We start from the raw sequence: 56,196 nt of genomic DNA on the forward strand, positions 1-56,196 counted from the left end.
CAATCGGTACAACCAACTACGCAGCTCGTCTGAAAGAATTGACAGACAAGGGTTACGAAGTGGTGAACGATGAGTTCGCAGGACCTAAGACCTTCGATAATGACGATAAGAAGGATCAAACCTTCACCGTTACTCTTCGTCAAGCTGTAGTACCATTTGATCCAAATAATCCACCGAAACCAAACGATCCAATGGATCCTAAGAATCCGGATGGACCTAAGTGGACAGATGATAAGATCAAGTCAGCTCAACAAGAAGCAGTGAAAGAATTGAGCCGTACGATCACTTACGTATACGAAGATGGCAAAGAAGCAGCACCAAGCTTCACAGACAGCGCTAAATTCACGCGTATTCTGAAAGTCAACGTCGTAACGAAAGAAATCGTAGAAAAAGGCGCATGGACATCACACGATGACGTGATCAAGGGACAAACTTCACCAGACATCAAGGGTTACGTAGCAGATAAAGCTAGCGTAGCAGATGTGAAAGTTACAGCAGACTCAGCTAAACCAGCAGATGAAGTCGTAACTTACAAGAAGGCTGATCAAAAAGCAACCATCACCTTCGTAAACCAAGCTAAGAAAGAATTGGCGAAAGTTTCAGAAGGCGGTAAGTCAGGTGAACCAATTAGCCGTGACCAATACCTTGCGAAGTTGAAAGAATTGACTAACCAAGGTTACAAGGTTGTGAACGATGAGTTCAAGGATCCACAAAACTTTGATGATGATGCAAGCAAGGACCAAAACTTCACTGTTCAATTGGAAGAAAGTGTAGTACCATTTGATCCAAACAATCCACCGAAACCAAACGATCCAATGGATCCTAAGAATCCGGATGGACCTAAGTGGACAGATGATAAGATCAAGTCAGCTCAACAAGAAGCAGTGAAAGAATTGAGCCGTACGATCACTTACGTATACGAAGATGGCAAAGAAGCAGCACCAAGCTTCACAGACAGCGCTAAATTCACGCGTATTCTGAAAGTCAACGTCGTAACGAAAGAAATCGTAGAAAAAGGCGCATGGACATCACACGATGACGTGATCAAGGGACAAACTTCACCAGACATCAAGGGTTACGTAGCAGATAAAGCTAGCGTAGCAGATGTGAAAGTTACAGCAGACTCAGCTAAACCAGCAGATGAAGTCGTAACTTACAAGAAGGCTGAAGTACCGCCAACTCCGGTACCACCAGCTCCTACCCCAGCTCCTGCCCCAGCACCAGCTCCGAACAAGCCAGTAGAACCACGAGTTCCTAGAACTGCTGTTCTGCCAAATACAGGTGAGGAATCATCTTCTGCGGCGGTACTTGGCTTGGGAATTGCTGCAGCACTTGCTGGTATTAGCTTGATTAAACCTAGATTGAGAGAAGAGGAAGAATAATTTATCTTGTCTTGATGGTTAATCAATGAAGAGTTGAAAGCTATTAGATGTCAACTCTGAGAAACGATAACTTCTTAACGAAGTTATCGTTTTTTTTTGATACAATGCTAATGGATTTCTGTCAATAGTAGTAGCTGATATCAAATTAAGCAGAAGAGAGAATCAGAGTGATTCTCCCTCTTTTATAATATTCAAAATAACGAAAATTTTACGTTTACAGTTTTGAAGTTTCAAAGTACAAAATTTTGTATTCAAGCAACCAGCTTACCTTGTGTTTGTTCGAAGTTCAAAATGGCAAGGTGAATAAAATCTTGGTGATTTGATCTCTCAAGCAATTGAAATTACGATAGTGAATGATTTACCATTTAAGCAGCATAATGAATTTTCCACTAGAACATAGGTAATGATCAAATTTTTTAATGTGATAGATGTTCAAAAATAGATGAAGAAATCAGGTTTGGGACAAATTTTTCTTTTTTTTTCGAATAGATAAATAAGGAGATAAAATGATAAGACAAGAAGAGTATGAGTTTATGCTAGAATTTCAAACAAGTAGTTTACACCGATTTCGTGAAATTGAACGTTTCGCTGAGTTAGATAAGAAGTTAAGGAAATATCAATCACCAGCTGACATTCCTCTAAGTTTTTGATATACTAAAACAGATAAACTTAGAGGAGAAGATGAATGAACGTATATGGAAAAAATGATGAGGGAGCAGCTACTTACCCCTATGAACAACAGTTTGAAGCAGTTCAAGAGGAGGATTTACAACTAAATCAAGATGCTACTAAAACAAGTGGTTCTCCATTTTTTAGTATCTTAATTTGGAGCCTATTTGCTACAGTCATCTCGGGTGTGGTACCCTTTATCTTTGGTCTGGTGAGTCCCCAACAAATGCAAGACTTTTATACTGGTTGGGCATTGCACCAGAATGGCCAAATTTACACAGACTATTATGGCTCAAACGGACTGCTTTATTATTTACTAATATATCTTTCTCAAGGGAGCATTCTATTTGCATTGGCGGAGTGGGTAGCATTGTTTGGTGCTGGTTTTTTTCTATTCAAATCTGCAAATACATTGACAGGTCAAAGAGGTCAAGCTAGACAATTATTGGCTATTTTCTATCTTCTTGTAGCCAGTCTGGGATTTGGTGGTAGCTATGCTGTGATTGTAGCGATGCCCTTCTTGTTTTATGCTTTTAGCTTGATAGCTGACTATCTGGAGAATCCAATCAATGACAAAGGATTTTTGCTCGTTGGGATGAGTTTAGCATTAGCATTCTTTTTATCTCCTATCCCTACACTTTTATTTGCCCTTGCCCTCGCATTGATGTTGTTTGGATTTAATATTGTCAAGCGTCGATTTGTTCATGGTTTGTATCAATTTTTCGCATCAGCTTTAGGGTTTTCTACCATTTTTTATCCGATTGGCTACTATACAGTAGTGACAGGAACTTTTGGCGATGCGATAAGTCATACCTTGTATCCAGTAGCAACTCTTGGATTGCTTTCAAATACCAAGTTGATTGATAACGCAGCTTTTTATGGCTCGTTAGCCCTTGCCTTAGGATTGTTGACATTGATTGTTTCAGGGATTGTTCAATCTAAGCCAGCCAAACAATTTGCTATCTCAATAGGCGCTAATTTAGGTTTATTAGTAACTCTTGCTCTGTTAATTCTTTCAAAGGAACCTTTGCATGGCTCGCGTTTAGCAGCGATTTTACCCTTTATGACATTATTATTGCTAATCAGCGTCAAAGAAGGGAGTCCTGAATGCATCAGTCGTAGTAGACGAAGAGTCCGCTCTTCATCACTCTTTAGTCGCTACCTTAAAGGAAATTTCTATCTGCCACTAGTCGCGATTATTTATTTGATTTCTCTACCCCTTTTGAGTCGCTATATTTCGCATCCAAGTACTTATCAGGAACGCGAGCAGCTTGCTAGTTTGGTCAAGCAGCAAACGAGCTCTGAAGATCGTGTCTATGCTTGGGATGATCGTCCAGATTTCTACCAAGCAAGTGAACGTCTGGCACCAAGCTCTCTAGTGACACCAACACTCTATACTGCAAGCGACGAGAATAAAACGAAACTAGTCAATGACTTGAAAGAAAATCAACCGAAGATGATTTTGGTCAATCAAAAGGTTGCCTTGTGGTCGGATGTAGAGAGCCTACTTAGTGAAAAATACGAGCTTGTTCAGACGGATAGTAAGGAATTCAAGCTTTATAAATCTAAATAGCAAATCAATATCTTGTGTATTTTTAAAAATTTTCGAATTTTTAACACAAGATATTGATTTTTCTTTTTAGAGTGGTATAATATCATTTAAGAAGAAAAATAGAAAAGAGCATGGATATGATTGTATTAGAAGAAAACCTTGCAACCGTTCCCACTTTGTTCGTTGAAAAACGAGATGGTAGACGTGTAGTGTTTGATATAGACAAGATTGACAAAGCTCTCCACAAGGCGGCTGACAAAGTCATGGATGTGACACCCCTGGTCGAAAAACGTCTAAATGGACTGCTTGAGCGTATTGTTGCGGAAATTCACAGTCGTTTCCCTCAAGGTGTCAAGATTTACGAAATTCAGAATGTCGTAGAACATGAACTCCTTGAAGCCAAAGAATATGCGCTAGCTGAGGAGTATATCACTTATCGGACACAAAGGGATTTTGAGCGCTCAAAAGCGACAGATATCAACTTTAGCATTCATAAACTTCTCAACAAAGACCAGGCAGTTGTCAATGAAAATGCCAATAAAGACAGTGATGTCTTTAATACCCAACGTGATTTGACAGCAGGGATTGTGGGGAAATCAATCGGACTGCAAATGCTTCCTAAGCACGTAGCCAATGCTCACCAAAAAGGGGATATCCACTATCATGACTTGGATTACAGCCCCTATACTCCGATGACCAACTGCTGTTTGATTGATTTTAAAGGCATGTTGGAAAATGGTTTTAAGATTGGCAATGCAGAGGTAGAGAGACCCAAGTCTATCCAGACTGCGACAGCTCAGATTTCACAAATCATCGCAAATGTTGCTTCTAGCCAGTACGGGGGCTGTTCAGCTGACCGTATTGATGAAGTCTTGGCACCTTACGCGGAGAAGAATTACCAAAAACACCTCAAGGATGCAGAAGAATGGGTCTTGCCTGAAAAACGAGAAGATTATGCTTGGAAGAAAACCCAAAAAGACATCTACGATGCCATGCAATCTCTTGAGTATGAAATCAACACCCTCTTCACTTCAAATGGACAAACACCTTTTACTTCGCTAGGTTTCGGTCTAGGAACCAATCGTTTTGAGCGTGAAATTCAAAAAGCTATCTTGACTATTCGTATCAAGGGTCTTGGTTCAGAACACCGTACAGCTATCTTCCCTAAACTCATCTTTACGCTAAAAAGAGGACTCAACTTAGAGGAAGGTTCACCAAACTACGACATCAAACAGTTGGCCCTCGAATGTGCAACCAAGCGGATGTACCCAGATGTCTTGTCCTATGATAAGATTATCGAGTTGACAGGTTCCTTCAAGGTACCTATGGGCTGCCGTTCTTTCCTCCAAGGTTGGAAAGATGAAAATGGTGTTGAGGTCAATTCAGGTCGGATGAATCTAGGTGTTGTAACGGTCAATCTGCCTCGTATTGCCCTCGAGTCAGAAGGGGATCTGAATAAGTTCTGGGAAATCTTCAACGAGCGGATGAATATCGCGGAAGATGCCTTGGTTTACCGTGTGGAAAGAACCAAGGAAGCAACACCAGCGAATGCCCCTATCCTCTATCAGTACGGAGCTTTCGGACGCCGTCTGGGAAAAGAAGAGAGCGTTGACCAGCTCTTCAACAATCGCCGTGCGACAGTTTCGCTGGGCTACATCGGTTTGTACGAAGTGGCTACAGTCTTCTTTGGAAACAGATGGGAAAGCAATCCAGAAGCCAAGGAATTCACGCTGGATATCATTCGCGATATGAAACGTCGAGTGGAAGAGTGGTCTGACCAATATGGTTACCATTTCTCTATCTACTCCACACCGTCTGAAAGTCTGACAGACCGCTTCTGTCGCTTGGACACAGAGAAGTTCGGCTCTATTCCTGACATCACGGACAAGGAATACTACACCAACTCTTTCCACTACGATGTCCGGAAAAATCCAACACCGTTTGAAAAACTGGATTTTGAAAAAGTTTATCCAGAAGCAGGCGCGTCAGGAGGATTTATCCACTATTGTGAGTATCCAGTTCTTCAACAAAATCCTAAAGCCTTGGAAGCTGTTTGGGACTATGCCTATGACCGAGTTGGTTATCTAGGAACCAATACTCCGATTGATCGTTGCTACAAGTGTGATTTTGAAGGGGATTTTGAACCAACTGAACGAGGATTTGCTTGTCCAAACTGTGGGAATAGCGACCCTAAAACAGTAGACGTGGTCAAACGTACGTGTGGTTATCTGGGCAATCCTCAAGCACGTCCAATGGTTAATGGACGCCACAAGGAAATCGCTGCGCGTGTCAAACACATGAACGGTTCAACCATTAAAACAGCCGGACATGAAGTAACAAATTAGAAGGAAATGGAATGGGGAAATACCAATTAGACGATAAGGGACGCGCACAAGTGACCCGTTATCACGAGAAACACTCGAAAGGTGGTGGAGCAGGTAAAAAAGAACGCTTGCTCAACCTCAGAGAACAGTTTTTAAACAAGAACAAGAAAAAATAAAAGTGAGAGTCCGCTCTCGCTTTTCTCTTAGCAGGAGGTAAGGATGGAATTACGTAGACCAAGTTTGGAAGATAAAGAAGCGATTTTAGAGATGATGGCAGAGTTTGAACAGACTCAATCAGCCCACGATGGTGGGTTTTGGAACGCCAACAATTTTGTTTATGAAGAGTGGCTAGAAGAAAATCTTCAAGCGGAAGCGGGACTCAATATTCCTGAAAACTGGGTTCCTGCTATCCAGCTGGTTAGTTTTGACGTAGCAGGCCAGGCTCTTGGCTTTCTCAACCTTCGTCTCCGATTAAATGACTACTTACTAGAAAATGGGGGCCATATCGGCTACTCCATCCGCCCGTCTGAAAGAGGCAAAGGTTATGCCAAAGAAGCTCTCCGACAAGGCTTGCAAGTAGCCAAGCAAAAGAATATCAAAAAAGCGCTTGTGACCTGCAGTGTGGAAAATCCGGCTAGCAGAGCCGTCATTCTTGCAAATGGAGGTCTTATTGAGGATGTTCGCAATGGCGTAGAACGTTACTGGATAGATTTGGAGTAAAAGGATGACATGGAATACACCAAAACCAGGTGAATGGAAAAGTGAGGAGCTTAGTAAAGGGCGGATCATTGATTACAAGGCCTTTAACTTTGTCGATGGAGAAGGCGTGCGCAACTCTCTCTATGTCGCAGGTTGCATGTTTCACTGCGAGGGGTGCTATAATGTTGCGACTTGGTCTTTCAACGCAGGCATTCCCTATACGGCAGAATTAGAAGAACAAATCATGGAAGACCTTGCCCAACCCTATGTTCAAGGATTGACCCTGCTAGGAGGAGAGCCCTTCCTTAATACGGGCATTCTCTTGCCGCTCGTTAAACGTATTCGAAAGGAACTGCCAGACAAAGACATCTGGTCCTGGACGGGCTACACTTGGGAAGAAATGATGCTGGAAACTCCAGATAAACTGGAACTCTTATCATTGATTGACATCCTTGTCGATGGACGGTATGATAAAAGCAAGCGCAATCTTATGCTCCAGTTTCGAGGTTCGTCCAATCAACGGATTATCGATGTGCAAAAATCCCTCAAAAGTGGGCAAGTGGTGATTTGGGACAAGCTTAATGACGGAAAAGAAAGCTATGAACAGGTGAAGAGAGAATGAAGAAAAAAGACCTGATGGAACAACTGGTTTCAGAGATCGAAACGGGAAGAATTAGGACGCTGGGGATCTACGGTCATGGGGCTTCAGGTAAATCAACCTTTGCACAGAAATTATATCAAGCCCTAGATTCTACTACAGTAAATTTACTAGAAACAGATCCCTATATCACCTCAGAACGTCACCTGATAGTACCAAAGCAAGCACCAGATCAAAAGGTGACAGCTTGTCTGCCAGTGGCGCATGAACTGGCAAGTTTACAGAGAGATATTCTTGCTTTGCAGGCAGGTATGGATGTCTTGACAATCGATGAACCTTGGAAGGCTAGCGAGGTCTTGTCTGGAGCAAAGCCGATTCTTATTGTTGAAGGGATGTCTGTGGGTTTTCTACCGAAGGAACTCTTTGACAAAACCATCTGTTTCTACACGGATGAGGAGACCGAATTAAAGAGGCGCTTAGCTCGAGATACGACTATGAGAAATCGCGATGCATCTTTTGTATTAGCTAGCCATCAGATGAGACGGGAGCAGTATCTGCGATACTATAGAGAAACCGAGTCTAAAGCGGACATTTTAGTAGATCGATCAGAAGATACATTCAAGGTCAAAATGACACACATTATATAGAAGAAAAGGTAGTTTTTTATAGATATAAATCCGTAATCTTGGAAAGATGAAAAGGGAAAACAGTTTCATCCCCAAAAAACGAAAAAAAGCTCACAAATCCCTTGCAATCGTAGGGGCTTTGTGTTATTCTATTATGGTGCTGTAAATTACAGCCTTAGCTTTGATGCAAGAGGTTGCGACACGCTCGGTTGCATTGCCACGCAACGCGCGTCGGTTTTCTTGTGGAGCTAGCCTATTATCTTAAATAGACGAAAAGGAGAAAAAGATGGCAAACAAAAAAATCCGTATCCGTTTGAAAGCTTACGAACACCGTACGCTTGACACAGCGGCTGCAAAAATCGTAGAATCAGCTACTCGTACAGGTGCACAAGTTGCGGGTCCAATCCCACTTCCAACTGAACGTAGCCTCTACACAATCATTCGTGCGACTCATAAATACAAAGACTCTCGCGAACAATTTGAAATGCGTACACACAAACGTTTGATCGATATCGTTAACCCAACTCAAAAAACAGTTGATGCGTTGATGAAATTGGATCTTCCAAGTGGTGTAAACGTAGAAATCAAACTTTAATCTAAAATATAAAAGAGCAGAGGCTGGTGTTTCAATTTAATTGAACACGGGCTAAATTCGGTGTGAAAAAAGATAAAATTCCTAGTGTCTGTTAGACACTGCGTCAGTTTCCTATTTTCACTTTGAGTTTGACGCCCTTTGTATCTTAGACTTGAGCATAAAAAACGCTCGTTAAAAACTTTTTGAATAAAAAATATAGAAAAGGAACTACTTTCTCATGACAAAAGGAATCTTAGGGAAAAAAGTGGGAATGACTCAAATCTTCACTGAAGCTGGCGAATTGATCCCTGTAACAGTTATTGAAGCAACTCCAAACGTTGTTCTTCAAGTTAAAACTGTTGAAACAGACGGATACAACGCTATCCAAGTTGGTTTCGATGACAAACGCGAAGTATTGAGCAACAAACCTGCTAAAGGACATGTAGCGAAAGCTAACACGGCTCCTAAGCGCTTCATTCGTGAATTCAAAAACGTTGAAGGCTTGGAAGTTGGTGCTGAAATCACAGTTGAAACATTCGCAGCTGGAGACGTTGTTGACGTAACTGGTACTTCTAAAGGTAAAGGTTTCCAAGGTGTTATCAAACGCCACGGACAATCACGTGGACCAATGGCTCACGGTTCTCGTTACCACCGTCGTCCAGGTTCTATGGGACCTGTTGCACCTAACCGCGTATTCAAAGGTAAAAACCTTGCAGGACGTATGGGTGGTGACCGCGTAACAATTCAAAACCTTGAAGTTGTACAAGTTGTTCCAGAAAAGAACGTTATCCTTATCAAAGGTAACGTACCAGGTGCTAAGAAATCTCTTATCACTATCAAATCAGCAGTTAAAGCTGGTAAATAATAAAGAAAGGGGAAATCAGTCACAATGGCAAACGTAACATTATTTGACCAAACTGGTAAAGAAGCTGGCCAAGTTGTTCTTAACGATGCAGTATTTGGTATCGAACCAAATGAATCAGTTGTGTTTGATGTGATCATCAGCCAACGCGCAAGCCTTCGTCAAGGAACACACGCTGTTAAAAACCGCTCTGCAGTATCAGGTGGTGGACGCAAACCATGGCGTCAAAAAGGAACTGGACGTGCTCGTCAAGGTTCTATCCGCTCACCACAATGGCGTGGTGGTGGTGTTGTCTTCGGACCAACTCCACGTTCATACGGCTACAAACTTCCACAAAAAGTTCGTCGCCTAGCTCTTAAATCAGTTTACTCTGAAAAAGTTGCTGAAAACAAATTCGTAGCTGTAGACGCTCTTTCATTTACAGCTCCAAAAACTGCTGAATTTGCAAAAGTTCTTGCAGCATTGAGCATCGATTCTAAAGTTCTTGTTATCCTTGAAGAAGGAAATGAATTCGCAGCTCTTTCAGCTCGTAACCTTCCAAATGTGAAAGTTGCAACTGCTACAACTGCAAGTGTTCTTGACATCGCAAATAGCGACAAACTTCTTGTCACACAAGCAGCTATCTCTAAAATCGAGGAGGTTCTTGCATAATGAATTTGTATGATGTTATCAAAAAACCTGTTATCACTGAAAGCTCAATGGCTCAACTTGAAGCAGGAAAATATGTATTTGAAGTTGACACTCGTGCACACAAACTTTTGATCAAGCAAGCTGTTGAAGCTGCTTTCGAAGGTGTTAAAGTTGCCAACGTTAACACAATCAACGTAAAACCAAAAGCGAAACGTGTTGGACGTTATACTGGTTTTACTAACAAAACTAAAAAAGCTATCATCACACTTACAGCTGATTCAAAAGCAATCGAGTTGTTCGCTGCTGGAGCTGAATAATCTAAGGAGGAAATATCGTGGGAATTCGTGTTTATAAACCAACAACAAACGGTCGCCGTAATATGACTTCTTTGGATTTCGCTGAAATCACAACAAGCACTCCTGAAAAATCATTGCTTGTTGCTTTGAAGAGCAAGGCTGGTCGTAACAACAACGGTCGTATCACTGTTCGTCACCAAGGTGGTGGACACAAACGTTTCTACCGTTTGGTTGACTTCAAACGTAACAAAGACAACGTTGAAGCAGTTGTTAAAACTATCGAGTACGATCCAAACCGTTCTGCAAACATCGCTCTTGTACACTACACTGACGGTGTGAAAGCATACATTATCGCTCCAAAAGGTCTTGAAGTAGGTCAACGTATCGTTTCAGGTCCAGAAGCAGATATCAAAGTCGGAAACGCTCTTCCACTTGCTAACATCCCAGTTGGTACTTTGATCCACAACATCGAGTTGAAACCAGGTCGTGGTGGAGAATTAGTTCGTGCAGCTGGAGCTTCTGCTCAAGTATTGGGTCAAGAAGGTAAATACGTTCTTGTTCGTCTTCAATCTGGCGAAGTTCGTATGATTCTTGGAACTTGTCGTGCTACAGTTGGTGTTGTCGGTAACGAACAACATGGACTTGTAAACCTTGGTAAAGCAGGACGTAGCCGTTGGAAAGGTATCCGCCCAACAGTTCGTGGTTCTGTAATGAACCCTAACGATCACCCACACGGTGGTGGTGAAGGTAAAGCACCAGTTGGTCGTAAAGCGCCATCTACTCCATGGGGCAAACCTGCTCTTGGTCTTAAAACTCGTAACAAGAAAGCGAAATCTGACAAACTTATCGTTCGTCGTCGCAACGAGAAATAATAGTAAACTAGTCGCCTAAGCAACTAGGAAATCCGCCAGCTCGGTAGCGCTCCATGTGAGCGCAAGCCGCTGTGGTACAACATTTAAAGGAGAAAATATAAAAATGGGACGCAGTCTTAAAAAAGGACCTTTCGTCGATGAGCATTTGATGAAAAAAGTTGAAGCTCAAGCTAACGACGAAAAGAAAAAAGTTATCAAAACTTGGTCACGTCGTTCAACGATCTTCCCAAGTTTCATTGGTTACACTATCGCAGTTTATGACGGACGTAAACACGTACCTGTTTACATCCAAGAAGACATGGTAGGTCACAAACTTGGTGAATTTGCACCAACTCGTACTTACAAAGGTCACGCTGCAGACGACAAGAAAACACGTAGAAAATAAGGAGAACATAAATGGCAGAAATTACTTCAGCTAAAGCAATGGCTCGTACAGTACGTGTTTCACCTCGTAAATCACGTCTTGTTCTTGACAACATCCGTGGTAAAAGCGTAGCCGATGCTATTGCAATCTTGACATTCACACCAAACAAAGCTGCTGAAATCATCTTGAAAGTTTTGAACTCAGCTGTAGCTAACGCTGAAAACAACTTTGGTTTGGACAAAGCTAACTTGGTAGTATCTGAAGCATTCGCAAACGAAGGACCAACTATGAAACGTTTCCGTCCACGTGCGAAAGGTTCAGCTTCACCAATCAACAAACGTACAGCTCACATCACTGTAGCTGTTGCAGAAAAATAAGGAGGTAAAATCGTGGGTCAAAAAGTACATCCAATTGGTATGCGTGTCGGCATCATCCGTGATTGGGATGCCAAATGGTATGCTGAAAAAGAATACGCGGATTACCTTCATGAAGATCTTGCAATCCGTAAATTCGTTCAAAAAGAACTTGCTGACGCAGCAGTTTCAACTATCGAAATTGAACGCGCAGTAAACAAAGTTAACGTTTCACTTCACACTGCTAAACCAGGTATGGTTATCGGTAAAGGTGGCGCTAACGTTGATGCACTCCGTGCAAAACTTAACAAATTGACTGGAAAACAAGTACACATCAACATCATCGAAATCAAACAACCTGATTTGGATGCTCACCTTGTAGGTGAAGGAATTGCTCGTCAATTGGAGCAACGTGTCGCTTTCCGTCGTGCACAAAAACAAGCAATCCAACGTGCAATGCGTGCTGGAGCTAAAGGAATCAAAACTCAAGTATCAGGTCGTTTGAACGGTGCAGATATCGCCCGTGCTGAAGGATACTCAGAAGGAACTGTTCCACTTCACACACTTCGTGCAGATATCGATTACGCTTGGGAAGAAGCAGATACTACATACGGTAAACTTGGTGTTAAAGTATGGATCTACCGTGGTGAAGTTCTTCCAGCTCGCAAAAACACTAAAGGAGGTAAATAACCAATGTTAGTACCTAAACGTGTTAAACACCGTCGTGAATTCCGTGGAAAAATGCGCGGTGAAGCAAAAGGTGGAAAAGAAGTAGCATTCGGTGAATACGGTCTTCAAGCTACAACTAGCCACTGGATCACTAACCGCCAAATCGAAGCTGCTCGTATCGCCATGACTCGTTACATGAAACGTGGTGGTAAAGTTTGGATTAAAATCTTCCCACACAAATCATACACTGCTAAAGCTATCGGTGTGCGTATGGGATCTGGTAAAGGGGCGCCTGAAGGTTGGGTAGCACCAGTTAAACGTGGTAAAGTGATGTTTGAAGTTGCTGGTGTATCTGAAGAGATCGCTCGCGAAGCGCTTCGTCTTGCTAGCCACAAATTGCCAGTTAAATGTAAATTCGTAAAACGTGAAGCAGAATAAGGAGAAGGCATGAAACTTAATGAAGTAAAAGAATTTGTTAAAGAACTTCGTGGTCTTTCTCAAGAAGAACTCGCGAAGCGCGAAAACGAATTGAAAAAAGAATTGTTTGAACTTCGTTTCCAAGCTGCTACTGGTCAATTGGAACAAACAGCTCGCTTGAAAGAAGTTAAAAAACAAATCGCTCGTATTAAAACAGTTCAATCTGAAGCGAAATAATAGACTAGGGAAGGAGAAATTTCAATGGAACGCAATAATCGTAAAGTTCTTGTTGGACGTGTTGTATCTGACAAAATGGACAAGACAATCACAGTTGTAGTTGAAACAAAACGTAACCACCCAGTCTATGGTAAACGTATTAACTACTCTAAGAAATACAAAGCACATGATGAAAACAATGTTGCCAAAGAAGGTGATATCGTACGTATCATGGAAACTCGTCCGCTTTCAGCTACAAAACGTTTCCGTCTTGTAGAAGTTGTTGAAGAAGCGGTCATCATCTAATCAAACCTGAAAGGAGAAAACTGAAATGATTCAAACAGAAACTCGTTTGAAAGTCGCAGACAACAGCGGTGCACGCGAAATCTTGACTATCAAAGTTCTTGGTGGTTCTAAACGTAAATTTGCGAACATCGGTGATGTCATTGTGGCATCTGTAAAACAAGCTACTCCTGGTGGTGCGGTTAAAAAAGGTGACGTTGTAAAAGCTGTTATCGTTCGTACTAAATCAGGTGCTCGTCGTGCTGATGGTTCATACATCAAATTTGACGAAAACGCAGCAGTTATCATCCGTGAAGACAAAACTCCTCGCGGAACACGTATCTTTGGCCCAGTTGCACGTGAATTGCGTGAAGGTGGCTTCATGAAGATCGTGTCACTTGCTCCAGAAGTACTTTAATTGGTTGCTCAAAGAAAATTAAAACAAGTCTAGGAAGTAAGACGAAAGCATAACTTAAGTTAGGTGAGTTGAAACTGACGAAGGATTGCTTTGATTTTCGCAGAGCAAAAACAAACAAACTAGTCCCCTAGCTTGAAGCTAGGGTGCCCCTATGGGCGTAAGAAAAATCAAGGAGAAACCTAATGTTTGTAAAAAAAGGCGACAAAGTTCGCGTAATCGCTGGTAAAGATAAGGGAACAGAAGCTGTTGTCCTTACTGCCCTTCCAAAAGTAAACAAAGTTATCGTTGAAGGTGTAAACATCGTTAAGAAACACCAACGTCCAACTAACGAGCTTCCTCAAGGTGGTATCATCGAGAAAGAAGCAGCTATCCACGTATCAAACGTTCAAGTTTTGGACAAAAACGGTGTAGCTGGTCGTGTTGGTTACAAATTTGTAGACGGTAAAAAAGTTCGCTACAACAAAAAATCAGGCGAAGTGCTTGATTAATCACGAAGGAAAGGAGAAGTATAATGGCAAATCGTTTAAAAGAAAAATATCTTAATGAAGTAGTTCCTGCTTTGACAGAACAATTCAACTACTCATCAGTGATGGCTGTGCCTAAAGTAGATAAGATCGTTTTGAACATGGGTGTTGGTGAAGCTGTATCAAACGCTAAAAGCCTTGAAAAAGCTGCTGAAGAATTAGCACTTATCTCAGGTCAAAAACCACTTATCACTAAAGCTAAAAAATCAATCGCCGGCTTCCGTCTTCGTGAAGGTGTAGCGATCGGTGCAAAAGTTACCCTTCGTGGTGAACGTATGTACGAATTCTTGGACAAATTGGTTTCAGTTTCACTTCCACGTGTACGTGACTTCCACGGTGTTCCAACAAAATCATTTGATGGACGCGGAAACTACACACTTGGTGTGAAAGAACAATTGATCTTCCCAGAAATCAACTTTGATGACGTTGACAAAACTCGTGGTCTTGACATCGTTATCGTAACAACTGCTAACACTGACGAAGAGTCACGTGCATTGCTTACAGGCCTTGGAATGCCTTTTGCAAAATAATATAGGAGGTAAATCTAATGGCTAAAAAATCAATGATTGCTAAGAACAAACGTCCAGCGAAGTTCTCTACTCAAGCTTATACTCGTTGTGAAAAATGTGGTCGCCCACATTCAGTTTACCGCAAATTTAAACTTTGCCGTGTTTGCTTCCGTGAATTAGCTTACAAAGGACAAATCCCTGGTGTAACAAAAGCATCTTGGTAATTTAAGATATCAAGGGCGTCAAAACTCCAAGTGAAAATAGGAAACTTGACGAAGAAACTGAAGTTTCTAGGAAAGTTTATCTTTTTCACATAGAGTTTAGCCCGGGTTCAGTTGGGCTTGCCAATTTGAACACGAGCTACAGCTTTGGCAAAAAAGACCAATTTTCTTTGGAGTATCGCTCCTGCATCAAATTGCCTATTTTTGCTCTTGCTGTTACGCTCTTTGTATCATGTATTAACTAGCAAGTGCAACTTGCAAACTACTAGTAAGAGGAGAACAATAAAATGGTTATGACTGACCCAATCGCAGACTTCCTAACTCGTATTCGTAACGCTAACCAAGCAAAACACGAAGTACTTGAAGTACCTGCATCAAACATCAAAAAAGGGATTGCTGAAATCCTTAAACGCGAAGGTTTTGTTAAGAACGTAGAAATCATCGAAGATGACAAACAAGGCATCATCCGTGTGTTCCTTAAATACGGACCAAACGGTGAAAAAGTTATCACTAACTTGAAACGTGTTTCTAAACCAGGACTTCGTGTCTACAAAAAACGTGAAGATCTTCCAAAAGTTCTTAACGGACTTGGAATCGCTATCCTTTCAACTTCTGAAGGTTTGCTTACTGACAAAGAAGCTCGCCAAAAGAATGTTGGTGGTGAGGTTATCGCTTACGTTTGGTAAAATCAAGATACAAAGAGCGTCATGGGCAATGTGAAAATAGGAAATCTGACAAAGAGTGTTAACACTCTAGGAAGATTTGTCTTTTTCACACAGACCATAGCTCGTGTTCAATTTAGCTGATTTACTGATCAGCTAAATAGAGAGTAAATTAGTTTAGGAGAAAAAGATGAAAGCTAATGAATTGAATGAAAAACTTATTGTTGCAGAAGACGCTTTGGCTGAATTGTCAAAAGATGACCTTGTATCTCTTTTATGTGAAATTGGTTATAGTCCTGCGGCTATTGATGTATTGACAGAATATCAGGAGTTTGTCAAAGCTTTTCGAAAGAAACTAGGTTTGCTCTAATCCGAATGCCCCCCGTGAAAACTGGCTGTAATGGCCTGACAATCTAACAGGAGAAAATAAACATGTCACGTATTGGTAATAAAGTTATCGTGTTGCCTGCTGGTGTTGAACTCACTAACAATGACAACGTAGTAACTGTAAAAGGACCTAAAGGAGAGCTTACTCGTGAGTTCTCAAAAGATATTGAAATCCGTGTGGAAGGTACTGAAGTAACTCTTCACCGTCCAAACGATTCAAAAGAAATGAAAACTATCCACGGAACTACTCGTGCCCTTTTGAACAACATGGTTGTTGGTGTATCAGAAGGATTCAAGAAAGAACTTGAAATGCGCGGGGTTGGTTACCGTGCACAACTTCAAGGAAACAAACTTGTCTTGGCTGTAGGTAAATCTCATCCAGACGAAGTTGAAGCTCCAGAAGGAATTACTTTTGAACTTCCAAACCCAACAACAATCGTTGTTAGCGGAATTTCAAAAGAAGCAGTCGGTCAAACAGCTGCTTACGTACGTAGCCTTCGCTCACCAGAACCATATAAAGGTAAAGGTATCCGTTACGTTGGCGAATACGTTCGTCTTAAAGAAGGTAAAACAGGTAAATAATGTTGAGTGGTTGATTTTCAACCACCTACCTATTTTCCAACTTTGTGCATAGCACACGATTTAAAACTAAAGAGGTGAAAACTGTGATTTCTAAACCAGATAAAAACAAACTCCGCCAAAAACGCCACCGTCGCGTTCGCGGAAAACTCTCTGGAACTGCTGATCGCCCACGTTTGAACGTATTCCGTTCTAATACAGGCATCTACGCTCAAGTGATTGATGACGTAGCGGGTGTAACGCTCGCAAGTGCTTCAACTCTTGACAAAGAAGTTTCAAAAGGAACTAAAACTGAACAAGCCGTTGCTGTCGGTAAACTCGTTGCAGAACGTGCAAGTGCTAAAGGTATTTCAGAAGTGGTGTTCGACCGCGGTGGATATCTATATCACGGACGTGTGAAAGCTTTGGCTGATGCAGCTCGTGAAAACGGATTGAAATTCTAATAGGAGGACACTAGAAAATGGCATTTAAAGACAATGCAGTTGAATTTGAAGAACGCGTAGTTGCTGTCAACCGTGTTACAAAAGTTGTTAAAGGTGGACGTCGTCTTCGTTTCGCAGCTCTTGTTGTTGTTGGTGACCACAATGGCCGCGTAGGATTTGGTACTGGTAAAGCTCAAGAAGTTCCAGAAGCAATCCGCAAAGCAGTAGAAGATGCTAAGAAAAACTTGATTGAAGTTCCTATGGTTGGAACAACAATCCCACACGAAGTTCTTTCAGAATTTGGTGGAGCTAAAGTATTGTTGAAACCTGCTGTAGAAGGTTCTGGAGTTGCCGCTGGTGGTGCAGTTCGTGCCGTTGTGGAATTGGCAGGTGTGGCAGATATTACATCTAAATCACTTGGTTCTAACACTCCAATCAACATTGTTCGTGCAACTGTTGAAGGTTTGAAACAATTGAAACGCGCTGAAGAAGTTGCTGCCCTTCGTGGTATTTCAGTTTCTGATTTGGCATAAGAAAGGGGATAAAATGGCTCAAATTAAAATTACTTTGACTAAGTCTCCAATCGGACGCATTCCATCACAACGTAAAACTGTTGTAGCACTTGGACTTGGCAAATTGAACAGCTCTGTTATCAAAGAAGATAACGCTGCTATCCGTGGTATGATCACTGCAGTATCTCACTTGGTAACAGTTGAAGAAGTAAACTAATGAATTTTTAGGGGATGTGGCAATACTCATCCCCTAAAACTAGATATAGTCATCTAAGATGACGAATGTATAGGCGAGTTGATAAGGGAGACAACCTTTTCTCTCTTATCGGCGCTAGCATTTTACAAAAGAGGAGAAAATAACAATGAAACTTCATGAATTAAAACCTGCAGAAGGTTCTCGTAAAGTACGTAACCGTGTTGGTCGTGGTACTTCATCAGGTAACGGTAAAACATCTGGTCGCGGTCAAAAAGGTCAAAAAGCTCGTAGCGGTGGCGTAGTTCGCCTTGGTTTTGAAGGTGGACAAACTCCATTGTTCCGTCGTCTTCCAAAACGTGGATTCACTAACATCAACGCTAAGGAATACGCAATTGTAAACCTTGACCAATTGAATGTCTTTGAAGATGGTACTGAAGTTACTCCAGTTGTTCTTATCGAAGCAGGAATTGTAAAGGCTGAAAAATCAGGTGTTAAAATTCTTGGTAACGGTGAGTTGACTAAGAAATTGTCTGTGAAAGCAGCTAAATTCTCTAAATCAGCTGAGGAAGCTATCACTGCTAAAGGTGGTTCAGTAGAAGTCATCTAAGAGAGGTGACCTATGTTTTTTAAATTATTAAAAGAGGCTCTCAAGGTTAAACAAGTTCGATCAAAAATTCTCTTTACGATTTTTATCATTCTTGTTTTCCGTGTTGGGACTAGTATTACTGTTCCGGGGGTGAATGCAAAAAGTTTAGAAGCTCTCAGTGGTTTATCTTTCTTAAACATGCTTAGTCTTGTTTCAGGGAATGCCATGAAGAACTTCTCCGTTTTTGCACTTGGTGTAAGTCCGTACATCACTGCTTCTATCGTTGTCCAATTGTTACAAATGGATATTTTACCAAAGTTTGTAGAATGGGGCAAACAAGGAGAAGTAGGTCGAAGAAAATTGAACCAAGCGACTCGCTATATTGCGCTTGTACTTGCTTTTGTACAATCAGTGGGTATTACAGCTGGTTTTAACACTCTTTCGGGTGCGAAGTTATTGACAACTGACCTTACACCACAAGTTTTTGTTACGATTGGTATTATTCTTACTGCTGGAAGTATGATTGTGACTTGGCTAGGGGAACAAATTACTGATAAGGGATATGGTAATGGAGTGTCTATGATTATCTTTGCAGGGATTGTAGCCTCAATCCCAGAGATGATTCATAGTATCTATGTTGACTATTTTGTCAATGTTCCAAGTAGTCGTTTGAATTCGTCTATAATCTTTGTCGCTATCCTAGTCGTCGCTGTTTTGTTGATTATCTATTTTACAACTTATGTACAGCAAGCAGAATATAAAATTCCAATTCAATATACAAAACTTGCTCAAGGTGCTCCATCCAGCTCTTATCTTCCTTTGAAGGTTAATCCTGCTGGTGTTATCCCAGTTATCTTTGCAAGCTCGATTACAGCTGCGCCAGCAGCCATCTTCCAATTTGTAAGTGCCATGGGTTACAACGCATCTTGGGTACGAACAGCCCAGTCGCTTCTTGCGACAACAACCATTAGTGGTATCTTTACCTATGCTCTCTTGATTATTCTCTTTACTTTCTTTTATACATTTGTACAAATAAATCCTGAAAAAACAGCAGAGAATTTACAAAAGAGTGGAGCCTATATCCATGGTGTTCGCCCAGGTAAAGGTACTGAAGAGTTTATGTCAAAACTTCTTCGTCGCCTTGCAACCGTTGGCTCCCTTTTCCTAGGGGTCATTTCCATCATGCCAATTGTAGCAAAAGATGTTTTTGGACTTTCAGAAGCCGTTGCTTTTGGGGGAACTAGCCTTTTGATTATCATTTCGACAGGAATTGAGGGAATCAAACAGTTGGAAGGTTATCTATTGAAACGAAAATATGTTGGTTTTATGAATACAACAGAATAGAAGCAAATCTTGTTCGACAGAGAATAAGATGGCTCAGAGAGTGGAGTATGAAGGTCTGTCTATCAGAGAGATTTTCGTCTCCCCTCTTCTATTTTGTTTTTAAATAGGGGTTGAAATAAGTTTTCTGCTTCTATTTAAATACAAAATAAGGAGATCCTATCATGAATCTTTTGATTATGGGCTTACCTGGAGCAGGTAAGGGAACGCAAGCAGCTAAAATTGTGGAACAATTTCACGTGGCACACATTTCAACTGGAGATATGTTCCGTGCTGCTATGGCAAATCAAACTGAAATGGGTGTACTTGCAAAGTCATACATTGATAAAGGTGAGTTGGTTCCAGATGAAGTTACAAATGGAATTGTTAAAGAACGCCTTTCACAGGATGATATCAAAGAAACAGGTTTCTTGTTGGATGGTTACCCACGTACTATCGAACAAGCTCATGCTTTAGACAAAACATTGGCTGAACTTGGTATTGAACTTGAAGGTGTGATTAATATCGAAGTGAACCCAGATTGTCTTTTGGAACGTTTGAGTGGCCGTATTATCCACCGCGAAACAGGTGAAACCTTCCACAAAGTTTTCAACCCACCAGTTGACTACAAAGAAGAAGATTATTACCAACGTGAGGATGACAAACCTGAGACAGTGAAGCGTCGTTTGGATGTCAATATCGCTCAAGGTGAACCAATCATTGCTCACTACCGTGCTAAAGGATTAGTCCACGATATCGAAGGAAATCAAGATATCAACGATGTGTTTAAAGACATCGAAAAAGTATTGACAAATTTGAAATAAAGCGTTTTTCACACTTGCAAAAAATCGCTACAAATGTTATACTGAGATAGTCTGACTTATAATTGTTGTCTCTGTTTTCAGAGGCATCGAATCGAAATTTATGGAGGTGCTTTTGCGTGGCAAAAGACGATGTGATTGAAGTTGAAGGCAAAGTAGTCGATACAATGCCTAACGCAATGTTTACGGTTGAACTTGAAAATGGACATCAGATTTTAGCAACAGTTTCTGGTAAAATTCGTAAAAACTATATTCGTATTTTAGCGGGAGATCGTGTTACTGTCGAGATGAGTCCATATGACTTGACACGTGGACGTATCACTTACCGCTTTAAATAATCGAAAAACTTGGAGGGATAAGAAATGAAAGTAAGACCATCGGTCAAACCAATTTGCGAATACTGTAAAGTAATTCGTCGTAATGGCCGTGTTATGGTAATTTGCCCAGCAAATCCAAAACACAAACAACGTCAAGGATAAGATAGAAAGGAGAAAACATGGCTCGTATTGCTGGAGTTGACATTCCAAATGACAAACGCGTAGTAATCTCATTGACTTATGTTTATGGTATCGGACTTGCAACATCTAAGAAAATTTTGGCTGCTGCTGGAATCTCAGAAGATGTTCGTGTACGTGACCTTACATCAGATCAAGAAGATGCTATCCGTCGTGAAGTAGATGCAATCAAAGTTGAAGGTGACCTTCGTCGTGAAGTAAACTTGAACATCAAACGTTTGATGGAAATCGGTTCATACCGTGGTATTCGTCACCGTCGTGGACTTCCTGTCCGTGGACAAAACACTAAAAACAACGCTCGCACTCGTAAAGGTAAAGCTGTTGCGATTGCTGGTAAGAAAAAATAATATAGGAGGTAAAAGTCTTGGCTAAACCAACACGTAAACGTCGTGTGAAAAAGAATATCGAATCTGGTATTGCTCATATTCACGCTACATTTAATAACACTATTGTTATGATTACTGATGTGCATGGTAATGCAATCGCTTGGTCATCAGCTGGTGCTCTTGGTTTCAAAGGTTCTCGTAAATCTACACCATTCGCTGCTCAAATGGCTTCTGAAGCTGCTGCTAAATCTGCACAAGAACACGGTCTTAAATCAGTTGAAGTTACTGTAAAAGGTCCAGGTTCTGGTCGTGAGTCAGCTATTCGTGCGCTTGCTGCCGCTGGTCTTGAAGTAACAGCAATTCGTGATGTGACTCCAGTGCCACACAATGGTGCTCGTCCTCCAAAACGTCGCCGTGTATAATCATTGCATTACACTGCTTTTCGTTTAAGAGGGAGTAACTAAATGATCGAGTTTGAAAAACCAAATATAACAAAAATTGATGAAAATAAAGATTATGGCAAGTTTGTAATCGAACCACTTGAACGTGGCTATGGTACAACTCTTGGTAACTCTCTTCGTCGTGTACTACTAGCTTCTCTACCAGGAGCGGCAGTGACATCTATCAACATTGAAGGTGTCTTGCATGAGTTCGACACAGTTCCAGGTGTTCGTGAAGATGTGATGCAAATCATTTTGAACATTAAAGGGATTGCAGTGAAATCATACGTTGAAGACGAAAAAATCATTGAGCTTGACGTTGAAGGTCCTGCTGAAATTACAGCTGGAGATATTTTGACTGACAGTGATATTGAAATTGTAAATTCAGATCATTATCTCTTTACAATCAGTGAAGGTTCTTCTCTAAAAGCGACAATGACTGTTAACAGTGGTCGTGGATATGTACCTGCTGATGAAAACAAAAAAGATAATGCACCAGTTGGAACACTTGCTGTAGATTCTATTTATACACCAGTTACAAAAGTCAACTATCAAGTTGAGCCTGCTCGTGTAGGTAGCAATGATGGATTTGACAAATTAACCCTTGAAATCTTGACTAATGGAACAATTATTCCAGAAGATGCTTTAGGGCTTTCAGCACGTATCTTGACAGAACATCTTGATTTGTTTACAAATCTTACTGAGATTGCTAAGTCAACTGAAGTGATGAAAGAAGCTGATACTGAATCTGACGATCGTATTTTGGATCGTACGATTGAGGAACTGGACTTGTCTGTGCGTTCATACAACTGTTTGAAACGTGCCGGTATCAACACTGTGCATGATTTGACAGAAAAATCTGAAGCAGAGATGATGAAAGTACGAAATCTTGGACGCAAGAGTTTGGAAGAAGTGAAACTCAAACTCATTGACTTGGGTCTTGGATTAAAAGATAAATAAAGGAGGAATACATGGCTTACCGTAAACTAGGACGCACTAGCTCACAACGTAAAGCAATGCTTCGCGATTTGACAACTGACCTTTTGATCAACGAATCAATCGTGACAACTGAAGCTCGTGCTAAAGAAATCCGTAAAACTGTTGAAAAAATGATTACTCTAGGTAAACGTGGTGATTTGCATGCACGTCGTCAAGCAGCTGCTTTCGTACGTAATGAAATCGCATCTGAAAACTATGATGAAGCAACTGATAAGTACACTTCTACTACAGCACTTCAAAAATTGTTCTCAGAAATCGCACCTCGTTATGCTGAACGTAACGGTGGATACACTCGTATCCTTAAAACTGAACCACGTCGTGGTGATGCTGCGCCAATGGCGATCATCGAATTAGTATAAAATCATCAATTTTGTTGAGTGTTATGATGATGGAGTCTTGTGCTCTTAGTCTAGCTCTGGTCTACCGCTGGGACTTCGGTCCTAGCGGGAACACTCATCATCATTTGATAGGGTAGACGCTTGTTTACGAAATTGTTTTTTGTTTAAGAACAACTTCGTAAGCAGGCGTTTTTTAGTATTTTTTTCGGAAATATGCTATACTAAGGAAAAAGAGAATCAAAAACGTTCAGTTTTTCTAATAATCGTAGAATGGGAGTCTAAAGATGAAGGCTATTATTACAGTGGTTGGCAAGGACAAGGCTGGTATTGTTGCAGGTGTGGCTACCAAGATTGCAGAATTGGGTTTAAATATTGACGATATTTCTCAGACCGTTTTGGATGAATATTTCACGATGATGGCTGTCGTATCTAGTGATGAAAAACAGGATTTTACAACTCTGCGAAATGAGTTTGAAACTTTCGGTCAGACCTTGAATGTCAAAATCAATATTCAAAGTGCGGCGATTTTTGACGCTATGTATAATATCTAGGAGGCGGCTATGGATATTAGACAAGTTACAGAAACCATTGCCATGATCGAGGAGCAGAACTTCGATATCAGAACCATCACCATGGGGATTTCCCTTTTGGACTGTATTGATCCTGACATCGAACGTGCTGCTGAAAAAATTTACCAAAAAATCACCACTAAAGCTGCAAATCTGGTGGCTGTTGGAGATGAAATTGCTGCAGAACTTGGGATTCCTATTGTCAATAAACGGGTATCGGTGACTCCGATTTCTTTAATTGGTGCTGCGACTGATGCGACAGACTATCTTGTTTTGGCAAAGGCTCTTGATAAGGCTGCCAAGGAGATTGGTGTTGACTTTATTGGTGGATTCTCAGCTTTGGTACAAAAAGGCTACCAAAAAGGAGATGAAATTCTCATCAATTCTATCCCACGCGCTCTAGCTGAGACAGACAAGGTTTGTTCGTCTGTTAACATTGGCTCAACTAAGTCAGGCATCAACATGACTGCGGTCGCTGATATGGGACGTATCATCAAGGAAACAGCGAACTTATCAGATATGGGAGCGGCTAAGTTGGTCGTATTTGCTAACGCTGTTGAGGACAATCCTTTTATGGCGGGGGCCTTCCATGGTGTCGGTGAAGCAGATGTCATCATCAATGTTGGTGTTTCAGGTCCTGGTGTTGTCAAACGCGCCTTGGAGAAAGTTCGTGGTCAGAGTTTTGATGTAGTAGCGGAAACAGTCAAGAAAACAGCCTTCAAGATTACTCGTATCGGTCAGCTGGTCGGTCAAATGGCGAGCGAACGCCTTGGAGTTGACTTTGGGATTGTAGACCTAAGTTTGGCACCAACTCCTGCAGTTGGAGACTCTGTGGCACGTGTCCTTGAGGAAATGGGATTAGAAACAGTTGGTACGCATGGGACGACGGCTGCCCTCGCTCTTTTGAATGACCAAGTTAAGAAGGGTGGAGTGATGGCTTGTAACCAAGTCGGTGGCTTGTCAGGTGCTTTTATCCCCGTTTCTGAAGATGAGGGGATGATTGCTGCGGTGCAAAATGGCTCTCTGAATTTAGAGAAACTAGAAGCCATGACAGCTATCTGTTCTGTTGGACTGGATATGATTGCCATTCCAGAAGATACGCCTGCTGAAACCATTGCAGCTATGATTGCGGATGAGGCGGCAATCGGTGTTATTAACATGAAAACGACAGCTGTTCGTATTATTCCAAAGGGCAAAGAAGGCGATATGATTGAGTTTGGTGGATTGCTAGGGACAGCTCCAGTGATGAAAGTCAACGGGGCTTCGTCTGTTGATTTCATTTCTCGCGGTGGGCAAATCCCAGCTCCAATCCATAGTTTTAAAAATTAATAAAAAAGAGAGAAGATTTAAGTTGAGTTTAAGGATGACTGTGTATACTATAATCATTAAATAAAGACCTCCTAACTTTATTTAATAGAAATCCTAAACTTTTTCATAATAATCTCCTAGGGAAGCTACCATGAGGGTAGCTTTTCTTTTGGGTAATTTACAAATGTTGGCTTTGCTTTTGAAAGCCGAATATTTCTTTGTTCCATGATATAATAGAAGAAAATGGAGGATAGAAAATGTCTAAAGTAAGATTGTACTTGGTCCGTCATGGGAAAACGATGTTTAACACGATTGGACGTGCTCAGGGATGGAGTGATACGCCTCTGACCGCAGAAGGTGAGTTGGGAATTCATGAACTGGGAATTGGCTTGAGAGAGTCTGGTTTGCAGTTTGACCGCGCTTATTCCAGTGATTCAGGGCGCACCATTCAAACCATGGGAATTATCCTAGAAGAACTTGGCTTGCAGGGGAAAATCCCTTACCGCATGGACAAGCGCATCAGAGAGTGGTGCTTTGGTAGTTTTGATGGGGCCTATGATGGGGATCTCTTTATGGGCTTGATTCCGAGAATTTTCAATGTAGACCATGTTCATCAGTTGTCCTATGCAGAGCTAGCAGAAGGCTTGGTAGAGGTTGATACAGCTGGCTGGGCTGAGGGTTGGGAAAAACTCAGTGGTCGAATCAAGGAAGGCTTTGAAGCGATTGCCAAAGAAATGGAAGAACAAGGTGGAGGCAATGCTCTCGTCGTAAGCCATGGAATGACCATTGGGACCATTGTTTATCTGATTAATGGCATGCATCCGCATGGTCTCGATAATGGTAGTGTGACGATCCTTGAATATGAGGACGGGCAGTTTAGCGTAGAAGTTGTTGGTGACCGTAGTTACCGAGAACTAGGGCGTGAGAAGATGGAAGAGACAAATAATCAATAGAAGTTAGCTCCGATTAGGAGCTAATTTTTTTCCTGTTAAATAAGTTGGATTTGCGACTCAGTATTTCTTGTTATCCAAGTCTAAAAGAACATTTCTCGTCTTTCAAATTCCCTCAAAAATGGTATAATAGTAACATCATAAAATTGGAGAAATAGCATGAGTTTTTACAATCATAAAGAAATTGAGCCTAAGTGGCAGGGCTACTGGGCAGAACATCATACATTTAAGACAGGAACAGATGCATCAAAACCGAAGTTTTATGCTCTCGACATGTTCCCATATCCTTCAGGAGCTGGATTGCATGTAGGACACCCAGAAGGTTATACAGCAACCGATATCCTCAGCCGTTACAAACGTGCGCAAGGCTACAATGTCCTTCACCCAATGGGATGGGATGCCTTTGGTTTGCCTGCAGAGCAATACGCTATGGATACGGGGAATGACCCAGCAGAATTTACGGCGGAAAACATTGCCAACTTCAAACGTCAAATCAATGCGCTTGGATTCTCTTACGACTGGGACCGTGAAGTCAACACAACAGATCCAAACTACTACAAGTGGACACAATGGATTTTCACTAAGCTTTACGAAAAAGGCTTGGCCTATGAAGCCGAAGTGCCAGTAAACTGGGTGGAAGAGTTGGGAACAGCCATCGCCAACGAAGAAGTGCTTCCTGATGGAACTTCTGAGCGTGGTGGCTATCCCGTTGTCCGCAAACCGATGCGTCAATGGATGCTTAAAATCACGGCCTATGCAGAGCGCTTGCTTAATGACTTGGATGAGTTGGATTGGCCAGAGTCTATCAAGGACATGCAACGTAACTGGATTGGGAAATCAACTGGTGCCAATGTAACTTTCAAAGTAAAAGGAACAGACAAGGAATTCACCGTCTTTACTACTCGTCCTGACACTCTTTTCGGTGCGACTTTCACAGTCTTAGCTCCTGAACATGAACTAGTAGATGCCATCACAAGTCCAGAACAAGCAGAGGCTGTAGCAGACTACAAACACCAAGCTAGTCTGAAGTCAGACTTGGCTCGTACAGACCTTGCTAAGGAAAAAACAGGGGTTTGGACTGGTGCTTATGCCATCAACCCTGTCAATGGCAAGGAAATCCCAATCTGGATTGCAGACTATGTTCTTGCTAGCTACGGAACTGGTGCGGTAATGGCCGTGCCAGCCCACGACCAACGTGACTGGGAATTTGCCAAACAATTTAACCTTCCAATCGTAGAAGTACTTGAAGGTGGTAATGTAGCAGAAGCTGCCTACACAGAAGACGGTCTTCATGTCAATTCAGACTTCCTAGATGGCCTTAACAAAGAAGACGCTATTGCTAAGATTGTGGCTTGGTTGGAAGAAAAAGGCTGCGGTCAAGAAAAAGTCACCTACCGTCTCCGCGACTGGCTCTTTAGCCGTCAACGTTACTGGGGTGAGCCAATTCCAATCATTCATTGGGAAGATGGGACTTCAACAGCTGTTCCTGAGAGTGAATTGCCACTTGTCTTGCCAGTCACCAAGGACATCCGCCCTTCAGGTACAGGGGAGAGTCCATTGGCTAACTTGACAGACTGGCTTGAAGTGACTCGTGAGGATGGCGTCAAAGGTCGTCGCGAAACCAACACCATGCCACAATGGGCAGGTTCAAGCTGGTACTACCTCCGCTATATCGATCCACATAACACAGAAAAATTGGCCGATGAGGATCTTCTCAAACAATGGTTGCCAGTAGATATCTATGTGGGTGGTGCAGAGCATGCCGTTCTTCACTTGCTTTACGCTCGTTTCTGGCATAAATTCCTCTATGACCTTGGTGTTGTTCCAACCAAAGAGCCATTCCAAAAACTCTTTAACCAAGGGATGATTTTGGGAACAAGCTACCGTGACCACCGTGGAGCTCTTGTAGCGACTGACAAGGTTGAAAAACGTGACGGTTCTTTCTTCCATGTGGAAACAGGAGAAGAGTTGGAGCAAGCACCAGCCAAGATGTCTAAATCTCTTAAGAACGTTGTTAATCCAGACGACGTAGTGGAACAATACGGTGCCGATACCCTTCGTGTTTATGAAATGTTCATGGGGCCACTTGACGCTTCCATCGCTTGGTCTGAGGAAGGTCTGGAAGGAAGCCGTAAGTTCCTTGACCGTGTTTACCGTTTGATTACAAGTAAGGAAATTGTTGCGGAAAACAATGGTGCTCTTGACAAGGTTTACAATGAAACAGTCAAATCTGTCACTGAGCAAATCGAATCCATGAAATTCAACACAGCCATTGCCCAACTTATGGTCTTTGTCAACGCTGCTAATAAGGAAGACAAACTCTATGTGGACTACGCCAAAGGCTTTATCCAATTGATTGCCCCATTTGCACCTCATTTAGCAGAAGAACTCTGGCAAACAGTTGCAGTAACAGGTGAGTCCATCTCTTACGTGGCTTGGCCAGCATGGGACGAAAGCAAATTGGTTGAAGACGAAATCGAAATCGTCGTCCAAATCAAAGGTAAAGTTCGTGCTAAACTCATGGTTGCTAAAGACCTATCACGCGAAGAATTGCAAGAAATCGCTCTAGCGGATGAAAAAGTTAAAGCGGAAATTGATGGTAAGGAAATCGTGAAGGTGATTGCGGTACCTAACAAGCTGGTAAATATTGTTGTGAAATAAGATATGAATCCTTCAGAGTAGAATCTGGAGGATTTTTATTTGACAAGAAGTTTCTATTTTGTTAATATAATTAACAAAGAAAAGAGAGATTATGGATAAAAAAGAATTTATTACATTTAATAATCGTTTCAATAGATTTATTTTAGCGTTTGAACAGTTAAAAAAAACACAACATAAAATTAGTATTGACAAATCCATTACGTTGAATGAGGTACATTTGATTGTTGTGATTGGGAAAAATCAGCCCTTAAATCTAGTGAAATTATCTGAATTATTAAAAGTTTCGAGAAGTGCAATAACTCAAAGTGTTAGTAGATTAATTCAAAAAAATTTAGTTGTTTTTGATTTTGCTCCGAATAATGGGAAAAATAAATATTTGAGATTATCTGAAAAAGGTATCGAAGTTTTTAAAATCCATAAGGAGCAACAAGCATATATTGAAGAATCGGTCTTTTCAGTTTTAAACAACTATAGCGAGGAGGAGCTTCAAACAGTTGTGAAATTGATGGATGATATTGAAAATGTATGGGGAGGATTGCCGTGGTGAAAGTCACGGTAAATTTTAAATTTAGTTGTTAAGTATATTAACAAAAGGAGAAGATATGACTGTAAACATTGAACTGATTTCACAAACTGATTTAGCAGATGAATCTTTTTATATTACTATCAATGGTTTAGAACCAAGGACAAGGTATTGTGTAGAAATGTACCTATCTGATTATTACTGTATAAATGCTCCCTTACTTTTAGATCATGATGTCATGTGGAAATCAACTGCAATTTTTTTATCTGATCAGGACGGTATGATTGACACCTCTCAAACAGCATCTATTTCGGGATCTTATAAAGGAGTTTCAGAAATGGGCTTGTTCTTTAATGCGAAACCGTTGAAGAATAGGAAAAGGAGATTACCCAGTTCTCTTGATAGAATTCCATTGCGAGATTGTTTTGGTGTTGAAATTAAAATCAGGCTGGGGAAAGATGTGGTCGCGGAGCAAAGTTTTGTAAGGCGTTATATGAATCTGGGAATAAGGTATCAAGATATTTATGATAAGCATTTTCAAGGTCGATTATTTTATGATGAAAAGTTAAGAAAGGCGCCAGCCGTGATTATTGTTAGCGGTAGTGAGGGAAGAATTGAAAAAGCTCAGAACATTGCCCAACTTTTATCTTCTAGAGGCTATATTTGTCTTGCGATAGCTTATTTTGGTTTAGAGGGATTACCCCAAAACTTAGAACGAATTCCGATAGAATGTCTGGAGGAAGCGAAAGATTTTCTATATCATCATCCTCAAGTTGATAATACAAAAATAGGAATATATGGTCGTTCTAAAGGAGCAGAGCTTGTTCTAGCTGGACAAAGTATTTTGGATGATGTGCAATGTTTGGTACTCAATTCCCCCTCAAATGTAATATTTGAAGGAATAAAGGGAAAACTCAACTCTCATTCATCTTCTTGGACATATTTGCAAAAAGAACTTCCGTATCAAAAATTTCAACTAGGAAATTATTTGTTAAACAAGTTTTTTGGAAAACATATTTCGGAAGATAGTAGGGCTCGGATTGATGTGAGTAAAATTTCCTCTCCTTTATTATTGCTAGGAAGCGATGTTGATGAAATATGGAATGCGTCATCCGCGATAGATGATATTATTTCACATTATAAAGGGAAATCCATTTTGTTTAAAAAATACCATGAAACGGGGCATATGTTGACGGTTGCTTATCAACCGAATCATCGTTATCGAAAAGATTGGCGCTTATTAATGAAAGAAAGTGTAGACTCTTGGTTTGCCACGATAAATTTTTTTGATACACATCTGAAAAATTTGTAGATAGTGCTGAACCGTGCTATAATAGTCCCAACTAAGATAAAAACACAGTTCTGGTTGGTAGTCCAGACGTAGGCAAGCCTATCAGTAACCTTCCTCCTTGGTTGTCCATTCTTAGGGATAGATTTAAGGAGGTGCTGTCGTGGAAATCGTTTCAATTGGCTTGACAGTTTATTTTGAAGATGGATTTTGGCATGGATTGTTTGAACAAGAGTATGAGGGAACTTATCAAGTTTGTCGTGTGACATTTGGTCAGGAACCAAAAGAGGATGAAATTTTGAAACTTTTACAGACTCAGTTTGCTCGGTTATCTTTTAGTCCAGAGGCAACAGTCAAACAGCATGTGAAGATTAAGAATCCGAAGCGTCTGCAGCGAGCTGTAAAGAAACAGGTGAAGCAGAAAGTTTCTTCTAAGTCACAAGAGCTCTTGCAGTTGCAGTATGACGAACGAAAAAAGTATTCAAAACAACAGTCTAGTCTCCAAAAGCAATTGCTCAAGCAAGAGAAATTTGAACGCAAACAGCAAAAACGTAGAGAGAAGCACAAGGGGCATTAACTCACTCGTTTCCATATTTGATCATTCCTCCATAAACTGGGGGGATGATTTTTATAAGAGGAGTTTGCATTGTTGAATCGAAAACCAAGTGTTTCCTAAAATTTTCATTAAGATATGTTATACTATATTCAAGGAATGAACAAGGAGAAAAACGATGCCAGTAAACGAATATGGTCAGATGATTGGTGAGTCAATGGAAGGTTATACACCAGGTGAATTGCCTTCCATTGATTTCTTAGAAGGGCGCTACGCTCGGATAGAAGCTCTTTTAGTGGAAAAGCATGCGGAGGATCTGCTAGCTGTTTATGGTCCAGATACTCCTCGGGAGATGTGGACCTACCTCTTTCAGGAGCCAGTGGCAGACATGGAGGAACTGGTTGCCGTTTTAAATCAGATGTTGGCTCGTAAGGATCGATTTTACTACGTGATTATAGACAAGGCAACGGGTAAGGCCTTGGGAACTTTTTCTCTCATGCGCATTGATCAGAATAACCGTGTAATAGAAGTGGGAGCTGTCACCTTTTCACCGGCTCTTAAGAGGACGAGGCTAGGAACAGAAGCCCAGTATCTCTTGGCTAGCTATGTTTTTGAGGAGCTCAACTATCGTCGCTATGAGTGGAAGTGCGATGCTCTAAATCTCCCATCAAGACGAGCTGCGGAACGTTTGGGCTTTGTCTATGAAGGAACTTTCCGCCAGGCAGTCGTTTATAAGGGGCGTACTCGAGATACGGATTGGTTGTCTATGATTGATAAGGACTGGCCTCAAGTCAAAGCCCGTTTGGAAGCATGGCTGGCTCCTGAAAACTTTGATAAAGATGGACGGCAGCACAAGAGCTTAAGAGAATTCTGAGAGGTATTGAGATGATTACTATTAGAAGGCAAGAAATCGTCAAGCTAGAGGATATTTTGCATCTCTATCAGGCAGTCAGTTGGACAAATTATACCCATCAACCTCAGATGTTGGAGAAGGCCTTGTCTCATTCATTAGCGATTTATCTGGCACATGATGGCGATGCTGTGGTGGGCTTGACCCGTTTAGTCGGAGATGGCTTTTCATCGATTTTTGTCCAGGATTTGATCGTTTTGCCTAGCTATCAGCGCCAAGGGATTGGTAGTGCCCTAATGAGAAAGGCTTTAGAGGATTTCAAAGATGCCTATCAAGTCCAACTGGTGACCGAACAGACAGAAAAAACCTTGGGATTCTATCGTTCTCTGGGATTTGAAACCTTATCTACTTATGATTGTACAGGAATGATTTGGGTGGATCGAAAAAGATAAAAAATTATTTTTTCTTAAGTAAAGTTTAAGCCTTTTCCTGTATTATATAATCATTAAATAAAGACCTCCTAACTTTATTTAATGAAATCCTAAACTTTTCTTTTTCATCATAATCTCCTAAAGAAGTCACCCAATCAGGTGACTTTTTTGTGGCTTGGGGAGGAAAAATCCATTTGGAAAAAAATTTTTAAAAAAATGATAAATCAAAGAAAAAGTTAAGTTAGCTTTAAGATTCATCTTGTATTATATAACCATTAAATAAAGACCTCCTAACTTTATTTAATGAAATCCTAAACTTTTCTTTTTCATAATAATCTCCCTAAAGAGGCCACCCAATCAGGTGGCTTTTTTGTTTGTGGCTTGGATTTTTGATATAATAGAGCCATGAGTAGAATTTTAGACAATGAAATCATGGGGGATGAGGAGTTGGTAGAACGTACCCTCCGTCCTCAGTATTTACGTGAATATATTGGGCAGGATAAGGTCAAGGATCAGCTGCAAATTTTTATCGAAGCTGCCAAAATGCGGGATGAAGCACTGGACCATGTACTCTTATTTGGGCCACCAGGTTTGGGGAAAACGACCATGGCCTTTGTTATTGCCAATGAACTGGGAGTCAATCTCAAGCAAACGTCTGGTCCTGTCATTGAAAAAGCGGGTGATCTGGTAGCAATTTTGAATGATTTGGAACCTGGAGACGTCCTTTTTATTGACGAGATTCATCGCTTGCCCATGTCGGTGGAAGAGGTGCTCTATAGTGCCATGGAGGACTTCTACATTGATATCATGATTGGTGCTGGTGAAGGCAGTCGCAGTGTTCATTTGGACTTGCCACCATTCACCTTGATTGGTGCAACGACACGTGCGGGGATGCTTTCAAATCCTCTGCGAGCACGTTTTGGGATTACAGGTCATATGGAGTATTATGCTCATGATGACTTGACGGAGATTGTTGAACGAACGGCAGATATTTTTGAGATGGAAATCACTCATGAAGCTGCAGCTGAGTTGGCCTTACGCAGTCGTGGAACTCCTCGTATCGCCAATCGTCTCCTCAAGCGCGTGCGCGACTTTGCCCAGATTATGGGAAATGGGGTTATCGATGATGTCATTACCGATAAGGCTTTGACCATGTTAGATGTAGACCATGAAGGTTTGGACTATGTAGACCAAAAAATCCTTCGTACCATGATTGAGATGTACGGTGGTGGTCCAGTTGGTTTAGGAACTCTTTCTGTTAATATTGCAGAGGAGCGTGAGACGGTAGAAGATATGTATGAACCTTACCTGATTCAGAAAGGTTTCATCATGCGAACTCGTTCTGGACGGGTGGCGACAGCTAAGGCATATGAGCATTTAGGGTATGAATACAATGAAAAATGAACAAGAAATTCTAGATGCTTTCAGAGAAAATCCAGATATGATGACCATTCTGACCATCATTCGTGATCTTGATCTGAAAGACTCGTGGTTGGCAGCAGGTTCTGTCAGGAATTTCATCTGGAATCTATTGTCAGACAAATCGCCTTTTGATCATGAAACGGACGTGGATGTGATTTTCTTTGATCCAGATGTTTCTTATGAGGAAACAGTATCCCTAGAAAAAAAGCTGAGAGAAGATTTCCCTCAGTATCAGTGGGAGTTGAAAAATCAGGTCTATATGCATCTGCACAGTCCCCACACAGCGCCTTACACGAGTTCTCGTGATGCCATGAGTAAGTATCCTGAGCGCTGTACGGCGATAGGTCTTCGCTTGCATGCCGATGCAACTTTAGAGCCCTTTGCGCCCTATGGTTTAGAGGATATTTTAAAGTTTCAAGTTTCCCCAACTCCTCATTTTTTAGAGAATGAGGACCGAATGAAGCTCTATCAAGAACGCTTGTCCAAGAAAAATTGGCAAGAAAAATGGAAAAATCTCACTTTTTCAAAAAACTTAAGAAAAATTTAAGTTAGGGACGGTATACTAGGTTCATAAGTTAAGAGAAACTTAACTTAAACTCCTAAAACTTTTTCATAATAATCTCCCTATAAAATAAAGTCGCCTAATCAGGCGGCTTATTTTTTGTCTATCTGCAAGCAGGGGCAGTAACTTAGCAATAGAAGAAAATAGGGAAATATGGTATAATGAAACGATAGATTTTTGAATAGGAATATGATCATGTTTGGATTTTTTAAGAAAGATAAAGCTGTAGAAGTTGAGGTTCCAACACAGGTTCCTGCTCACATCGGGATCATCATGGATGGAAATGGTCGCTGGGCTAAAAAACGGATGCAACCACGGGTTTTTGGTCATAAGGCGGGAATGGAAGCCCTCCAAAAGGTGACCAAGGCAGCTAACAAGATGGGAGTTAAGGTTATCACAGTCTATGCCTTTTCAACGGAAAATTGGGCACGCCCAGATCAAGAAGTCAAGTTTATCATGAACTTGCCAGTCGAATTTTATGATAACTATGTTCCTGAATTGCACGCAAATAACGTTAAGATTCAGATGATTGGGGAGACAGACCGTTTGCCTAAGCCGACTTTTGAAGCTTTGAAAAAAGCGGAGGAATTGACCAAGAACAATACGGGCTTGATTCTCAATTTTGCGCTTAACTACGGTGGTCGTGCTGAAATCACGCAGGCTCTTAAGAGCTTGGCTCAGGAAGTTCTAGACGCCAAAATCAATCCTGGCGACATCACAGAAGATATGATTGGGGACTATCTTTTCACGCAGCACCTGCCAAAGGATTTGCGGGATCCTGATTTGATTATCCGTACGAGTGGTGAGTTGCGTTTGAGTAATTTCTTGCCATGGCAAGCAGCCTATAGCGAGCTTTACTTTACAGATACCCTGTGGCCTGATTTTGATGAAGCTGCTCTGCAGGAAGCTATTGCTGCCTTTAACCATCGCAATCGCCGATTTGGAGGAGTTTAGGAGAAGATATGACCAAGGATTTACAAAAGAGAACATTGTTTGCAGTATTGGCTCTGGCCATTTTCCTTCCAGTATTGTTTGTGGGAGGACTCTTGTTGCAGATAGGCATTGGTTTGTTAGCCATGCTGGCTGTCCATGAACTCTTGCACATGAAGGGGCTAAAGACTATGACCATTGAGGGCGCTTTGACTCTTTTTGCGACCTTCGCTCTCACAGTTCCTTTAGAAAATTACCTAACTTTTTTGCCTGTTGATGGGAATGTGGTTGCCTATAGTATTTTGATTACCATAATGCTAGGGACGACCGTCTTCAGTAAAAGCTATACGATTGAAGATGCCGTTTTCCCTATTGCTGTGAGCTTTTATGTTGGTTTTGGTTTTAATGCCTTACTAGATGCTCGGGTGGCAGGTTTTGACAAAGTGCTTCTGGCCCTCTTTATCGTCTGGGCGACAGATAGCGCAGCTTACCTGATAGGGATGAATTTTGGCAAGCATAAGTTGGCACCAAGAGTTTCTCCTAATAAGAGCATTGAGGGCTTTATCGGTGGTATTCTAGGTGCGGTACTGGTAACAGCAATCTTCATGCTTGTAGACAGCACAGTTGCTCTCCCTTATGGAATTTATAGAATGAGCCTCTTTGCCGTCTTCTTCAGTGTGGCAGGTCAGTTTGGTGACTTGATTGAGAGTGCCATGAAACGCCATTTCGGTGTTAAGGATTCTGGAAAATTTATCCCTGGACATGGCGGTGTGTTGGATCGCTTTGACAGCATGCTGATTGTGTTTCCAATGATGCACTTATTTGGCCTGTTTTAAAGAAAGGAATATTGAATGATTGGATTGCTAACCTTTATCCTCGTTTTTGGGATTATTGTGGTGGTGCATGAGTTTGGACATTTTTATTTTGCCAAGAAATCAGGCATTTTAGTCCGTGAGTTTGCTATTGGTATGGGCCCCAAGATTTTTGCCCATATCGGTAAGGACGGAACTGCTTATACCATTCGGATCCTTCCTTTAGGAGGGTATGTTCGTATGGCTGGTTGGGGTGATGATGCGACGGAGATCAAGACAGGAACCCCGGTCAGTTTAACACTTGCCGAAGATGGTAAGGTCAAACGAATCAATCTATCTGGGAAGAAACTGGATCAAACAGCTCTCCCTATGCAGGTAACTCAGTTTGACTTTGAAGACAAGCTCTTTATCAAGGGCTTGGTCTTGGAAGAAGAAAAGACCTTTGCAGTGGATCACGATGCAACAGTTGTTGAGGCAGATGGAACCGAAGTGCGCATCGCTCCTCTGGATGTACAGTATCAAAATGCTTCTATCTGGGGCAAGCTCATCACCAACTTTGCAGGTCCTATGAACAACTTTATCTTAGGAGTCGTTGTTTTTTGGATCCTAATCTTTTTACAAGGCGGTGTTAGAGATACTCAGACAAATCTCTTTCATGTCATGCCAGAGGGAGCTTTGGCTAAGGTAGGCGTAGCTGAGACCGCTCAAATTACCAAGGTCGGCTCGCATGAGGTTAAGGATTGGCAAGACTTGACCCAGGCTGTGGAAGCAGATACCAAGGACAAGACCGCCCCGACCTTAGATGTGACTATTTCTGAAAATGGTAGCGAAAAACAAGTCACGGTGACTCCAGAAGAAAATCAAGGACGTTATATTCTCGGGGTTCAACCGAGAGTCAAGTCAGACCTCCTGTCCATGTTTGTTGGTGGATTTACAACCGCTGCTGACTCAGGGCTCCGTATCCTTTCGGCTCTGAAAAACTTGATTTTCCATCCAGATTTGAACAAACTCGGTGGCCCGTTGCCATTTTTAAGGCAAGTAGCGATGCTGCTAAAAATGGAATTGAGAATGTCCTCTATTTCCTAGCTATAATTTCCATCAATATCGGAATTTTTAATTTGATTCCGATTCCGGCTTTGGATGGTGGAAAGATTGTGCTCAATATCCTAGAGGCTATCCGCCGTAAACCCCTTAAACAAGAAATTGAAACCTATGTCACTCTAGTTGGGGTTGTCATTATGGTCGTTTTGATGCTCGCCGTGACTTGGAATGACATCATGCGAACCTTCTTTTAAACATTAAAGGAGTAATTATGAAACAAAGTAAAATGCTAATCCCTACGCTTCGCGAAATGCCAAGCGATGCTCAAGTTATCAGCCACGCCCTTATGTTGCGTGCTGGTTATGTTCGTCAAGTTTCTGCAGGAGTTTATTCTTACCTTCCACTTGCTAACCGTGTGATTGAAAAGGCTAAGAACATCATGCGCCAAGAGTTTGACAAGATTGGTGCGGTGGAAATGTTGGCTCCTGCCCTTCTTAGTGCAGATCTTTGGCGCGAATCAGGTCGTTATGAAACCTATGGTGAAGACCTTTATAAACTGAAAAACCGTGAAAAATCAGACTTTATCCTAGGTCCAACACACGAAGAAACTTTTACAGCTATTGTTCGTGACTCTGTCAAGTCTTACAAGCAATTGCCACTCAACCTTTACCAAATCCAGCCCAAGTACCGTGATGAAAAACGCCCACGTAACGGACTTCTCCGTACGCGTGAATTTATCATGAAAGATGGCTATAGTTTCCATGCTAATTACGATAGTTTGAATGTGACTTATGACGAGTACAAAGCGGCCTATGAACGAATTTTCACTCGTAGTGGCTTGGATTTCAAGGCCATCATCGGTGACGGTGGAGCCATGGGTGGTAAGGATAGCCAAGAATTTATGGCGATTACACCAGCCCGTACAGACCTCGACCGCTGGGTTGTTTTGGACAAGTCAGTTGCCTCATTTGATGAAATTCCTGCAGAAGTGCAAGAAGAAATCAAGGCAGAATTGCTCAAATGGATGGTTTCTGGTGAAGACACCATTGCCTACTCAAGTGAGTCTAGCTATGCAGCTAACTTAGAAATGGCAACAAACGAGTACAAACCAAGCAACCGTGTCGTTGCGGAAGAAGAAGTGACTCGCGTCGAAACTCCAGGTGTTAAATCCATCGATGAAGTCGCAGCCTTCCTTAACGTGCCAGAAGAGCAAACGATCAAAACCCTCTTCTACATGGCAGATGGAGAGCTTGTTGCAGCCCTTCTAGTTGGAAATGACCAACTTAACGAAGTCAAGTTGAAAAACCACTTGGGTGCAGATTTCTTTGACGTTGCTAGCGAGGAAGAAGTAGCAAGTGTTGTTCAGGCAGGTTTTGGTTCACTTGGTCCAGTTGGTTTGCCAGAAAATGTGAAAATCATTGCTGACCGTAAGGTGCAAGATGTTCGCAATGCTGTTGTGGGTGCTAACGAAGATGGTTACCACTTGACGGGTGTGAACCCAGGTCGTGATTTCACTGCAGAATACGTGGATATCCGCGAAGTTCGTGAGGGTGAAATTTCACCAGACGGACAAGGTGTTCTTAACTTCGCGCGTGGTATCGAAATTGGTCACATCTTTAAACTCGGAACTCGCTACTCAGCAAGCATGGGTGCAGATGTTTTGGATGAAAATGGTCGTGCTGTGCCAATCATCATGGGATGTTACGGTATCGGTGTTAGCCGTCTTCTTTCAGCAGTTATGGAGCAACACGCTCGCCTCTTTGTCAACAAAACGCCAAAAGGTGAATACCGTTACGCTTGGGGAGTTAACTTCCCTAAAGAATTAGCACCATTTGATGTGCACTTGATCACTGTCAATGTCAAAGATGAAGAAGCGCAAGCCTTGACAGAAAAACTTGAGTCTAGCTTGATGGGAGCTGGTTACGAAGTCTTGACAGACGACCGTAACGAACGTGTCGGAGTTAAATTTAGCGATAGCGACTTGATTGGTCTACCAATCCGTATCACTGTTGGGAAGAAGGCAGCCGATGGCATCGTAGAAGTTAAGATCAAGGCGACTGGTGACACCATCGAAGTTCACGCAGACAACTTGCTCGAAACCCTTGAAATCCTAGGCAAGAAATAAAAACTATAATCAGAAGAAAAACAAGGCAAAAATGTAACTAGTTTTTACCTTGTTTTTTCTATATAATGGGGAAAATGAGTAAATGAAGAGGTAAAGGTATGCTAAAATTTCCAAAGGATTTTGTCTGGGGTTCCTCCACTTCTGGACCACAGACAGAAGGACGAGTGCTTGGTGATGGTAAAGGAGATAATCTCTGGGATTATTGGTATCAGGTGGAACCTAATCGCTACTACAATGGGATTGGACCTGACAAAACATCGACTTTTTACGAAAACTGGGAGAAGGATATTGAGCTTTTGTTAGAGACTGGCCATACAGCCTTTCGAACTTCTATCCAGTGGTCTCGTATTTTCCCGCAAGGTCGTGGAGAGGTCAATCCGCAAGGGGTGGCTTTCTACCGTCAGGTTTTTGAAGCTATTAAGGCCAAGGGGATTCGTCTCTTAGTCAATCTCTATCACTTCGACCTGCCATTTGCCCTCCAAGAAGACGGCGATGGCTGGGAAAATAAGGCAACTGTCTCAGCTTATGAAGACTATGCTCGTTTTTGTTTTGAAACTTACGGTGACTTGGTGGATCAATGGATTACCTTTAACGAGCCCATTGTCCCCGTAGAGTTTGGCTATTTCTATGATGCCCACTATCCTCATAAGGTAGATGCCAAAGCGGCGGTTAAGGTTGCCTATCATACGCAACTGGCTAGCAGTCTTGCGGTCAAGGCCTGTCATGAACTCTTGCCTGATTCCAAGATTGGGATTGTTCTTAACTTGACGCCAGCTTATCCACGTAGCCAACATCCCGCAGATGTCAAGGCTGCTCGTATTGCCGACCTCTTTCAAGCTCAATCTTTCCTAGATCCGTCTGTTTTAGGAGCTTATCCAGAAGAGTTAGTGGAGATTTTAGCTGAGCATGATTTGCTGCCAGATTCTACAGCAGAAGAGTTGGAACTCATTCGTGAGAATACCGTTGACTTTTTAGGAGTCAACTACTACCAGCCTTTGCGTGTCATGGCACCGCGTTTTGCCAAGCATCCTGACAGTCCGCTCTTGCCAGAGCATTTCTACGAGCCTTATATCATGCCGGGCCGTAAGATTAATCCCCACCGCGGTTGGGAAATCTACGAGCAAGGGATTTATGATATTGCTCAAAATATCAAGGAAAACTATGGCAATATCGAGTGGATGTTGACAGAGAATGGCATGGGTGTTGAAGGTGAAGACAAGTTCCGTGAGAATGGCATGATTCAGGACGACTATCGTATCGACTTTGTCAAAGGGCATCTGCGTGAACTCCACCGAGCCATTGAAGACGGGGCCAACTGTAAGGGTTACTTGATTTGGACCTTTATCGATTGCTGGTCATGGCTCAACAGCTATAAAAATCGCTATGGTTTGGTAGAGCTTGACTTGGAAACGCAAGAACGTCGTCTGAAGAAATCAGGTCACTGGTTCAAAGAACTCAGCGACCATAATGGATTTTAAAAAAGAAATTCTGACTGATTATCTTAAGGGGCTTTGTCAACTGTAGTGGGTTGACGAAAAGTTGCAATCTGGAGAGGGCTAAATTGATCCTCTCCTTTTTTATATTCAAAGCGATGAGGATTCTAGTTTTAAAGTTTTCAAAGTTTCGTAAGCGAAAAGCATTTCTCTTGATGACTTTGATGAAGTTGTTGGTAGCGTCTAGTTTTTCGTTTGAGTAGGGCAGTTCCATTTTGCCCTTATCTTTAAAAAGTCTTAAAAAGGGTTTGGAAAATAGGATTTATACAAGAAATTGTTTCTTCAATGAGACTCAAGAATTGGTCAGCCTGTTTTTCTTGAAAATGAAAAAGTTCATAGTGCTTTCGGAGTTTTTGCTAGTAAGAGAGAATATTTTCAAGAATTCTTTTGTTAGCTAAGTGTATGTGAAAAGTTGGACAATAAAATCGTTTATGATGAGTTTACGGATGTGCTCTCAGTAGCGTTTGTTATCCGTATATTCATGAGATTTTCTATCCAATTGATTTATGATTTGGATGCGCAGGCGGTTCATAGCCTAGTTGAGATGTTGTACAATGTGAAAGCAATCGAGAACGATTTTTGCAAAAGGAAAGAGTTTCTTAGAGATGATTTCTTTAGATGTTCCAGCATCTAGAACACCCAAGATGATGATGTTCTTGTCTTTTATTCCCAGTAAGTTTGTGATAAAATTGGGTTGTTCCATAGGATTCTTTCTAATGAGGGATTAGTCACTTTTCATTAAAGAACTTATGGGACTTTTTTCTACCTTGAATATACAATATAAGTGCACAATAAAAGAGGCTCCATAATTCCTACAGTGCTTTTACCCACTACAGAAATTATAGAGCCAAAAGATTAACTAGAAATCTGGAATTTTGTGTTTAGAAAGATAGACCTAAATTTCTACTAATCAAAACCAGTAGGGCTAATAAGCTAAAAACGATGCCATTGACAATCATATGAAGTAAGATTGACATCTCTAAGCGCTCTGTTCTATAGGCTGTCCAAGTTAAAACTGTAGACATTCCTCCGTAGATAAGGAGAGAAGGCAGATTGGTCGGAGTGTGGAGCAAGGCAAAGACAATTGCTCCTACAATAAAGCCTAATTTTTCCCGTCCCCGGAAGATTTTTTTAGGAATAATCCCACGACACAAGATTTCCTCACAAATAGGAGCAATCAAGACTAGCAAGAAAAAAGTTGAAATCAAGGAACTATTTTGAACAAAACCATTAATGGCTGATTGATTTCTGGTTGTCGTCTCATTCATCATGCGAAGCAAAGATGAACCAAACAAGTTGGTAGCAAAAATTACTAGATAACTCAACACCAGGCGAGCCAAGTCTTTTGCTTTGAAAAAGGATAGATTAAAAGTAGCAAGTTTTGTTTTTCGTGCACCAATAATGAATACAATCAAAACGACAATAGATAGGGCGGCAACGAAGAGCCCTGACTGTAAAAGTGGAAATTCCTTAACTGCCAGCCAAGCAGCTAGCCCTATGGGAATTTGTGATAGAACAAAAGCCGCTAATAGGATGAGGACCCATATACCTCTGTTTAAAACTTCTTGCCAGATAGTTTTTTCTTTCATAATATACCTCCTTATAATAAAAAAGGGAAGCTCCCCTTTTTATATTATACCATTTATAGCGCCATACTGATATAGTTAAGGATAAACAAGGCATCCAAAATCCAAATCATCATGTGCACATCCTTGGCTTGACCTTTGACAACTTTTGTCAAGGTATAAGTCAAGAAACCAACAGCAATCCCTTGTGTGATAGAGTAGCTGAATCCCATAAAGATAGATGTGAAGAAGGCAGGAACCGCTTCAGCCATATCATCCCAAGGAATGTTTTTCAAGTTAGAAAGCATCATGATTCCTACGATGATCAAAATTGGTGCTGTTGCAGCTGTCGGAACAATCGCTAGAAGTGGGCTAAAGAAGCTAGAGAGAGCAAAACAGATCGCAACTACTAGGGCTGTCAAACCAGTACGTCCACCAGCGCCGATACCCGCCGCAGACTCAACATAAGTCGTAACGTTTGAAGTACCTGCAATGGCACCTACTGAAGTCGCTACCAAGTCAGAGTAAAGAGCCTTGTCCAATTTAGCGGACTCATGGTTTTCCCCACTTGTCGCAACGATACCAACTTTTTCACCAGTACCGATAAGAGTACCAATTGTGTCAAAAATATCCGTTAGTGAGAAGGCAAGAATAGCCATCAAGGTTTCTGGTAAACGTGAAGTGTTTGAAATCAAAGATCCTAAACCTTCTGAACCAAGAGCAGCACCAAACAAAGTTCCTAGATCATTAACCGCTGATGAAAGATTGTTGCTAGCGAAGTCAATCCCTGACAAATTCACAACACCAACAGCAATGGCAAGCACAGTCGTTGTTAAAATAGAAAGAATAATTCCACCTTTGATGCCTTTAACAACAAAGAAGATCGTAATGGCAAGACCAGCAAGAGCCACCAATACTGCTGGAGTATTGAAGTCTACCAATCCTGGAACAGCTGCTGAGTTTGCAGTAAGTGCAGCTTGAGACTTGTCTGCTCCTTCACCTGCTACCGTATAAGTACCTGGATCGATTGAGAATTTTAAGAGACCAGCATTCTTAATCCCAACATAGGCAAGGAAAACACCAATACCAGCGGAAATAGCTGAACGAAGTGTTGTAGGAATAGATTCGATGATCATTTTACGAACATTTGTCAAAGTGATAATCAGTGAAATAATTCCACAAATGAAGACCATACCAAGAGCTTCTTTCCAAGTATAGCCCATCCCAAATACAACTGTAAATGTGAAGAAGGCATTGAGTCCCATACCTGGTGCTTGTGCGTATGGCAAATTAGCATAGAAAGCCATCATCAAAGTACCAACTACAGAACCGATAATTGTTGCAAGAAAAACACCTTGAACAGGCATACCCGTTTGGGAAAGCATTTGAGGGTTTACAAAGAGAATATAACTCATTGCAAAGAATGTTGTTAAACCAGCAAGCACCTCTGTACGGACATCTGTCCCGTGCTCTTTTAGTTTAAATAGTTTGTCCATCTTTAATCTCCTTTTGTTTTTTTACGAACAATATTTTTATTATACCACTTATTATTCACCTTTTCAATATATTTGTTTGAATTATTTAACAAATCAAAGCAACTATATTTTTTGTTCTTATCTGCTTTTCTTCCTTCTTTTTGATATAATAGAAGACATCTTATCTGGAAACGACTAGGAAGGTTTATATGACTAAAAAAATTATCGCAGTTGATTTGGACGGAACCCTGCTAAATAGTGAAAGCAAACTCTCCGATTTCACCAAAGAGACGATCAAAAAAATTTCAGAAAAAGGACACCATGTCATTATTACGACAGGACGTCCTTATCGTATGGCAAAAGACTTCTACCGTGAACTAGAGTTACATGCCCCCATGATTAACTTTAACGGCTCCCTCACCCATCTACCAGGTCAGACTTGGGAGCATGAAAAGTGCTTGACTTTGGATAAAAAATACCTCTTGGATATAGTTAAACGTAAAGAAGATATCCAAGCCGACTTTATTGCAGGAGAATACCGTAAAAAATTCTATATCACGACTCCGAATGAAGAAATTGCGGATCCTAAACTATTTGGTGTAGAGAATTTCCAGCCAGAAAATCAATTCAAGCCTGAACGAGTAACCAAGGATCCTAACTGTATCCTCTTGCAAACAAGAGTCGACGATAAATACGCGCTAGCTGATGAGATGAATAGGTTTTATCAACACCAACTGGCTATTAATACATGGGGAGGCCCTCTCAACATTCTCGAATGTACACCAAAAGGAGTCAACAAAGCATTTGCTTTAGAGTATTTGCTCAATGTTATGAATCGCGATAAAAAAGACTTAATTGCCTTTGGAGATGAGCATAACGATCGGGAAATGCTGGCTTTTGCAGGCAAGGGATATGCCATGAAAAATGCCAATCCTAATCTTTTGCCCTATGCAGATGAACAAATTTCATTGACAAATGACCAAGATGGAGTTGCAAAAACTCTCCGAGCTTTATTTTTGTGATACATGTTGGGAGTTGAGGAAGATTCAATTTGAGAAGACAATCCAGTAAATTTTTTTAAGACAAAACGCTTAATATCTAGCTCTTTAAATGCTTAATATTAGGCGTTTTTATAATTATGAAGATTTTCTACCAAGAGTATTTGTGTTTTTTTCACAGCCTAGTCAACCGGTTAATCGATTGTTTGAGAATTCACATTCAAATCCTTGGAAAAGGCTTTCATTTGTGATATAATACACATATAAAAAGAAGAGAGCTCAGCAATTTGACTCTATTTGACGCAAAAATCAATCCAGTCTATTTATCTCTGTTCTCAGAAAATATCAAGGAGGATAGCTATGAAAGCTGTTGTTGTAAATCCAGAAAGCACTGGTGTTGTCATTGAGGAAAAAGTACTCCGCCCACTAAAAACTGGGGAAGCGCTTGTTGAAGTGGAATATTGTGGGGTTTGTCACACGGATCTTCACGTTGCTCATGGGGACTTCGGTCAAGTGCCTGGTCGTGTTCTAGGACATGAAGGTATCGGCATCGTCAAGGAAGTTGCTCCAGATGTCCAAAGCCTTAAAGTTGGTGACCGTGTCAGCATTGCTTGGTTCTTTGAAGGCTGTGGCACTTGCGAATACTGTACAACTGGTCGCGAAACTCTCTGCCGTACAGTAAAAAATGCTGGCTACTCAGTAGATGGTGGTATGGCAGAACAATGTATCGTAACAGCGGATTATGCTGTTAAAGTTCCGGATGGACTTGATCCAGCTCAAGCTTCTTCAATTACATGTGCTGGTGTAACAACCTATAAAGCTATTAAAGAAGCAAAGGTTGAGCCAGGACAATGGGTAGTTCTCTATGGTGCTGGTGGTCTAGGTAACCTAGCTGTTCAATACGCCAAAAAAGTATTCAACGCTCATGTTATCGCGGTTGATATCAACAATGATAAACTGGCTCTTGCTAAAGAAGTTGGTGCCGACATCGTTATCAATGGACTGGAAGTTGAAGACGTTCCAGGACTTATCAAAGAAAAAACAAATGGGGGAGCTCACTCAGCTGTCGTAACTGCTGTGTCTAAAGTTGCCTTTAACCAAGCCGTTGATTCCGTTCGTGCTGGTGGTCGCGTAGTAGCTGTTGGTCTTCCTTCTGAAATGATGGAACTCAGCATCGTAAAAACAGTTCTAGATGGAATTCAAGTGATTGGTTCCCTTGTTGGAACTCGTAAGGACCTGGAAGAAGCCTTCCAATTTGGAGCAGAAGGTCTGGTAGTGCCTGTAGTTCAAAAACGTCCAGTAGAAGATGCTGTAGCTGTTTTCGATGAAATGGAAAAAGGTCAAATCCAAGGACGTATGGTACTGGAATTCACACACTAAGTTAATGATAGAATTGGGAAACGAAAGATTGATCACTTGCAGTCTTTCGTTTTGTTTTCAATTCATTTTCAAAAAATAGCTCGTTTTCATTATTTTTATATTAAATTTTAGTTCTTTTTATGAATACATACTTAAAAAAACTTTGTATATTAACATTTTGTAAACGAGTTTTCATTAAGAATAGTCACATATTTATAAGAAATGGTTGATTTTTATATGAAAACGGTTTATACTTAAAGTTAGGCTTAAAGTTTTCTTAAACACACAGTCAAACATTTTATAAGGAGGAATGACAATAATGAGTATCGGAATCATTATTGCGAGCCACGGCGAATTTGCTGCGGGTATTCATCAATCAGGATCTATGATCTTTGGTGAACAAGAAAAGGTTCAAGTTGTAACCTTTATGCCAAATGAAGGTCCAGATGACCTTTACGCTAAATTCAACAACGCTGTGGCTGCATTTGACGCAGAAGATGAGGTTCTAGTATTGGCTGACCTTTGGAGTGGATCTCCATTCAACCAAGCTAGCCGCGTGATGGGAGAAAATCCAGAACGTAAGTTTGCCATCATCACAGGACTTAACTTGCCGATGTTGATCCAAGCCTACACAGAGCGCCTTATGGACGCGAATGCAGGTGTGGATAAAGTCGCTGCGAATATCATTAAAGAAGCCAAAGATGGCATCAAGGCTCTTCCAGAAGAGCTTAACCCAGTTGAGGAAGTTGCAACTGCTGCAGCTGCTCCAGTTGCCCAAGCTGCTATTCCAGAAGGAACAGTTATCGGTGACGGTAAATTGAAAATCAATCTTGCTCGTCTAGACACTCGTCTCCTTCACGGTCAGGTTGCCACTGCTTGGACTCCAGATTCAAAAGCAGATCGTATCATCGTTGCTTCAGACAACGTTGCAAACGACGATTTGCGTAAAGAATTGATCAAACAAGCAGCTCCTAACGGAGTAAAAGCCAACGTTGTTCCAATCCAAAAATTGATTGACGTTGCAAAAGATCCACGTTTCGGCGAAACTCATGCCCTTATCTTGTTTGAAACTCCACAAGATGCACTTCGTGCTATCGAAGGTGGCGTGCCAATCAAGACTCTTAACGTTGGTTCTATGGCTCACTCAACAGGTAAAACAATGATTAACAACGTTTTGTCTATGGACAAAGACGATGTTGCAACATTTGAAAAAATGCGTGAACTCGGTGTTGAATTTGATGTACGTAAAGTACCAAACGACACGAAAAAAGATTTGTTTGACTTGATTAACAAAGCAAACGTTCAATAATTTTAATCTGTTTCTATCATTTTTGAAAACAGGATTAAATACTTTATTAAAACTAAATAGAAAAGGAATAAAACCATGTCAGATATTTCAATCATTTCTGCTATCTTGGTTGTAGTTGTTGCCTTCCTTGCAGGTCTTGAAGGTATCCTCGACCAATTCCAATTCCACCAACCAATCGTCGCATGTACCCTTATCGGACTTGCAACTGGTAACCTCGAAGCAGGTGTTATGCTTGGTGGATCTCTTCAAATGATCGCCCTTGGTTGGGCAAACATCGGAGCTGCCGTAGCTCCTGACGCTGCTCTTGCATCTGTTGCCGCAGCTATCATCTTGATTAAAGGTGGTAACTTTACTACTGAAGGTATCGCCGTCGCAACAGCCACAGCTATCCCTCTTGCCGTAGCTGGACTTTTCTTGACAATGATTGTTCGTACAATCTCAGTTGCCTTGGTTCACTCAGCTGACGCAGCTGCAAAAGAAGGAAACATTGCGGCTGTTGAACGCGCTCACTACTTTGCCCTTGTTCTTCAAGGTCTTCGTATCGCTATCCCTGCAGCCTTCCTTATCGCTATCCCTGCTTCTGCTGTTCAAGACGCTCTTGGCCTAATGCCAGAATGGTTGAATGGTGGTATGGCTGTCGGTGGTGCTATGGTCGTTGCCGTTGGTTACGCTATGGTTATCAACATGATGGCGACTCGTGAAGTATGGCCATTCTTCGCTATCGGTTTCGCTCTTGCAGCGATCTCTCAATTGACTTTGATTGCCCTTGGTGTCATCGGGGTTGCCCTTGCCTTCATCTACCTTAACCTTACAAAACAAGGTGGAAACGGTGGCGGCGGAGCTGCGACTTCTAACGACCCAATCGGTGATATCCTAGAAGACTACTAGAAAGGGGAACAATCATGGCTGAAAAAATTCAATTATCAAAATCAGATCGTCAAAAAGTTTGGTGGCGTTCACAATTCCTTCAAGGTTCTTGGAACTACGAACGTATGCAAAACTTGGGTTGGGCTTACTCATTGATCCCAGCTATCAAAAAATTGTACACTAAAAAAGAAGACCAAGCGGCTGCTCTTGAGCGTCACCTTGAGTTCTTCAACACTCACCCATACGTAGCTGCTCCAATCATGGGGGTTACTCTTGCACTTGAAGAAGAGCGCGCTAACGGTGTTGAAATCGATGATGCTGCTATCCAAGGGGTTAAGATCGGTATGATGGGACCTCTTGCTGGTATCGGTGACCCAGTATTCTGGTTTACAGTTCGTCCTATCCTTGGAGCCCTTGGTGCATCACTTGCTGCATCTGGTAACATTGTTGGCCCACTTCTCTTCTTCTTTGGATGGAATGCTATCCGTATGGCCTTCCTATGGTATACACAAGAGTTCGGTTACAAAGCTGGATCTGAAATCACTAAAGACATGTCTGGTGGTATCTTGAAAGACATCACTAAAGGAGCATCTATCCTTGGTATGTTCATCCTTGCCGTTCTTGTACAACGTTGGGTATCTATCAACTTTACTGTTAACCTTCCAGGTAAACAATTGGCAGAAGGGGCTTACATCAACTTCCCAGAAGGTGCTGTAACAGGTTCAGAATTGAAAGGAATCCTTGGTCAAGCACTCGGAGGTTTGAGTTTGGACAGCGTTCAACCACAAACTCTTCAAGGTCAGTTGAACTCATTGATCCCAGGGTTGATGGGACTTCTCCTTACTTTCCTTTGCATGTGGTTGCTTAAGAAAAAAGTATCACCAATCACAATCATCCTTGCTCTCTTTGCAGTAGGTATCGCAGCTCGTTTCTTCGGTATCATGTGATTTGGTTTGATTTTCATTCAAAAGAGGAGTATCTGTTCTGCTTTTTGGCGGACTTTCTCTTAGTAAACAATAATAGAAGCAGAAAATTTCTGCATAGAGAGAACAATTATAGTTCTCTCTTTTTTTGATCTTGAATATACAATATAAGTGCACAATAAAAACTCATAAGATTTTCTAGTAAAATAGAATTGAACGAACTAGTTACGAAAGGAAATCTGATGAGCTACCATCATTTTGGTATAGATGAGAGCAAAAGTATTCTGATTTACCGTATGCAAGGCCTAAACTTTTCTCAAATTGTTAAGTTGCTTTATCGTCATCCGTCTAGTATTAGTCACGAGTGGAAATGACATCTAAGAGAAGGAAACTATTCTCCGAGTCATGCACAGGAATCTTACCGCAAAGCTAAATCACACTGTGGGTGGAAAATAGATTATCATTTAAGCAATACTGTCAAGCACCTTTTTCTCGATTGCCAATGGTCCCCTGAAGAAATAGAAGGTCGGTAATATAGAAAAGCTGTTATGAGTTATCAAATAATCTATAGAGCCATTTACAGAGGGTATTTTGATGCTAACTCACTATCTCATGGTGCCCGTGGTGTCATTCGCAAGCTCCGCCATCGTGGGAAAACACGTCATACGAAAGGTCATGTTGAAAACAGAGGAAAAATTTCTATTTCTTATACCATACCTGAAAGACCCGAAGAAGCAAACAAGTGAGCTAGGATTGGTGATTGGGAAGCAGACACGGTTGTAGGGAAAACTGGAAAGGCTTGTTTAGTTACTCTAACGAATTGTTATTCTCGTTTTCTAACAATCCAGAAGGTAGCGGTCAAGTAGAGGAAAAGAATTCACGAACCATCAAGACTTGACTAACAAGTTAAAGGTAGAGGTCTATTTTCCAGACTCTCATACGTCTTAGCAGCGAGGAACAAATGAGAATACCAATGGATAACTAAGAGAATATTTTCCCAAAGGGAGCGATTTAGCATTCATTAACGAGCACACCATTCAGCTGTGGGAGAACAAACTTCATAATAGACCACGAAAGTGTCTCAACTGGAAAACTCCTTATGAAGTTTTCTATGAAGAAAATGTGCACTTAATTTGACAATGCAAGACGACAAAATAGACTCCATAATTCCTACGGTGTTTTACCCATTACAGAATTATAGAGCCTATAGTATTTACTTGTCCTAAGTTTGGAGATAGATGGATTAGAAACAAGATTCCTCTCTTAAAGCCATCTAAAAGTTGAATAATGTTCACATCTTATGCGACGATTACAGTTAGAATAAAGATATTGCTTTTTTAGATTTTTATCCATTTCGACGTTTACGGGCTAGTAGGGCTCTGTAAAAGAAGATGTGATTGTTTTGGATATAGGGAAGGAGTGAAAAGCTAGCAATTCCAAAGGTGATCCAGTTAAGGAAGTACCAAGGGAGTAGTTGTAGGTCGAGGACAAAGCGTTGAAACTTGTAACCCTTCATCAAGAAACGGCTGGTTTTCAGGATTTGACGGGGTTTAGCCTGTCCTAAATCCAGAGTATCGCAGAGGAGGAATTCTACCTGCGAGTAGGCATAATGTTGCGGAACGTAGAGGATGTTTCCCACAATCATCAAGATGAGACTCGCGAAAAAGTAGAGGCCAAAGGTCATAAGGAACTGCTCGGTTTCAACGGATGAGAGGTCTAATTTTGGAAATTCAGGATGTAGGGCTACAAATCTCCGAGCCAAGAGATTGCTATAAAAGAGAAAATAAACGCCTACTAAGTTTGGAATGCTCCATAAAAAGAGGTAGAAACGTTTGAGGAGTAGGGTCAGGAAGGTTTGCGAGAAGCGCTCTTCAGCAAAGAGGGCCAGACTTGATTTTACTGAGAGTTCTGTGTCAGGATTCTTGAGGAGTCTGAGTGTCGCAAAAGCAGCACCTGCTAGAAAAATCGTGCTTACAAAAGAAACTACTAGTGGGAAGAGATAGGCTTGGAGCACTTGTGCTAGCATGCTGAAAAAGGATTGCTCTAAAACATTTTCTTGGAGACGAGCCAAGGGGTTGAGAAAGCCTGATAAGATGACCAGTATGCTAGGTAAGAGATAGACGAGAAAGAGGCGGGGATTTTCGACCTGAAATTGCCTAGTCTGCAGACGGATGATTTTTAAATCAATTTTTGGGTATTTCATTCTTTCATTATACCATAGTTCGTGACAGTTCCTAGTTTTTTTGATAAAATCATACAGTATGCCTTTGGGCACAAAGTATGAACTGGGACTGTCTTTCCCAGCTTCGGAGGTAGAAAATGTCAGATTCACCAATCAAATACCGTTTGATTAAGAAAGAAAAACATACGGGAGCTCGTCTAGGAGAAATCATCACCCCGCATGGCACCTTCCCAACGCCTATGTTTATGCCAGTTGGGACCCAAGCTACTGTCAAAACCCAGTCACCAGAGGAGTTGAAGGAGGTGGGATCAGGGATTATCCTCTCCAATACCTATCATCTATGGCTTCGTCCGGGAGATGAACTCATCGCACGCGCAGGCGGTCTCCACAAGTTCATGAACTGGGACCAGCCAATCTTGACGGATAGTGGTGGTTTCCAGGTTTATTCCCTAGCAGATAGCCGAAATATCACCGAAGAAGGGGTAACCTTTAAAAACCATCTCAATGGTTCCAAGATGTTCCTATCGCCAGAAAAGGCTATTTCTATTCAGAACAATCTAGGTTCAGACATCATGATGTCCTTTGACGAATGTCCTCAGTTTTACCAACCTTACGACTACGTTAAGAAATCCATTGAGCGTACCAGTCGTTGGGCTGAGCGTGGTTTAAAGTCTCACCGTCGTCCGCATGATCAAGGATTATTTGGAATTGTGCAGGGGGCAGGATTTGAAGACCTTCGCCGTCAGTCAGCTCACGACCTTGTCAGCATGGATTTCCCAGGATACTCTATCGGTGGTTTAGCGGTGGGTGAAACGCACGAAGAAATGAATGCAGTCTTGGACTTCACAACTCAACTGCTACCTGAAAACAAACCTCGCTATTTGATGGGTGTGGGAGCGCCAGATAGCTTGATCGATGGAGTTATTCGTGGTGTGGATATGTTTGACTGTGTCTTGCCGACTCGTATCGCTCGTAACGGGACTTGTATGACCAGCCAAGGTCGTTTGGTTGTCAAAAATGCCCAATTCGCTGAGGACTTTACGCCACTGGATCCTGAGTGTGATTGCTACACATGTAAGAACTACACACGCGCCTATCTTCGTCACTTGCTCAAGGCTGACGAAACCTTTGGTATCCGCTTGACTAGCTACCATAATCTTTACTTCTTGCTTAACCTGATGAAGCAAGTGCGTCAAGCCATTATGGATGACAATCTCTTGGAATTTCGTGAGTATTTTGTAGAAAAATATGGCTACAACAAGTCAGGACGCAATTTTTAAAGTGTAAAATTAGAATGCCAAAATCCTAAGTTTTCTCTTAGGATTTTTCCTATTTTTTTGATAGAATAGGGAGTATAATGGAATGGAAATTAGGTGGTGTTTTGCTTCCTAATTTAATGGAGAATAGACTCGTATGCGTATTAAATGGTTTTCCTTGATTAGGATTACAGGTTTACTTTTGGTGCTTTTGTACCACTTCTTTCAAACGATCTTTCCTGGAGGATTCTTTGGGGTAGATGTCTTTTTCATTTTTTCAGGATTTTTGATCACTTCCCTCCTTTTAGAAGAATTTGGGAAGGCACGTCAGATTGATTTACTGGGCTTTTTTAAGAGACGGTTTTACCGCATCGTGCCACCTGTGGTGCTGATGGTCTTGGTGACAATGCCTTTTACTTTCTTGGTTCGTCAAGACTATGTTGCTGGAATTGGTGGCCAGATAGCTGGAGTTCTCGGTTTTATGACCAACTTCTACGAAATGTTAACAGGGGGCAGTTATGAATCCCAGTTCATTCCGCATCTCTTTGTTCACAACTGGAGTCTAGCTGTTGAGGTTCACTACTATATCCTTTGGGGCTTAGCGGTTTGGTTCTTATCGAAACGTTCAAAATCTAGTAGTCAATTGAGAGGGATGGTCTTTCTTCTTTCTGCTGGAGCTTTTATCATTAGCTTTTTCTCCATGTTTATTGGTAGTCTAATGGCTAGTTCCTATTCATCTGTCTACTTTTCAAGTTTAACCCATGTTTATCCCTTCTTTTTAGGAAGCATTTTGGCGACAGTTGTAGGGGTTCGTCAGACGAGCGATTTAGTCAAGCAGTTTGACCGGACATGGGATATTCGTCAGAATCTACTGGTATTTGTTGCAGGTCTCTTGGTGTTAATACTCTTGACTTTCTTTGTCAAGTTCACCTACCTGTTTGCGTACTTATTTGGCTTCTTGCTAGCAAGTTTAGCGGCAGTGACCATGATTTTTGCTGCGCGTGTCTTGCATGAGAAAACGCCTGAGATACAAGAACCTCGGATCATTACATTTTTAGCGGATACCAGCTACGCGGTTTATCTTTTCCACTGGCCTTTTTATATTATCTTTTCTCAGCTGATGAGCAATCTGCCTGCTGTTATTCTGACAATCATCTTTTCCTATTTCTTCGCTATCCTATCCTTCTATATTATTGAGCCATTGATTGCTGGTAAGACCAACGCTTTAGTTAGAAAAATCACTAAACTGCACCATATCAAACCTATTAGTGCTAGTGTTGTGAGTGCCCTTTCCTTACTTACTTTGATTATCATAGCTATGGCTCCTCAAGTTGGAGCTTTTGAGACAGACTTGATGGTCAATGGTTTCAAGCAAGCTCAGACCAATATTGGACAAACAAAGACTCTTGCTGAACAAGCTGAAGTCAGTCGTCTAGGAATTTCTGAGGGAACAAGCCTAGTAGGAGATTCGGTAGCCTTACGTGCCAATACAGCCTTAAAAGAGGCGCTTCCTGATGCAAATATCAATGCTCAGGTTAGTCGGACGACCAAGCAAGCTAATGACATCATGCTCAATAACAGTCAGAATAAGGCGCTGCTAAAAACTGTTGTCATTGCAACGGGAGTCAACAATCCTGAAGGTTATAAGAATGACTTGGACAGCATCGTGAACAATCTACCGAAAGGACACCATCTGATACTGGTGACCCCTTATGAGGGAGATAAGAGCAAGGACACTTATACATCAGTGGAGCAGTATGCGGCTTATGCGAGAGAATTAGCTGAAAAGAACCCATATGTGAGCATCGCTGACTGGAATAAGGTCGCTAAGGAACACCCTGAAATCTGGGCTGGAACTGATCAAGTCCACTTTGGAAATGATAGCAACATGATTGAAGAAGGTGCTAAACTTTACGCAGAGACGATTGCAGCTGCTGTTAAGGCTGCTCAAGAACTGCCTGTGAAATCAAAATAAGATCAAAGAGTTGGAGAAATCCAGCTCTTTTAAAATATCTCTAGAAAATAGGTCTATACCATTTACAAATGAAAAAGAAAGGTTTATAATGTAATTGACATAATAAATTCTAGAATCAATCTATCAAGGAGGTTATCATTATGCCTAATTATATTAAAGCGGATCAGTTTTTCTACCCACACGGAGTTCGTCGTGGCGGTTACTTGGAACTTGTGGATGGCAAGTTTGGCAAGCATGTAGAACAGATTCCTGAAGGAGCTGAGGTGATTGACTATACCGGTTATAGCATTGCCCCAGGACTTGTGGATACCCATATTCATGGATTTGGCGGTGTCGATGTCATGGATAATAATATCGAAGGAACCCTTCATACCATGAGTGAAGGATTGCTTAGCACAGGTGTTACCAGCTTCTTGCCAACGACGTTGACTTCCTCTTACGAGCAGTTGCTTGCGGTAACTGAAAATATCGGTGCTCGTTACCAGGAAGCAAGTGGAGCCAAGATTCGTGGGATCTATTTTGAAGGCCCTTATTTCACAGAGAAATACAAAGGAGCTCAAAACCCTGCTTACATGAAAGATCCTCGTATGGATGAGTTTCGTGCTTGGCAAAAAGCAGCAAATGGCTTGCTTAATAAAATTGCCCTTGCGCCAGAACGTGAAGGTGTAGAAGACTTTGTTCGCACGCTTACGGGTGAAGGTGTGACCGTTGCTCTTGGACACTCAAATGCGACTTTTGATGAGGCTAAAAAAGCAGTTGATGCTGGAGCAAGTGTTTGGGTACATGCCTACAACGGGATGCGTGGGTTGACTCACCGTGAACTCGGTATGGTTGGAGCCATGTATCAATTGCCTCATACCTATGCAGAGTTGATCTGTGACGGTCACCACGTGGATCCAAAGGCCTGTGACATTTTGCTCAAACAAAAGGGAACTGAAAATATTGCCCTTATCACAGACTGTATGACAGCTGGTGGCTTGGAAGATGGAGACTACATGTTGGGAGAATTCCCAGTAGTGGTTGCCAATGGAACGGCTCGCCTCAAATCTACAGGTAACTTGGCAGGTTCTATCCTCAAACTCAAAGATGGTTTGAAGAATGTAGTCGAATGGGGCATTGCGAATCCGCATGAAGCAGTCATGATGGCCAGCCTCAACCCAGCAAAATCTGTTCACATCGATGATGTGTGCGGTCAAATCCGTGAAGGTTATGATGCTGACTTTATCGTCCTAGATAAAGATTTGGAATTGGTAGCAACCTACCTAGATGGTGTGAAACGTTATCAAGCCTAAGATGATAAAATGGGGGTCAGTAGAGGACTCCTATTTTTTTGATAGGCTGAAAAGGGTATTTAAAGAAGTCTTCCTGATGGGAAAGGCAAGCAAAATCCTTTCATTGTTCTAGAAAATTCGTTATAATATACGATACAAAGGAAGTAGTAAGAATGTATCGTGTTATAGAAATGTATGGGGATTTTGAACCGTGGTGGTTTATAGAAGGCTGGGAAGAAGATGTCATCATGAGTCAATCTTTTGACAAGTATTATGATGCTCTAAAATATTATAAATCATGCTGGTTTGAGTTGGAAAAGAAGAATCCTCTTTATAAG

General features: G+C 41.5%; 65 protein-coding genes and 3 pseudogenes (1 of these 68 only partly in view). 64 read left to right on the plus strand and 4 right to left on the minus strand.

All coding sequences use genetic code 11. The annotated features are described in order from the left end of the window. From K1I97_RS07415 to bglA, 54 genes and pseudogenes are all read left to right on the plus strand, one after another. A partial coding sequence (locus tag K1I97_RS07415) for a mucin-binding protein (protein ID WP_223351607.1) occupies nt 1–1,382 on the plus strand: 1,382 nt, incomplete at its 5' end. 506 nt (nt 1,383–1,888) lie between these two features. Further along, a complete protein-coding gene (locus K1I97_RS07420; RefSeq protein ID WP_223332070.1) occupies nt 1,889–2,032 on the plus strand; it encodes a hypothetical protein in 144 nt (47 codons plus the stop codon). A 35-nt stretch (nt 2,033–2,067) separates the two neighbouring features. Then, nucleotides 2,068–3,624, plus strand: a complete 1,557-nt coding sequence (locus K1I97_RS07425) for a damage-inducible protein CinA (RefSeq protein WP_223332069.1) — start codon at nt 2,068–2,070, stop codon at nt 3,622–3,624. A 116-nt stretch (nt 3,625–3,740) separates the two neighbouring features. After that, nucleotides 3,741–5,948 (plus strand): anaerobic ribonucleoside-triphosphate reductase, encoded by a 2,208-nt coding sequence (gene nrdD / locus K1I97_RS07430; protein WP_223332068.1) that lies wholly within the window; start codon nt 3,741–3,743, stop codon nt 5,946–5,948. An 11-nt stretch (nt 5,949–5,959) separates the two neighbouring features. Beyond that, nucleotides 5,960–6,103: a hypothetical protein gene (locus K1I97_RS07435; protein WP_223332067.1), complete on the plus strand. Its 144-nt coding sequence runs from the start codon at nt 5,960–5,962 to the stop codon at nt 6,101–6,103. Nucleotides 6,104–6,146: 43 nt separating this feature from the next. After that, nucleotides 6,147–6,647, plus strand: coding sequence for a GNAT family N-acetyltransferase (locus K1I97_RS07440; RefSeq protein ID WP_223332066.1), 501 nt, complete (start codon nt 6,147–6,149; stop codon nt 6,645–6,647). 4 nt (nt 6,648–6,651) lie between these two features. Further along, nucleotides 6,652–7,248: an anaerobic ribonucleoside-triphosphate reductase activating protein gene (gene nrdG / locus K1I97_RS07445; protein WP_000220155.1), complete on the plus strand. Its 597-nt coding sequence runs from the start codon at nt 6,652–6,654 to the stop codon at nt 7,246–7,248. Continuing rightward, complete coding sequence (locus tag K1I97_RS07450) at nt 7,245–7,871, plus strand: uridine kinase family protein (protein ID WP_223332065.1); 627 nt, start codon at nt 7,245–7,247, stop codon at nt 7,869–7,871. The genes nrdG and K1I97_RS07450 overlap by 4 nt, the downstream gene beginning before the upstream one ends. A 265-nt stretch (nt 7,872–8,136) precedes the next feature. Next, on the plus strand, nt 8,137–8,445 hold the full coding sequence (rpsJ, locus tag K1I97_RS07455) for a 30S ribosomal protein S10 (RefSeq protein WP_001284513.1): 309 nt from the start codon (nt 8,137–8,139) through the stop codon (nt 8,443–8,445). Between the two features lie 217 nt (nt 8,446–8,662). Then, a complete protein-coding gene (gene rplC / locus K1I97_RS07460; RefSeq protein WP_000160197.1) occupies nt 8,663–9,289 on the plus strand; it encodes a 50S ribosomal protein L3 in 627 nt (208 codons plus the stop codon). A 24-nt stretch (nt 9,290–9,313) separates the two neighbouring features. Further along, entirely contained in the window at nt 9,314–9,937 is a 624-nt protein-coding gene (gene rplD, locus K1I97_RS07465) for a 50S ribosomal protein L4 (protein ID WP_000024537.1), read from the plus strand. Continuing rightward, complete coding sequence (locus K1I97_RS07470) at nt 9,937–10,233, plus strand: 50S ribosomal protein L23 (protein ID WP_223332064.1); 297 nt, start codon at nt 9,937–9,939, stop codon at nt 10,231–10,233. Before rplD ends, K1I97_RS07470 begins: the two co-directional genes overlap by 1 nt. A gap of 17 nt (nt 10,234–10,250) precedes the next feature. Then, nucleotides 10,251–11,084, plus strand: a complete 834-nt coding sequence (gene rplB / locus K1I97_RS07475; RefSeq protein WP_000512910.1) for a 50S ribosomal protein L2 — start codon at nt 10,251–10,253, stop codon at nt 11,082–11,084. A gap of 103 nt (nt 11,085–11,187) precedes the next feature. Beyond that, nucleotides 11,188–11,469 (plus strand): 30S ribosomal protein S19, encoded by a 282-nt coding sequence (gene rpsS, locus K1I97_RS07480; protein ID WP_000533766.1) that lies wholly within the window; start codon nt 11,188–11,190, stop codon nt 11,467–11,469. Nucleotides 11,470–11,480: 11 nt separating this feature from the next. Continuing rightward, nucleotides 11,481–11,825 (plus strand): 50S ribosomal protein L22, encoded by a 345-nt coding sequence (gene rplV / locus K1I97_RS07485; protein WP_000818137.1) that lies wholly within the window; start codon nt 11,481–11,483, stop codon nt 11,823–11,825. A 12-nt stretch (nt 11,826–11,837) separates the two neighbouring features. After that, entirely contained in the window at nt 11,838–12,491 is a 654-nt protein-coding gene (rpsC, locus tag K1I97_RS07490) for a 30S ribosomal protein S3 (protein ID WP_000529936.1), read from the plus strand. 3 nt (nt 12,492–12,494) lie between these two features. Then, entirely contained in the window at nt 12,495–12,908 is a 414-nt protein-coding gene (gene rplP / locus K1I97_RS07495) for a 50S ribosomal protein L16 (protein WP_000960948.1), read from the plus strand. A 9-nt stretch (nt 12,909–12,917) separates the two neighbouring features. After that, entirely contained in the window at nt 12,918–13,124 is a 207-nt protein-coding gene (gene rpmC, locus K1I97_RS07500) for a 50S ribosomal protein L29 (RefSeq protein ID WP_000772918.1), read from the plus strand. 24 nt (nt 13,125–13,148) lie between these two features. Beyond that, nucleotides 13,149–13,409 (plus strand): 30S ribosomal protein S17, encoded by a 261-nt coding sequence (rpsQ, locus tag K1I97_RS07505; protein ID WP_000440801.1) that lies wholly within the window; start codon nt 13,149–13,151, stop codon nt 13,407–13,409. 25 nt (nt 13,410–13,434) lie between these two features. Then, a complete protein-coding gene (gene rplN / locus K1I97_RS07510; protein WP_000616548.1) occupies nt 13,435–13,803 on the plus strand; it encodes a 50S ribosomal protein L14 in 369 nt (122 codons plus the stop codon). A gap of 182 nt (nt 13,804–13,985) precedes the next feature. After that, complete coding sequence (gene rplX, locus K1I97_RS07515) at nt 13,986–14,291, plus strand: 50S ribosomal protein L24 (protein WP_000497691.1); 306 nt, start codon at nt 13,986–13,988, stop codon at nt 14,289–14,291. Nucleotides 14,292–14,314: 23 nt separating this feature from the next. Beyond that, nucleotides 14,315–14,857, plus strand: coding sequence for a 50S ribosomal protein L5 (gene rplE / locus K1I97_RS07520; RefSeq protein ID WP_000013542.1), 543 nt, complete (start codon nt 14,315–14,317; stop codon nt 14,855–14,857). A 17-nt stretch (nt 14,858–14,874) separates the two neighbouring features. Next, nucleotides 14,875–15,060 (plus strand): type Z 30S ribosomal protein S14, encoded by a 186-nt coding sequence (locus K1I97_RS07525; RefSeq protein WP_001085697.1) that lies wholly within the window; start codon nt 14,875–14,877, stop codon nt 15,058–15,060. Between the two features lie 284 nt (nt 15,061–15,344). Beyond that, the gene (gene rpsH, locus K1I97_RS07530; RefSeq protein ID WP_000245504.1) at nt 15,345–15,743 is read left to right on the plus strand and encodes a 30S ribosomal protein S8; all 399 of its coding nucleotides are present in this window, start codon (nt 15,345–15,347) and stop codon (nt 15,741–15,743) included. 166 nt (nt 15,744–15,909) lie between these two features. Further along, nucleotides 15,910–16,089 carry a hypothetical protein gene (locus K1I97_RS07535; protein WP_129325872.1) on the plus strand — a complete coding sequence of 60 codons (180 nt, stop codon included), beginning with the start codon at nt 15,910–15,912 and terminating at the stop codon, nt 16,087–16,089. A 62-nt stretch (nt 16,090–16,151) separates the two neighbouring features. Next, nucleotides 16,152–16,688: a 50S ribosomal protein L6 gene (gene rplF / locus K1I97_RS07540; RefSeq protein WP_084971906.1), complete on the plus strand. Its 537-nt coding sequence runs from the start codon at nt 16,152–16,154 to the stop codon at nt 16,686–16,688. An 83-nt stretch (nt 16,689–16,771) separates the two neighbouring features. Further along, complete coding sequence (gene rplR, locus K1I97_RS07545) at nt 16,772–17,128, plus strand: 50S ribosomal protein L18 (protein ID WP_004251098.1); 357 nt, start codon at nt 16,772–16,774, stop codon at nt 17,126–17,128. 17 nt (nt 17,129–17,145) lie between these two features. Further along, nucleotides 17,146–17,640: a 30S ribosomal protein S5 gene (gene rpsE, locus K1I97_RS07550; protein WP_125394927.1), complete on the plus strand. Its 495-nt coding sequence runs from the start codon at nt 17,146–17,148 to the stop codon at nt 17,638–17,640. 13 nt (nt 17,641–17,653) lie between these two features. Continuing rightward, nucleotides 17,654–17,836 (plus strand): 50S ribosomal protein L30, encoded by a 183-nt coding sequence (gene rpmD / locus K1I97_RS07555; protein ID WP_000057241.1) that lies wholly within the window; start codon nt 17,654–17,656, stop codon nt 17,834–17,836. Between the two features lie 145 nt (nt 17,837–17,981). After that, nucleotides 17,982–18,422, plus strand: a complete 441-nt coding sequence (gene rplO / locus K1I97_RS07560; protein WP_223332063.1) for a 50S ribosomal protein L15 — start codon at nt 17,982–17,984, stop codon at nt 18,420–18,422. A gap of 12 nt (nt 18,423–18,434) precedes the next feature. Beyond that, nucleotides 18,435–19,745, plus strand: coding sequence for a preprotein translocase subunit SecY (secY, locus tag K1I97_RS07565; protein WP_223332062.1), 1,311 nt, complete (start codon nt 18,435–18,437; stop codon nt 19,743–19,745). Nucleotides 19,746–19,906: 161 nt separating this feature from the next. Next, nucleotides 19,907–20,545 (plus strand): adenylate kinase, encoded by a 639-nt coding sequence (locus K1I97_RS07570; protein WP_001050433.1) that lies wholly within the window; start codon nt 19,907–19,909, stop codon nt 20,543–20,545. Between the two features lie 116 nt (nt 20,546–20,661). Then, nucleotides 20,662–20,880 (plus strand): translation initiation factor IF-1, encoded by a 219-nt coding sequence (infA, locus tag K1I97_RS07575; RefSeq protein WP_001029883.1) that lies wholly within the window; start codon nt 20,662–20,664, stop codon nt 20,878–20,880. 24 nt (nt 20,881–20,904) lie between these two features. Continuing rightward, nucleotides 20,905–21,021: a 50S ribosomal protein L36 gene (rpmJ, locus tag K1I97_RS07580; protein ID WP_001808836.1), complete on the plus strand. Its 117-nt coding sequence runs from the start codon at nt 20,905–20,907 to the stop codon at nt 21,019–21,021. A 17-nt stretch (nt 21,022–21,038) separates the two neighbouring features. Next, nucleotides 21,039–21,404: a 30S ribosomal protein S13 gene (gene rpsM / locus K1I97_RS07585; RefSeq protein ID WP_000090781.1), complete on the plus strand. Its 366-nt coding sequence runs from the start codon at nt 21,039–21,041 to the stop codon at nt 21,402–21,404. A gap of 17 nt (nt 21,405–21,421) precedes the next feature. Further along, a complete protein-coding gene (gene rpsK, locus K1I97_RS07590) occupies nt 21,422–21,805 on the plus strand; it encodes a 30S ribosomal protein S11 (RefSeq protein WP_001118385.1) in 384 nt (127 codons plus the stop codon). A 42-nt stretch (nt 21,806–21,847) separates the two neighbouring features. After that, entirely contained in the window at nt 21,848–22,783 is a 936-nt protein-coding gene (locus K1I97_RS07595) for a DNA-directed RNA polymerase subunit alpha (RefSeq protein WP_223332061.1), read from the plus strand. A gap of 11 nt (nt 22,784–22,794) precedes the next feature. Further along, nucleotides 22,795–23,181, plus strand: a complete 387-nt coding sequence (rplQ, locus tag K1I97_RS07600) for a 50S ribosomal protein L17 (RefSeq protein ID WP_000331493.1) — start codon at nt 22,795–22,797, stop codon at nt 23,179–23,181. Nucleotides 23,182–23,444: 263 nt separating this feature from the next. Next, entirely contained in the window at nt 23,445–23,711 is a 267-nt protein-coding gene (locus K1I97_RS07605; protein ID WP_223332060.1) for an ACT domain-containing protein, read from the plus strand. A 9-nt stretch (nt 23,712–23,720) separates the two neighbouring features. Further along, nucleotides 23,721–25,058 carry a PFL family protein gene (locus K1I97_RS07610; RefSeq protein WP_223332059.1) on the plus strand — a complete coding sequence of 446 codons (1,338 nt, stop codon included), beginning with the start codon at nt 23,721–23,723 and terminating at the stop codon, nt 25,056–25,058. 236 nt (nt 25,059–25,294) lie between these two features. Next, nucleotides 25,295–25,990, plus strand: coding sequence for a histidine phosphatase family protein (locus tag K1I97_RS07615; RefSeq protein WP_000049280.1), 696 nt, complete (start codon nt 25,295–25,297; stop codon nt 25,988–25,990). 156 nt (nt 25,991–26,146) lie between these two features. Beyond that, a complete protein-coding gene (gene leuS / locus K1I97_RS07620) occupies nt 26,147–28,648 on the plus strand; it encodes a leucine--tRNA ligase (protein WP_223332058.1) in 2,502 nt (833 codons plus the stop codon). Between the two features lie 91 nt (nt 28,649–28,739). Then, complete coding sequence (locus K1I97_RS07625) at nt 28,740–29,195, plus strand: MarR family winged helix-turn-helix transcriptional regulator (protein ID WP_223332057.1); 456 nt, start codon at nt 28,740–28,742, stop codon at nt 29,193–29,195. Nucleotides 29,196–29,250: 55 nt separating this feature from the next. Then, nucleotides 29,251–30,483, plus strand: a complete 1,233-nt coding sequence (locus K1I97_RS07630) for an acyl-CoA thioesterase/BAAT N-terminal domain-containing protein (protein ID WP_223332056.1) — start codon at nt 29,251–29,253, stop codon at nt 30,481–30,483. Nucleotides 30,484–30,622: 139 nt separating this feature from the next. Next, nucleotides 30,623–31,036: a YjdF family protein gene (locus K1I97_RS07635; protein WP_216728606.1), complete on the plus strand. Its 414-nt coding sequence runs from the start codon at nt 30,623–30,625 to the stop codon at nt 31,034–31,036. Between the two features lie 154 nt (nt 31,037–31,190). Further along, nucleotides 31,191–31,886 (plus strand): GNAT family N-acetyltransferase, encoded by a 696-nt coding sequence (locus K1I97_RS07640; protein ID WP_223332055.1) that lies wholly within the window; start codon nt 31,191–31,193, stop codon nt 31,884–31,886. Nucleotides 31,887–31,897: 11 nt separating this feature from the next. Continuing rightward, entirely contained in the window at nt 31,898–32,314 is a 417-nt protein-coding gene (locus K1I97_RS07645; protein WP_223332054.1) for a GNAT family N-acetyltransferase, read from the plus strand. A 384-nt stretch (nt 32,315–32,698) separates the two neighbouring features. Then, a complete protein-coding gene (gene ruvB / locus K1I97_RS07650; protein WP_084867907.1) occupies nt 32,699–33,697 on the plus strand; it encodes a Holliday junction branch migration DNA helicase RuvB in 999 nt (332 codons plus the stop codon). Next, the gene (locus tag K1I97_RS07655; RefSeq protein ID WP_223332053.1) at nt 33,678–34,262 is read left to right on the plus strand and encodes a nucleotidyltransferase family protein; all 585 of its coding nucleotides are present in this window, start codon (nt 33,678–33,680) and stop codon (nt 34,260–34,262) included. Before ruvB ends, K1I97_RS07655 begins: the two co-directional genes overlap by 20 nt. 210 nt (nt 34,263–34,472) lie before the next feature. After that, on the plus strand, nt 34,473–35,231 hold the full coding sequence (locus tag K1I97_RS07660; RefSeq protein WP_223332052.1) for an isoprenyl transferase: 759 nt from the start codon (nt 34,473–34,475) through the stop codon (nt 35,229–35,231). A gap of 8 nt (nt 35,232–35,239) precedes the next feature. Next, nucleotides 35,240–36,043 (plus strand): phosphatidate cytidylyltransferase, encoded by an 804-nt coding sequence (locus tag K1I97_RS07665; RefSeq protein ID WP_223332051.1) that lies wholly within the window; start codon nt 35,240–35,242, stop codon nt 36,041–36,043. 15 nt (nt 36,044–36,058) lie between these two features. Beyond that, nucleotides 36,059–37,314: pseudogene (gene rseP, locus K1I97_RS07670) on the plus strand (RIP metalloprotease RseP). Nucleotides 37,315–37,331: 17 nt separating this feature from the next. Further along, nucleotides 37,332–39,185 (plus strand): proline--tRNA ligase, encoded by a 1,854-nt coding sequence (locus K1I97_RS07675; protein WP_223332050.1) that lies wholly within the window; start codon nt 37,332–37,334, stop codon nt 39,183–39,185. A gap of 98 nt (nt 39,186–39,283) precedes the next feature. Then, nucleotides 39,284–40,663, plus strand: coding sequence for a 6-phospho-beta-glucosidase (bglA, locus tag K1I97_RS07680; RefSeq protein ID WP_223332049.1), 1,380 nt, complete (start codon nt 39,284–39,286; stop codon nt 40,661–40,663). A 64-nt stretch (nt 40,664–40,727) separates the two neighbouring features. Here bglA and K1I97_RS07685 read toward each other — a convergent pair. The 3 genes and pseudogenes from K1I97_RS07685 to K1I97_RS07695 all read right to left on the minus strand — a co-directional run. Continuing rightward, nucleotides 40,728–41,285, minus strand: a pseudogene (locus K1I97_RS07685) (transposase); the annotation flags it as partial. Between the two features lie 274 nt (nt 41,286–41,559). Then, nucleotides 41,560–42,267: a CPBP family intramembrane glutamic endopeptidase gene (locus tag K1I97_RS07690; RefSeq protein WP_223332048.1), complete on the minus strand. Its 708-nt coding sequence runs from the start codon at nt 42,265–42,267 to the stop codon at nt 41,560–41,562. A 53-nt stretch (nt 42,268–42,320) separates the two neighbouring features. After that, nucleotides 42,321–43,739 (minus strand): NCS2 family permease, encoded by a 1,419-nt coding sequence (locus tag K1I97_RS07695; RefSeq protein WP_223332047.1) that lies wholly within the window; start codon nt 43,737–43,739, stop codon nt 42,321–42,323. A gap of 188 nt (nt 43,740–43,927) precedes the next feature. Here K1I97_RS07695 and K1I97_RS07700 point away from each other — a divergent pair, with 188 nt between their 5' ends. The 6 genes and pseudogenes from K1I97_RS07700 to K1I97_RS10225 all read left to right on the plus strand — a co-directional run bounded on the left by K1I97_RS07700 (nt 43,928) and on the right by K1I97_RS10225 (nt 50,311). Next, on the plus strand, nt 43,928–44,740 hold the full coding sequence (locus K1I97_RS07700; protein WP_223332046.1) for a Cof-type HAD-IIB family hydrolase: 813 nt from the start codon (nt 43,928–43,930) through the stop codon (nt 44,738–44,740). Nucleotides 44,741–45,076: 336 nt separating this feature from the next. Next, complete coding sequence (gene adhP, locus K1I97_RS07705) at nt 45,077–46,096, plus strand: alcohol dehydrogenase AdhP (RefSeq protein WP_223332045.1); 1,020 nt, start codon at nt 45,077–45,079, stop codon at nt 46,094–46,096. A 298-nt stretch (nt 46,097–46,394) separates the two neighbouring features. Continuing rightward, nucleotides 46,395–47,384, plus strand: coding sequence for a PTS sugar transporter subunit IIB (locus K1I97_RS07710; RefSeq protein WP_223332044.1), 990 nt, complete (start codon nt 46,395–46,397; stop codon nt 47,382–47,384). A gap of 75 nt (nt 47,385–47,459) precedes the next feature. Beyond that, the gene (locus K1I97_RS07715; protein WP_084932891.1) at nt 47,460–48,272 is read left to right on the plus strand and encodes a PTS mannose/fructose/sorbose transporter subunit IIC; all 813 of its coding nucleotides are present in this window, start codon (nt 47,460–47,462) and stop codon (nt 48,270–48,272) included. Between the two features lie 14 nt (nt 48,273–48,286). Next, a complete protein-coding gene (locus K1I97_RS07720) occupies nt 48,287–49,198 on the plus strand; it encodes a PTS system mannose/fructose/sorbose family transporter subunit IID (protein WP_223332043.1) in 912 nt (303 codons plus the stop codon). Between the two features lie 218 nt (nt 49,199–49,416). Beyond that, nucleotides 49,417–50,311 (plus strand): annotated as a pseudogene (locus tag K1I97_RS10225) (IS30 family transposase). Nucleotides 50,312–50,519: 208 nt separating this feature from the next. On the opposite strand, the gene K1I97_RS07730 reads toward K1I97_RS10225, so the two are convergent. Next, nucleotides 50,520–51,377: a DUF975 family protein gene (locus tag K1I97_RS07730; RefSeq protein WP_223332041.1), complete on the minus strand. Its 858-nt coding sequence runs from the start codon at nt 51,375–51,377 to the stop codon at nt 50,520–50,522. 116 nt (nt 51,378–51,493) lie between these two features. Here K1I97_RS07730 and tgt point away from each other — a divergent pair, with 116 nt between their 5' ends. The 4 genes from tgt to K1I97_RS07750 all read left to right on the plus strand — a co-directional run. Beyond that, a complete protein-coding gene (gene tgt, locus K1I97_RS07735) occupies nt 51,494–52,636 on the plus strand; it encodes a tRNA guanosine(34) transglycosylase Tgt (RefSeq protein WP_223332040.1) in 1,143 nt (380 codons plus the stop codon). Between the two features lie 133 nt (nt 52,637–52,769). Further along, nucleotides 52,770–54,587 carry an acyltransferase family protein gene (locus tag K1I97_RS07740; protein WP_223332039.1) on the plus strand — a complete coding sequence of 606 codons (1,818 nt, stop codon included), beginning with the start codon at nt 52,770–52,772 and terminating at the stop codon, nt 54,585–54,587. Between the two features lie 140 nt (nt 54,588–54,727). Beyond that, complete coding sequence (gene nagA, locus K1I97_RS07745) at nt 54,728–55,879, plus strand: N-acetylglucosamine-6-phosphate deacetylase (RefSeq protein ID WP_223332038.1); 1,152 nt, start codon at nt 54,728–54,730, stop codon at nt 55,877–55,879. 152 nt (nt 55,880–56,031) lie between these two features. Next, nucleotides 56,032–56,196, plus strand: partial view of a DUF1033 family protein gene (locus tag K1I97_RS07750; RefSeq protein WP_000286399.1) — the beginning only. 201 nt of this gene lie beyond the right edge of the window; the window shows 165 of its 366 coding nt (coding positions 1–165); it begins with the start codon at nt 56,032–56,034; its stop codon lies beyond the right edge, outside the window.

The sequence above is a fragment of the Streptococcus oralis genome, assembly GCF_019929345.1.
Classification (GTDB): Bacteria; Bacillota; Bacilli; order Lactobacillales; family Streptococcaceae; genus Streptococcus.

Excerpts from the sequence above, each read along its gene's own strand:
- K1I97_RS07665 (WP_223332051.1), top strand. The coding sequence starts at position 35,240 with ATGACCAAGGATTTACAAAAGAGAACATTGTTTGCAGTATTGGCTCTG.
- K1I97_RS07570 (WP_001050433.1), top strand. The coding sequence starts at position 19,907 with ATGAATCTTTTGATTATGGGCTTACCTGGAGCAGGTAAGGGAACGCAA.
- rplQ (WP_000331493.1), top strand. The coding sequence starts at position 22,795 with ATGGCTTACCGTAAACTAGGACGCACTAGCTCACAACGTAAAGCAATG.
- nagA (WP_223332038.1), top strand. The coding sequence starts at position 54,728 with ATGCCTAATTATATTAAAGCGGATCAGTTTTTCTACCCACACGGAGTT.
- K1I97_RS07695 (WP_223332047.1), bottom strand. The coding sequence starts at position 43,739 with ATGGACAAACTATTTAAACTAAAAGAGCACGGGACAGATGTCCGTACA.
- K1I97_RS07645 (WP_223332054.1), top strand. The coding sequence starts at position 31,898 with ATGATTACTATTAGAAGGCAAGAAATCGTCAAGCTAGAGGATATTTTG.
- K1I97_RS07425 (WP_223332069.1), top strand. The coding sequence starts at position 2,068 with ATGAACGTATATGGAAAAAATGATGAGGGAGCAGCTACTTACCCCTAT.
- leuS (WP_223332058.1), top strand. The coding sequence starts at position 26,147 with ATGAGTTTTTACAATCATAAAGAAATTGAGCCTAAGTGGCAGGGCTAC.
- rplD (WP_000024537.1), top strand. The coding sequence starts at position 9,314 with ATGGCAAACGTAACATTATTTGACCAAACTGGTAAAGAAGCTGGCCAA.
- rpsS (WP_000533766.1), top strand. The coding sequence starts at position 11,188 with ATGGGACGCAGTCTTAAAAAAGGACCTTTCGTCGATGAGCATTTGATG.
- K1I97_RS07655 (WP_223332053.1), top strand. The coding sequence starts at position 33,678 with ATGAATACAATGAAAAATGAACAAGAAATTCTAGATGCTTTCAGAGAA.
- K1I97_RS07470 (WP_223332064.1), top strand. The coding sequence starts at position 9,937 with ATGAATTTGTATGATGTTATCAAAAAACCTGTTATCACTGAAAGCTCA.
- K1I97_RS07605 (WP_223332060.1), top strand. The coding sequence starts at position 23,445 with ATGAAGGCTATTATTACAGTGGTTGGCAAGGACAAGGCTGGTATTGTT.
- rpmC (WP_000772918.1), top strand. The coding sequence starts at position 12,918 with ATGAAACTTAATGAAGTAAAAGAATTTGTTAAAGAACTTCGTGGTCTT.
- rpsQ (WP_000440801.1), top strand. The coding sequence starts at position 13,149 with ATGGAACGCAATAATCGTAAAGTTCTTGTTGGACGTGTTGTATCTGAC.
- K1I97_RS07715 (WP_084932891.1), top strand. The coding sequence starts at position 47,460 with ATGTCAGATATTTCAATCATTTCTGCTATCTTGGTTGTAGTTGTTGCC.
- K1I97_RS07630 (WP_223332056.1), top strand. The coding sequence starts at position 29,251 with ATGACTGTAAACATTGAACTGATTTCACAAACTGATTTAGCAGATGAA.
- K1I97_RS07435 (WP_223332067.1), top strand. The coding sequence starts at position 5,960 with ATGGGGAAATACCAATTAGACGATAAGGGACGCGCACAAGTGACCCGT.
- rplX (WP_000497691.1), top strand. The coding sequence starts at position 13,986 with ATGTTTGTAAAAAAAGGCGACAAAGTTCGCGTAATCGCTGGTAAAGAT.
- rpsM (WP_000090781.1), top strand. The coding sequence starts at position 21,039 with ATGGCTCGTATTGCTGGAGTTGACATTCCAAATGACAAACGCGTAGTA.
- K1I97_RS07740 (WP_223332039.1), top strand. The coding sequence starts at position 52,770 with ATGCGTATTAAATGGTTTTCCTTGATTAGGATTACAGGTTTACTTTTG.
- K1I97_RS07535 (WP_129325872.1), top strand. The coding sequence starts at position 15,910 with ATGAAAGCTAATGAATTGAATGAAAAACTTATTGTTGCAGAAGACGCT.
- adhP (WP_223332045.1), top strand. The coding sequence starts at position 45,077 with ATGAAAGCTGTTGTTGTAAATCCAGAAAGCACTGGTGTTGTCATTGAG.
- tgt (WP_223332040.1), top strand. The coding sequence starts at position 51,494 with ATGTCAGATTCACCAATCAAATACCGTTTGATTAAGAAAGAAAAACAT.
- K1I97_RS07660 (WP_223332052.1), top strand. The coding sequence starts at position 34,473 with ATGTTTGGATTTTTTAAGAAAGATAAAGCTGTAGAAGTTGAGGTTCCA.
- K1I97_RS07615 (WP_000049280.1), top strand. The coding sequence starts at position 25,295 with ATGTCTAAAGTAAGATTGTACTTGGTCCGTCATGGGAAAACGATGTTT.
- K1I97_RS07690 (WP_223332048.1), bottom strand. The coding sequence starts at position 42,267 with ATGAAAGAAAAAACTATCTGGCAAGAAGTTTTAAACAGAGGTATATGG.
- K1I97_RS07450 (WP_223332065.1), top strand. The coding sequence starts at position 7,245 with ATGAAGAAAAAAGACCTGATGGAACAACTGGTTTCAGAGATCGAAACG.
- rpsJ (WP_001284513.1), top strand. The coding sequence starts at position 8,137 with ATGGCAAACAAAAAAATCCGTATCCGTTTGAAAGCTTACGAACACCGT.
- rpmD (WP_000057241.1), top strand. The coding sequence starts at position 17,654 with ATGGCTCAAATTAAAATTACTTTGACTAAGTCTCCAATCGGACGCATT.
- K1I97_RS07610 (WP_223332059.1), top strand. The coding sequence starts at position 23,721 with ATGGATATTAGACAAGTTACAGAAACCATTGCCATGATCGAGGAGCAG.
- rpsH (WP_000245504.1), top strand. The coding sequence starts at position 15,345 with ATGGTTATGACTGACCCAATCGCAGACTTCCTAACTCGTATTCGTAAC.
- K1I97_RS07710 (WP_223332044.1), top strand. The coding sequence starts at position 46,395 with ATGAGTATCGGAATCATTATTGCGAGCCACGGCGAATTTGCTGCGGGT.
- K1I97_RS07440 (WP_223332066.1), top strand. The coding sequence starts at position 6,147 with ATGGAATTACGTAGACCAAGTTTGGAAGATAAAGAAGCGATTTTAGAG.
- rplF (WP_084971906.1), top strand. The coding sequence starts at position 16,152 with ATGTCACGTATTGGTAATAAAGTTATCGTGTTGCCTGCTGGTGTTGAA.
- rplE (WP_000013542.1), top strand. The coding sequence starts at position 14,315 with ATGGCAAATCGTTTAAAAGAAAAATATCTTAATGAAGTAGTTCCTGCT.
- ruvB (WP_084867907.1), top strand. The coding sequence starts at position 32,699 with ATGAGTAGAATTTTAGACAATGAAATCATGGGGGATGAGGAGTTGGTA.
- secY (WP_223332062.1), top strand. The coding sequence starts at position 18,435 with ATGTTTTTTAAATTATTAAAAGAGGCTCTCAAGGTTAAACAAGTTCGA.
- K1I97_RS07625 (WP_223332057.1), top strand. The coding sequence starts at position 28,740 with ATGGATAAAAAAGAATTTATTACATTTAATAATCGTTTCAATAGATTT.
- K1I97_RS07525 (WP_001085697.1), top strand. The coding sequence starts at position 14,875 with ATGGCTAAAAAATCAATGATTGCTAAGAACAAACGTCCAGCGAAGTTC.
- bglA (WP_223332049.1), top strand. The coding sequence starts at position 39,284 with ATGCTAAAATTTCCAAAGGATTTTGTCTGGGGTTCCTCCACTTCTGGA.
- nrdD (WP_223332068.1), top strand. The coding sequence starts at position 3,741 with ATGATTGTATTAGAAGAAAACCTTGCAACCGTTCCCACTTTGTTCGTT.
- K1I97_RS07700 (WP_223332046.1), top strand. The coding sequence starts at position 43,928 with ATGACTAAAAAAATTATCGCAGTTGATTTGGACGGAACCCTGCTAAAT.
- rplO (WP_223332063.1), top strand. The coding sequence starts at position 17,982 with ATGAAACTTCATGAATTAAAACCTGCAGAAGGTTCTCGTAAAGTACGT.
- rplV (WP_000818137.1), top strand. The coding sequence starts at position 11,481 with ATGGCAGAAATTACTTCAGCTAAAGCAATGGCTCGTACAGTACGTGTT.
- rplC (WP_000160197.1), top strand. The coding sequence starts at position 8,663 with ATGACAAAAGGAATCTTAGGGAAAAAAGTGGGAATGACTCAAATCTTC.
- K1I97_RS07595 (WP_223332061.1), top strand. The coding sequence starts at position 21,848 with ATGATCGAGTTTGAAAAACCAAATATAACAAAAATTGATGAAAATAAA.
- K1I97_RS07720 (WP_223332043.1), top strand. The coding sequence starts at position 48,287 with ATGGCTGAAAAAATTCAATTATCAAAATCAGATCGTCAAAAAGTTTGG.
- K1I97_RS07640 (WP_223332055.1), top strand. The coding sequence starts at position 31,191 with ATGCCAGTAAACGAATATGGTCAGATGATTGGTGAGTCAATGGAAGGT.
- K1I97_RS07420 (WP_223332070.1), top strand. The coding sequence starts at position 1,889 with ATGATAAGACAAGAAGAGTATGAGTTTATGCTAGAATTTCAAACAAGT.
- nrdG (WP_000220155.1), top strand. The coding sequence starts at position 6,652 with ATGACATGGAATACACCAAAACCAGGTGAATGGAAAAGTGAGGAGCTT.
- rpsE (WP_125394927.1), top strand. The coding sequence starts at position 17,146 with ATGGCATTTAAAGACAATGCAGTTGAATTTGAAGAACGCGTAGTTGCT.
- rpmJ (WP_001808836.1), top strand. The coding sequence starts at position 20,905 with ATGAAAGTAAGACCATCGGTCAAACCAATTTGCGAATACTGTAAAGTA.
- rplP (WP_000960948.1), top strand. The coding sequence starts at position 12,495 with ATGTTAGTACCTAAACGTGTTAAACACCGTCGTGAATTCCGTGGAAAA.
- K1I97_RS07730 (WP_223332041.1), bottom strand. The coding sequence starts at position 51,377 with ATGAAATACCCAAAAATTGATTTAAAAATCATCCGTCTGCAGACTAGG.
- rplN (WP_000616548.1), top strand. The coding sequence starts at position 13,435 with ATGATTCAAACAGAAACTCGTTTGAAAGTCGCAGACAACAGCGGTGCA.
- K1I97_RS07675 (WP_223332050.1), top strand. The coding sequence starts at position 37,332 with ATGAAACAAAGTAAAATGCTAATCCCTACGCTTCGCGAAATGCCAAGC.